The 45,814-nt window shown below is 65.2% G+C and carries 45 protein-coding genes; 25 read left to right on the forward strand and 20 right to left on the reverse strand.

Going from position 1 to position 45,814, the window contains the following annotated elements:
• Positions 1 to 118: 118 nt before the first annotated feature.
• The gene (locus A5906_RS40525; RefSeq protein WP_080140635.1) at positions 119 to 916 is read right to left on the reverse strand and encodes an ATP-grasp domain-containing protein; all 798 of its coding nucleotides are present in this window, start codon (positions 914 to 916) and stop codon (positions 119 to 121) included.
• Between the two features lie 384 nt (positions 917 to 1,300).
• Here A5906_RS40525 and A5906_RS40530 point away from each other — a divergent pair, with 384 nt between their 5' ends.
• The 3 genes from A5906_RS40530 (at position 1,301) to A5906_RS40540 (ending at position 4,426) form a co-directional block, all read left to right on the forward strand.
• Positions 1,301 to 2,074, forward strand: a complete 774-nt coding sequence (locus A5906_RS40530) for a ferredoxin--NADP reductase (RefSeq protein ID WP_080140636.1) — start codon at positions 1,301 to 1,303, stop codon at positions 2,072 to 2,074.
• A gap of 389 nt (positions 2,075 to 2,463) precedes the next feature.
• Positions 2,464 to 4,125: an FMN-binding glutamate synthase family protein gene (locus A5906_RS40535; RefSeq protein WP_080140704.1), complete on the forward strand. Its 1,662-nt coding sequence runs from the start codon at positions 2,464 to 2,466 to the stop codon at positions 4,123 to 4,125.
• A 61-nt stretch (positions 4,126 to 4,186) separates the two neighbouring features.
• A complete protein-coding gene (locus A5906_RS40540) occupies positions 4,187 to 4,426 on the forward strand; it encodes a PilZ domain-containing protein (RefSeq protein WP_080140637.1) in 240 nt (79 codons plus the stop codon).
• Positions 4,427 to 4,547: 121 nt separating this feature from the next.
• Here A5906_RS40540 and A5906_RS40545 read toward each other — a convergent pair whose 3' ends face one another.
• A complete protein-coding gene (locus A5906_RS40545; RefSeq protein ID WP_080140638.1) occupies positions 4,548 to 5,843 on the reverse strand; it encodes a hemolysin family protein in 1,296 nt (431 codons plus the stop codon).
• 240 nt (positions 5,844 to 6,083) lie between these two features.
• Here A5906_RS40545 and A5906_RS40550 point away from each other — a divergent pair, with 240 nt between their 5' ends.
• Positions 6,084 to 8,159: a methyl-accepting chemotaxis protein gene (locus A5906_RS40550; protein ID WP_080140639.1), complete on the forward strand. Its 2,076-nt coding sequence runs from the start codon at positions 6,084 to 6,086 to the stop codon at positions 8,157 to 8,159.
• A 180-nt stretch (positions 8,160 to 8,339) separates the two neighbouring features.
• Here the strand turns inward: A5906_RS40550 and A5906_RS40555 are convergent, their stop codons facing one another.
• The 3 genes from A5906_RS40555 to A5906_RS40565 all read right to left on the reverse strand — a co-directional run bounded on the left by A5906_RS40555 (position 8,340) and on the right by A5906_RS40565 (position 11,908).
• Complete coding sequence (locus tag A5906_RS40555; RefSeq protein WP_080140705.1) at positions 8,340 to 10,271, reverse strand: carbohydrate porin; 1,932 nt, start codon at positions 10,269 to 10,271, stop codon at positions 8,340 to 8,342.
• A 427-nt stretch (positions 10,272 to 10,698) separates the two neighbouring features.
• Complete coding sequence (locus A5906_RS40560; protein ID WP_080140706.1) at positions 10,699 to 10,962, reverse strand: hypothetical protein; 264 nt, start codon at positions 10,960 to 10,962, stop codon at positions 10,699 to 10,701.
• Between the two features lie 139 nt (positions 10,963 to 11,101).
• Positions 11,102 to 11,908: a creatininase family protein gene (locus tag A5906_RS40565; RefSeq protein ID WP_080140640.1), complete on the reverse strand. Its 807-nt coding sequence runs from the start codon at positions 11,906 to 11,908 to the stop codon at positions 11,102 to 11,104.
• 137 nt (positions 11,909 to 12,045) lie between these two features.
• Between A5906_RS40565 and A5906_RS40570 the strand changes: the two genes are divergently transcribed.
• From A5906_RS40570 to A5906_RS40600, 7 genes are all read left to right on the forward strand, one after another.
• A complete protein-coding gene (locus A5906_RS40570; RefSeq protein WP_080140641.1) occupies positions 12,046 to 13,068 on the forward strand; it encodes an ABC transporter substrate-binding protein in 1,023 nt (340 codons plus the stop codon).
• 10 nt (positions 13,069 to 13,078) lie between these two features.
• Positions 13,079 to 13,894, forward strand: a complete 816-nt coding sequence (locus A5906_RS40575; protein WP_080140642.1) for an ABC transporter ATP-binding protein — start codon at positions 13,079 to 13,081, stop codon at positions 13,892 to 13,894.
• Complete coding sequence (locus tag A5906_RS40580) at positions 13,891 to 14,709, forward strand: ABC transporter permease (RefSeq protein ID WP_080140643.1); 819 nt, start codon at positions 13,891 to 13,893, stop codon at positions 14,707 to 14,709. The genes A5906_RS40575 and A5906_RS40580 overlap by 4 nt, the downstream gene beginning before the upstream one ends.
• Entirely contained in the window at positions 14,709 to 15,698 is a 990-nt protein-coding gene (locus A5906_RS40585) for a 2-hydroxyacid dehydrogenase (protein ID WP_080140644.1), read from the forward strand. The genes A5906_RS40580 and A5906_RS40585 overlap by 1 nt, the downstream gene beginning before the upstream one ends.
• Positions 15,698 to 16,390, forward strand: coding sequence for an AprI/Inh family metalloprotease inhibitor (locus A5906_RS40590; protein ID WP_080140645.1), 693 nt, complete (start codon positions 15,698 to 15,700; stop codon positions 16,388 to 16,390). Before A5906_RS40585 ends, A5906_RS40590 begins: the two co-directional genes overlap by 1 nt.
• 102 nt (positions 16,391 to 16,492) lie before the next feature.
• The gene (locus tag A5906_RS40595) at positions 16,493 to 16,903 is read left to right on the forward strand and encodes a YciI family protein (protein ID WP_080140646.1); all 411 of its coding nucleotides are present in this window, start codon (positions 16,493 to 16,495) and stop codon (positions 16,901 to 16,903) included.
• A 130-nt stretch (positions 16,904 to 17,033) separates the two neighbouring features.
• Positions 17,034 to 18,320 (forward strand): RNA polymerase sigma factor, encoded by a 1,287-nt coding sequence (locus A5906_RS40600; protein ID WP_080140647.1) that lies wholly within the window; start codon positions 17,034 to 17,036, stop codon positions 18,318 to 18,320.
• A gap of 130 nt (positions 18,321 to 18,450) precedes the next feature.
• Here A5906_RS40600 and A5906_RS40605 read toward each other — a convergent pair whose 3' ends face one another.
• Positions 18,451 to 19,842: a peptidoglycan-binding protein gene (locus A5906_RS40605; protein ID WP_080140648.1), complete on the reverse strand. Its 1,392-nt coding sequence runs from the start codon at positions 19,840 to 19,842 to the stop codon at positions 18,451 to 18,453.
• A 240-nt stretch (positions 19,843 to 20,082) separates the two neighbouring features.
• Here A5906_RS40605 and A5906_RS40610 point away from each other — a divergent pair, with 240 nt between their 5' ends.
• Positions 20,083 to 20,457 (forward strand): hypothetical protein, encoded by a 375-nt coding sequence (locus tag A5906_RS40610; protein ID WP_080140649.1) that lies wholly within the window; start codon positions 20,083 to 20,085, stop codon positions 20,455 to 20,457.
• A 217-nt stretch (positions 20,458 to 20,674) separates the two neighbouring features.
• On the opposite strand, the gene radC is transcribed toward A5906_RS40610, so the two are convergent.
• Positions 20,675 to 21,388 (reverse strand): RadC family protein, encoded by a 714-nt coding sequence (radC, locus tag A5906_RS40615; RefSeq protein ID WP_080140650.1) that lies wholly within the window; start codon positions 21,386 to 21,388, stop codon positions 20,675 to 20,677.
• A 171-nt stretch (positions 21,389 to 21,559) separates the two neighbouring features.
• On the opposite strand from radC, the gene A5906_RS40620 reads away from it, so the two are divergent.
• A complete protein-coding gene (locus tag A5906_RS40620; protein WP_080140651.1) occupies positions 21,560 to 22,000 on the forward strand; it encodes an antibiotic biosynthesis monooxygenase family protein in 441 nt (146 codons plus the stop codon).
• 45 nt (positions 22,001 to 22,045) lie between these two features.
• On the opposite strand, the gene A5906_RS40625 is transcribed toward A5906_RS40620, so the two are convergent.
• Entirely contained in the window at positions 22,046 to 22,984 is a 939-nt protein-coding gene (locus A5906_RS40625; protein ID WP_080140652.1) for a DMT family transporter, read from the reverse strand.
• A 132-nt stretch (positions 22,985 to 23,116) separates the two neighbouring features.
• Between A5906_RS40625 and A5906_RS40630 the strand changes: the two genes are divergently transcribed.
• Positions 23,117 to 23,713 (forward strand): bifunctional transcriptional activator/DNA repair enzyme AdaA, encoded by a 597-nt coding sequence (locus A5906_RS40630; protein ID WP_080140707.1) that lies wholly within the window; start codon positions 23,117 to 23,119, stop codon positions 23,711 to 23,713.
• Between the two features lie 174 nt (positions 23,714 to 23,887).
• Positions 23,888 to 25,021: a helix-turn-helix transcriptional regulator gene (locus A5906_RS40635; RefSeq protein ID WP_080140653.1), complete on the forward strand. Its 1,134-nt coding sequence runs from the start codon at positions 23,888 to 23,890 to the stop codon at positions 25,019 to 25,021.
• Between the two features lie 103 nt (positions 25,022 to 25,124).
• Here the strand turns inward: A5906_RS40635 and map are convergent, their stop codons facing one another.
• Positions 25,125 to 25,943, reverse strand: a complete 819-nt coding sequence (gene map / locus A5906_RS40640; protein WP_080140654.1) for a type I methionyl aminopeptidase — start codon at positions 25,941 to 25,943, stop codon at positions 25,125 to 25,127.
• 183 nt (positions 25,944 to 26,126) lie between these two features.
• Positions 26,127 to 27,443: a mechanosensitive ion channel family protein gene (locus A5906_RS40645; protein ID WP_080140655.1), complete on the reverse strand. Its 1,317-nt coding sequence runs from the start codon at positions 27,441 to 27,443 to the stop codon at positions 26,127 to 26,129.
• A 433-nt stretch (positions 27,444 to 27,876) separates the two neighbouring features.
• Here A5906_RS40645 and A5906_RS40650 point away from each other — a divergent pair, with 433 nt between their 5' ends.
• The gene (locus A5906_RS40650) at positions 27,877 to 29,670 is read left to right on the forward strand and encodes a potassium/proton antiporter (protein WP_080140656.1); all 1,794 of its coding nucleotides are present in this window, start codon (positions 27,877 to 27,879) and stop codon (positions 29,668 to 29,670) included.
• A gap of 317 nt (positions 29,671 to 29,987) precedes the next feature.
• Positions 29,988 to 30,248, forward strand: coding sequence for a PepSY domain-containing protein (locus tag A5906_RS40655; protein WP_080140657.1), 261 nt, complete (start codon positions 29,988 to 29,990; stop codon positions 30,246 to 30,248).
• Between the two features lie 123 nt (positions 30,249 to 30,371).
• Here the strand turns inward: A5906_RS40655 and modC are convergent, their stop codons facing one another.
• The 5 genes from modC to mepA all read right to left on the reverse strand — a co-directional run bounded on the left by modC (position 30,372) and on the right by mepA (position 34,500).
• On the reverse strand, positions 30,372 to 31,034 hold the full coding sequence (modC, locus tag A5906_RS40660; RefSeq protein ID WP_080140658.1) for a molybdenum ABC transporter ATP-binding protein: 663 nt from the start codon (positions 31,032 to 31,034) through the stop codon (positions 30,372 to 30,374).
• Positions 31,035 to 31,036: 2 nt separating this feature from the next.
• Complete coding sequence (gene modB, locus A5906_RS40665) at positions 31,037 to 31,732, reverse strand: molybdate ABC transporter permease subunit (RefSeq protein ID WP_080140659.1); 696 nt, start codon at positions 31,730 to 31,732, stop codon at positions 31,037 to 31,039.
• Between the two features lie 27 nt (positions 31,733 to 31,759).
• The gene (gene modA / locus A5906_RS40670) at positions 31,760 to 32,545 is read right to left on the reverse strand and encodes a molybdate ABC transporter substrate-binding protein (protein ID WP_080140708.1); all 786 of its coding nucleotides are present in this window, start codon (positions 32,543 to 32,545) and stop codon (positions 31,760 to 31,762) included.
• Positions 32,546 to 32,733: 188 nt separating this feature from the next.
• Positions 32,734 to 33,237 carry a hypothetical protein gene (locus A5906_RS40675; protein ID WP_080140660.1) on the reverse strand — a complete coding sequence of 168 codons (504 nt, stop codon included), beginning with the start codon at positions 33,235 to 33,237 and terminating at the stop codon, positions 32,734 to 32,736.
• Between the two features lie 318 nt (positions 33,238 to 33,555).
• Positions 33,556 to 34,500 (reverse strand): penicillin-insensitive murein endopeptidase, encoded by a 945-nt coding sequence (gene mepA, locus A5906_RS40680; protein WP_080140709.1) that lies wholly within the window; start codon positions 34,498 to 34,500, stop codon positions 33,556 to 33,558.
• 457 nt (positions 34,501 to 34,957) lie between these two features.
• Here mepA and A5906_RS40685 point away from each other — a divergent pair, with 457 nt between their 5' ends.
• Entirely contained in the window at positions 34,958 to 37,126 is a 2,169-nt protein-coding gene (locus A5906_RS40685) for a putative bifunctional diguanylate cyclase/phosphodiesterase (protein ID WP_080140661.1), read from the forward strand.
• 177 nt (positions 37,127 to 37,303) lie between these two features.
• Here A5906_RS40685 and A5906_RS40690 read toward each other — a convergent pair whose 3' ends face one another.
• Together A5906_RS40690 and A5906_RS40695 are read right to left on the reverse strand one after the other, a co-directional pair.
• Positions 37,304 to 38,455 (reverse strand): acyl-CoA dehydrogenase family protein, encoded by a 1,152-nt coding sequence (locus A5906_RS40690; RefSeq protein WP_080140662.1) that lies wholly within the window; start codon positions 38,453 to 38,455, stop codon positions 37,304 to 37,306.
• A gap of 126 nt (positions 38,456 to 38,581) precedes the next feature.
• Positions 38,582 to 39,403 (reverse strand): cupin domain-containing protein, encoded by an 822-nt coding sequence (locus A5906_RS40695; RefSeq protein ID WP_245327152.1) that lies wholly within the window; start codon positions 39,401 to 39,403, stop codon positions 38,582 to 38,584.
• A 127-nt stretch (positions 39,404 to 39,530) separates the two neighbouring features.
• On the opposite strand from A5906_RS40695, the gene A5906_RS40700 reads away from it, so the two are divergent.
• The 3 genes from A5906_RS40700 (at position 39,531) to A5906_RS40710 (ending at position 41,704) form a co-directional block, all read left to right on the forward strand.
• On the forward strand, positions 39,531 to 40,493 hold the full coding sequence (locus A5906_RS40700) for a tetratricopeptide repeat-containing protein (RefSeq protein ID WP_080140663.1): 963 nt from the start codon (positions 39,531 to 39,533) through the stop codon (positions 40,491 to 40,493).
• Between the two features lie 34 nt (positions 40,494 to 40,527).
• Positions 40,528 to 41,094: a hypothetical protein gene (locus tag A5906_RS40705; RefSeq protein ID WP_245327153.1), complete on the forward strand. Its 567-nt coding sequence runs from the start codon at positions 40,528 to 40,530 to the stop codon at positions 41,092 to 41,094.
• 193 nt (positions 41,095 to 41,287) lie between these two features.
• Entirely contained in the window at positions 41,288 to 41,704 is a 417-nt protein-coding gene (locus A5906_RS40710; protein ID WP_080140665.1) for an SRPBCC family protein, read from the forward strand.
• A 168-nt stretch (positions 41,705 to 41,872) separates the two neighbouring features.
• On the opposite strand, the gene A5906_RS40715 is transcribed toward A5906_RS40710, so the two are convergent.
• From A5906_RS40715 to A5906_RS46080, 3 genes are all read right to left on the reverse strand, one after another.
• Positions 41,873 to 42,100 (reverse strand): hypothetical protein, encoded by a 228-nt coding sequence (locus A5906_RS40715; RefSeq protein WP_080140711.1) that lies wholly within the window; start codon positions 42,098 to 42,100, stop codon positions 41,873 to 41,875.
• Positions 42,101 to 42,175: 75 nt separating this feature from the next.
• A complete protein-coding gene (locus tag A5906_RS40720; protein WP_080140666.1) occupies positions 42,176 to 42,355 on the reverse strand; it encodes a hypothetical protein in 180 nt (59 codons plus the stop codon).
• A 403-nt stretch (positions 42,356 to 42,758) separates the two neighbouring features.
• Positions 42,759 to 42,893: a hypothetical protein gene (locus A5906_RS46080; RefSeq protein ID WP_283807761.1), complete on the reverse strand. Its 135-nt coding sequence runs from the start codon at positions 42,891 to 42,893 to the stop codon at positions 42,759 to 42,761.
• Between the two features lie 53 nt (positions 42,894 to 42,946).
• Between A5906_RS46080 and A5906_RS40725 the strand changes: the two genes are divergently transcribed.
• The 4 genes from A5906_RS40725 to A5906_RS45900 all read left to right on the forward strand — a co-directional run.
• Complete coding sequence (locus tag A5906_RS40725) at positions 42,947 to 43,201, forward strand: DUF2933 domain-containing protein (RefSeq protein WP_080140667.1); 255 nt, start codon at positions 42,947 to 42,949, stop codon at positions 43,199 to 43,201.
• Entirely contained in the window at positions 43,201 to 43,875 is a 675-nt protein-coding gene (locus tag A5906_RS40730; RefSeq protein WP_080140668.1) for a methyltransferase family protein, read from the forward strand. Before A5906_RS40725 ends, A5906_RS40730 begins: the two co-directional genes overlap by 1 nt.
• A gap of 50 nt (positions 43,876 to 43,925) precedes the next feature.
• The gene (locus tag A5906_RS40735) at positions 43,926 to 44,633 is read left to right on the forward strand and encodes an ABC transporter ATP-binding protein (RefSeq protein ID WP_080140669.1); all 708 of its coding nucleotides are present in this window, start codon (positions 43,926 to 43,928) and stop codon (positions 44,631 to 44,633) included.
• Between the two features lie 4 nt (positions 44,634 to 44,637).
• On the forward strand, positions 44,638 to 45,814 hold a 1,177-nt coding region (locus A5906_RS45900; RefSeq protein ID WP_245327154.1), incomplete at its 3' end, for an ABC transporter permease.

A 45,814-nucleotide genomic window follows, 5' to 3' on the forward strand; every position in this document is an offset into this window, starting at 1 on the left:
CGATAGCGAAGCCGGGTGAGGGGTGTCTATCCCCACGAGCGGCGTTGCGAGTGGCGAGAACCCGTCATCCGGCGCTTCGCGCCACCTTCTCCCACAAGGGGAGAAGGGACGCAGGCGCTCAGCTTGAAAACACCCGGTCCAGGGCCGCGTCATATGTCGCCTGCACCAGCTCCGGATGCAGCTTGGCCAACGCTTCCATCATCACGCCGGAATTGATCTCGAGCACGCGCCAGGAGCCATCGACACGGACGAGGTCGATCGAAGCAAAGACAATGCCGATGGCGCGCGCGGCATCGATCGCGAGCTTCGCGCAAGCCGTTCGGACCTCGCCGTCGTCCAGCAGCATCGGCGTTGCGCCGGCATCGAGATTGTGCCGCCAGTCCGAGCCACGCTGCTTGCTGTAGACGACGAGGGGCACGTCATCGAGCAGCACCACGCGGACCTCCTCCTCGATCGCGACATAGGGTGAGATCACGAGCCCCGTGCTCATCGAAAAGACCTCGCTGGCCGCGTGGTCGAGCTCCGCCTCCGTCGTCACCTTGAACACCGAGCGCCCCGATGTCCCCTCGTTCGGCTTCACCACGATGCCTTGCGGATTCTGCGCGAGCAGCGCCATCATGGTCTCGCGCCAATGCGGGCCGGTGACGTGCACGCCCAGCCTTGGATTGAGGAAGAGCTGATGAGGAATGCAGGCCACGCCTTGAAGCGTCAGCGCCTCGGCGGTCGCAGATTTGTCGTTGGCGAGGCGGTGCGCGATGGCGCTGTTGAGGCCGATGTCGTAGCCGAAGGCGAAGCGGCGCGTCTCACCCCGGTGCATCGCGATCAGCCAGCCGCCGGCGCGGCCGTCGACCGCAATATCGTGGCGGGCGCAATAGCGCCTGATTGCCTGGACGAAGATCCGCTCGCTGTCAGCCATGTGTTCAGCTGCTTGTTTCAGTCCTTCCTGTCGCCAAAAGCCGCAAAAATGCGGGAATCAGCGCCATGCCGGGGTGAAGTCAGAGCTATTCTTAATGAAATTCTCGCGAGCGCGACGGAAATTAAGTGCTGCATTCAGGGCCAGGAGGGAAAAGAAATTGCCCTTCATGCGCGCCCGGCAGCAGATTCATTAATGATGTGGCCATTTCCGCTGCAAATGCCGGTTTGATCGGCATCAATTGCATCCGAAACGAGGTTGATTATTGGTCTCAATGGCGTAGATCACACACGCGAATCCTCCGCCATGGCAAATGGTGACCGCCCCGCTTTCAGGGCCGGGCAACGCTTTTGCCCGAAAACCGCAATATTCGGAATATCGAAAATCATGAGCGCGTTTTACCGAGAGAAGGTTCTTTCCGTCCACCACTGGACCGACACGCTGTTCAGCTTCCGCGCCACGCGCGATACCGGCTTCCGGTTCCAGAATGGCCAGTTCGCCATGATCGGCCTCGAAATCGACGGCCGTCCGCTGCTGCGCGCCTACAGCATGGCGAGCGCCAACCACGAGGAAGAGCTCGAGTTCTTCTCGATCAAGGTGCAGGACGGTCCGCTCACCTCGCGCCTGCAGAAGATCAAGGAAGGCGACACCATCCTGGTCGGCCGCAAGGCGACCGGCACGCTGATCACCGACAATCTGCTTCCCGGCAAGCGGCTGATGCTGCTCTCGACCGGCACCGGCCTTGCGCCCTTCGCCAGCCTGATCAAGGATCCCGACGTCTACGAGCAGTTCGAGTCCATCGTGCTGGTGCATGGCTGCCGCCAGGTCTCCGAGCTCGCCTATGGCGAGAAGCTGGTTGCGACCCTGCGCGAGGACGAGCTGTTCGGCGAGTTGCTCGCGGACAAGCTCATCTACTATCCGACCGTGACCCGCGAGCCGTTCAAGAACCGCGGACGCATCACCGACCTCATCAACTCCGAGCAGATCTTCAACGACATCGGCCAAGGCCCGCTCGACATCGCGACCGACCGCATCATGATGTGCGGCAGTCCGGCGATGCTCGAGGAGCTCAAGGTGATGTTCGAGAGCCGCGACTTCATCGAAGGCAGCGGCAACAAGCCCGGTCATTTCGTGATCGAGAAGGCCTTCGTCGAGCGCTAAGCGCTGCGGCTTGTTGTTTCGGTGTCGTCCTGGCGAAGGCCGGGACCCATGCCCACGGAGTCAAGTTTGGCGAAGATTGGTCGTTGTCAGTCTTCGCCAACCCCTGTTAAGGGGTGCTGGCTCTCGCCAGGACGACGACGGTGGCTGAGGCGTCTGGCCCGCTAGCTGCTCCTCCTTCCAACCTCTCTGCTGCACTGCAAAAAGCCCTAATCTCTCGGCGGATTGATCTGCCGCGGCGGATTTCGCTAGCCTGAAACAAGGACCGCGTCATATCCGTATGACAGGCGCGGGCGTATCGTACCGCCTCATGCCGGCGAGAGGATGGGATCGTGGCCGACAATCAAAAGCAGGAATCGCCGAAACGTCTGGCGCTGGCGGAGGAGGGGGTCATGGAAACCCTGCTGCTTCCATTCTCCCCACGCTTCATCGTGCTGACGATCTGCGCGGTCGTCACCGCGCTCCTGATCGGCATCGGCATCGCCGACCACAAGATCTTCGACATCCTGTTGATCCCGACCCTGATCTTCGGCGCCCTGACGCTGCTCGGCGTCCGCGATCTGCTTCAGAAGGGCCACGCGGTCCTGCGCAACTACCCGATCTCGGCCCATATGCGCTTCCTGCTCGAAGAGATACGCCCGGAGATGCGGCAGTATTTCTTCGAGAGCGAGAAGGACGGCATGCCGTTCTCACGCGACACCCGTTCGCTGGTCTATCAGCGCGCCAAGATGCAGCTCGACAAGCGTCCGTTCGGTACCCAGGAGGACGTCTATCACGAGGGCTATGAGTGGATGCATCACTCGGTCTCGCCGAAGGCGCATGCCGAGGAGAAATTCCGCATCACCGTCGGCGGCCCCGACTGCAAGAAGCCCTATTCGGCCTCGGTGTTCAACATCTCCGCGATGAGCTTTGGCGCGCTCAGCCCGAACGCGGTGCGGGCGCTGAATGCCGGCGCGAAGAAGGGCGGCTTCGCTCACGACACCGGCGAGGGCGGCTTCAGCCCCTATCACGCAGAGATGGGCGGCGACATCATCTGGGAGATCGGCTCCGGCTATTTCGGCTGCCGCCATCTCGACGGCTCCTTCGACCCCGAAGCGTTCGCGCGCGTCGCCGGCCAGGACCAGATCAAGATGGTCGAGCTCAAGATCAGCCAGGGTGCCAAGCCCGGCCATGGCGGCGTGCTGCCGGCGGCGAAGGTTTCGGAGGAGATTTCAAAGATCCGTGGCGTCGCCATGGGCGAGGACTGCATCTCGCCGGCCTCGCACAGGGCGTTCTCGACGCCGGTTGGCATGATGCAATTCATCGCGGAGATGCGCCGCCTCTCCGGCGGCAAGCCGGCCGGCTTCAAGCTGTGCATCGGCCATCCCTGGGAATTCCTGGCGATCTGCAAGGCGATGCTGGAGACCGGCATCTATCCGGACTTCATCGTCGTCGACGGCAATGAAGGCGGCACTGGTGCTGCGCCGCTGGAGTTCATGGACCATCTGGGCATGCCGATGCGCGAGGGCGTCAACTTCGTCCACAACGCGCTGGTCGGCATCAATGCGCGCGACCGCATCAAGATCGGTGCCTCCGGCAAGATCGCCACCGCCTTCGACATGGCGCGGGCGATGGCGATCGGCGCCGACTGGTGCAATTCGGCGCGCGGCTTCATGTTCTCGCTCGGCTGCATCCAGTCGCTGAGCTGCCACACCGATCGCTGTCCGACCGGCGTGGCGACGCAGGACCCGACGCGGGCGCGCGCGCTCTACGTGCCGCTCAAGATCGACCGCGTGCACAATTATCATCATGCTACGCTGCACTCGCTGACCGAGCTGATCGCCGCAGCCGGCCTCGAGCATCCGCAGCAGCTGCGTCCGATCCATTTCAACCAGCGGACGTCGACGACCCAGGTGAAGTCGTTCGCACAGCTCTATCCGGCGCTGCGTCCTGGCGAGCTGCTCGACGGCACCGAGGACCCGCGGTTCGCCGACCCCTGGCGGATGGCGCGAGCCGAAACGTTCCAGCCGGCGCTGATCGCGCCGCCCGCGGCCACGTTGGGCCCGTTCGTGTAAATTCGCCGCCAACGGTGCTGGCAATTAGTACTTTGTTCAACTTTGGGTGTAAATTCGTCCTATGGACGAACGACGCAACAAAGCCAGACATCGCGTGCTGAAGGCCGGGACGATCGAGTTCGGCGGCGGCGCGATCGATTGCACCGTTCGCAATTTCTCGGACAGCGGCGCGGCGCTCGACGTCACCAGCCCGGTCGGCATCCCCGAACACTTCACCCTGTTCATCCAGGCCGACGGAACGCATTTGAGCTGCACCGTGGTGTGGCGCAAGGAAAAGCGGATCGGGGTGAAGTTCGGGTAGGGGGTGTGTGCGGTTTGGCGCAATACAGCTACTCCCTGTGGTTATGGGTCCCGGCCGTCGCCGGGACGACGAGTGGAGGTTGGTGCGCCGTTCTGCGTTCTCACACGCAGGTACCTGCCACTCACGCCGCCGCCTGCTCACCTCTCCGGCTCGCCAGGATCTTGTCGATCCGCCTGCCGTCGAGATCGACCACCTCGATGTGCCAATCGCCGAGGTCGAAGGCGTCGCCGACATTGGGCAGCACGTTGAACTGCTGCAGCACGAGGCCCGCCACCGTGTTGAAGCGATGCGGCGGCAGCTCGATGCCGAGCAGCTCGCCGAATTCGTCGACCGGCATCCAGCCGGCGACGAGCAGCGATTCGTCCGCGCGCTTGACGTAGGCCGGCTCCGGCGGCCCCTCCTCGGAATGGAACGCGCCGACGATCGATTCCAGGATGTCGGCCGCGGTGACCACGCCCTCGAAGGCGCCGTACTCGTCATAGACGAAGCCGACGTGAACCGGAGCAGCCTTCAGGATCGTGAGCACATCGCGCGCATCCGCTGATGCCGGAATGCTCGGCGCTTCGCGGACCAGCGCCCGCAGGTCGGGCGTGCGTTCGTTCATATACGCGACCAGCAGGTCCTTGGCCTGGAGCACGCCGATCGGTTTGTCGCGATCGCCGTCGGACGCCGGAAAGCGCGAATGCGGGCTCTTGGCGATGATCTGCTGAATGGCTTCCGGCGCGTCGTTCAGATCGATCTCGTCGACCTCCGTGCGCGGCGTCATGACGGCGCCGACCGGCCGGTCGCCGAGCCGCATCACGCCGGCGATCATCTCCTTCTCGCCGGGCTCGAGCACGCCGGCGCTCTCGGCCTCGCTGACGAGGTGATGGATCTCGTCTTCCGAAACCTTCTCCTCGGCCTTGCCGCCGCGGCCGAGCAGCGTGAGGATCAGCTTGCCGGAGACGTCGAGCAGGAAGACGAGCGGCAGCGATATCTTCGCAAGCAGGTGCATTGCGGGCGCGACCTTGACGGCGATGCTCTCGGGGTCGCGCAGCGCCACCTGCTTCGGCACCAGCTCGCCGACGATCAGGGTGGCGTAGGTAATAAGGGTGACGACGATGCCGACGCCGACGATGTCGGCAATGCCGGAGGACAGGCCGAGCTCGACCAGCCATTGCGTCAGCCGCTGCCCGAGCGTCGCGCCGGAGAAGGCCCCCGAAAGCACGCCGACCAGCGTGATGCCGATCTGCACCGTCGAGAGGAATTTGCCGGGATCGGCGGCCAGCGTCAGCGCCCGCTCGGCGCCGCGCACGCCCTTGGCGGCCAGCAGCGAGAGGCGGGCCGGGCGCGACGAGACCACGGCCAGCTCGGACATGGACAGGAGGCCGTTGATGACGATCAGGACGACGACGATGACGAGTTCGACGGAGAGCATTGACCTTCCGAGGTAAGTAAGTATGGCGGCGGTTGCCGACGCACGCATTGATATAGGTATTCAGCCCGGAATTGCCGGTAATTCTGTCGCATTCACCGCCGCGAAGGAACCGCGCGGCGGGTTGAGTTCCGACCTCCGCAACAACATGACCTCCGCGGAACTACGGGGACGTGCTTAACGGGCTCTTAGTGGCCCACCGCTAGGTTTTCCGCATTTGTAAATGCATTTGGGGGACCGGGGATGCGGATCGGGAAGCTTTTCGCGCTGTCGATGCTGACAGTGACGGTTTTTGCAGTCATCCTCGGCGCCGAGGTGCTGATACCCCAGACGCGCATCTTCACGAACCGTTCCGACGCGATCAAGACGGTCGACGCCTTTGGCGCGACCCTGATGGTCAGCCAGCAGATCGCCAGCCTTCGCGCGCCCTACATCTCCCCGATCTTTCAGGAAGGCGCCGCGACGCAGGCCCAGGTCGAGGCTGCCGCGAAGGCCGCCAAAGTCGCCGAGGCTTCGTTCGAGGGTGCAAGGCGAGCCATCATGGTGCTGGATGACGGCGCATCGATGGCCGACGGACTCGATCGCACCCTACGCCGGCTGAAGGAGATCATCACTTCCTCGGATCGCGCGATGAGCGTTCCTCTGGCTGCGCGCGACAGCACCGTGATCAAGGGCTTCCTGCCCGGCGTCGCCGAGGTCATCGCCAATATCGAGCCGATCATGAACCGGCTGGAGGGGAAGGTCATCAATGCCGACTCCTCGCTTGCGGCGTTGTTGAGCCTGGCGCGAACGGCGCAGGACCTGCGCGTCTCCGCCGGCAGCCGCGCCGCCACCTTGTCGCCGGCGCTGAACGCGCGAAGGCCGCTCACGACGGCGGAATTCTCGCTGATGGATCGCATGCAGGGACGTGTGGAGACCGATCGCGAACACATCGAGGCCGGCATCGACCAGCTCGGAAGCCCGCCCCGGATTGCCGCCGCGTTGAAGGCGGCGACGGACTCCTATTTCGGCAAGGCCGCGCTTGCGGTCGAGAAGGAGATGCCTGCGGCGCGAGCCGACGGCAAGTACGGCATCAGCGCCGACGAGCTTGCGAGCGTCATCGTGCCGGCGATCCAGATGTTCTATGGCGTGCGCGACGCTGCGCTGGCGGAAGCCGCGGAGCGCGCCTCGGCCTCGCGTGATAGCGCGCTGGCGATGCTGGCGCTTGCGGGCGTTGCAGTGCTGGCCCTGCTGGGCACGCTCGCCGGCGTGACCATGATGCTGCGCAGCCGCGTGGTGACGCCGCTCGGCCGGCTCGCTGACGTGATCGGGATGCTCGCCGCCGGACGGCATGACGTCGAGATTCCGGCAACGGGTCGCAATGACGAGATCGGCCAGGTGGCGGGCTCGCTCCAGCATTTCAAGGATTCGCTTGTCGCCAAGAAGGCCGCCGAGGAGGCGGCAGCCATCGAGGCCGATGCCAGGCTGAAGCGCAGCCAGCGCATGGATCAGATCGCGCGCGATTTCGAAGCCATGATCGGCGACGTCGTCAACACCGTCGCCGCGGCATCGTCGGAGCTGGAGATCTCGGCGGGAACGCTGACCAGCACCGCCGCGCAATCGGAAAAGGTCACCGCAACCGTCGCGGCCGCCTCCGAGCAGGCCTCCACCAACGTGCAGACGGTTGCGGCCGCAGCGGAGGAGATGGCCTCGTCGGTGGACGAGATCAGCCGGCAGGTCCAGGATTCCGCGCGCGTCGCCGGCGAAGCCGTGCAGCAGGCCGGGCGGACCAACGATCATGTCGGCGAGCTTGCCAAGGCCGCGGGGCGGATCGGCGACGTCGTCGAGCTGATCAGCCAGATCGCGGGCCAGACCAATCTCCTGGCGCTGAACGCCACCATCGAGGCGGCGCGGGCCGGCGAGGCCGGCCGCGGCTTCGCGGTCGTCGCCTCCGAGGTCAAGGCATTGGCCGAGCAGACCGCCAAGGCCACCGGCGAGATCAGCCAGCAGATCGCCGGAATCCAGGCCGCAACCGAGGATTCCGTCGGCGCCATCAAAGCGATCGGCGACACCATCACACGGATGTCGGAGATCGCGTCCGCGATCGCCTCGGCGGTCGAGGAGCAGGGCGCGGCGACGCGGGAAATTTCCCGCAACGTGCAGCAGGCCGCGCGCGGCACCCAGCAGGTCTCCGCCAGCATCGTCGATGTGCAGCACGGCGCGAGCCAGACCGGCTCGGCGTCCTCCAACGTCCTCGCGGCGGCCAAATCGCTGTCCGGAGAGAGCACCCGTCTCAAGACCGAGGTCGGAAAATTCCTGGACGCGATCCGCGCCGCGTAGGCCCACCTCTCCCGCTTGCGGGAGAGGTCGCGCCGAAGGCGCGGGTTAGGGCTTTCTCCGCTTGGGGATTGTCCCATTGCGGAAGCACCCTCTCCCCAACCCTCTCCCGCAAGCGGGAGAGGGAGCAAAGCTCCGTCGTTGCAGCGATCAAGGCTCACTTCATCGCGCCTGAGCCGCCGCTCAGAACTCGCCGTGCAGCCGCCCCGAAAACACCGACACCGGGCCACGATCCGCATTGTAGGCGGGGTTGACGATGAGCTGGTAGTCGGCGGTGAAGGTCAGCGCCTTGTTCAGCGCGTAGGCGTAGTAGGTTTCCAGCACGCGCTCGCGGCGGTAGTTGAGCCGGCCGTCGCCGATGAGGGGCCCGAGGCCGCCGGCGGCGATGAAGTCGCGATGGTCCTGCGAGAGGCCGTTGACGGCGCCGGCGATGGCGACGACGTCGTCGGGCCGGCCCCATTTCGTGCCCTTCACCGAGACGCCGCCGGACAGGCTGCGGTCGATGTCGGTGAAGGCCATGATCTCATTGCGGCCGTCGTTCCAGCTCCAGCGGCCGAACACGCCCACATCGTCGGTGATGGCCTGCTCGACGTTGAATGCGTAGCCGTATTTGAGACGGCCGCGGCGAGTCTGGCTGATGTCCACGCCGAACGCGGGATTGTCCAGCGTCTCGCGATAGCTGCCGGAGAAGGTGCTGTTGACGAAGCCGAGCGTGCGCAGCTTGCCGGGCTGGCCGAACAGCGAATAGCGCAGTTCGAGCTCGCCGACATATTCGCCGCGGCGGCCGATATTCATGTCGAAATTGTTCGAGTTGGAGACGGCGTCGACCAGGAAGTAGCCGCCGCGCACCGCCCACTGCTTCTGGTTCAACTCGGCGGTGGCGCCGTAGCCGAGGCCGAGCTTGTCGGCGGCGTAGTCGAAGGCGCCGGACGCCCAGATCGACCAGTTCATGAAGTCCTTGCGCGGATCATGCGCATAGGAATTGCCGTCGAACACGTCGACCACGGAGAATTTGCCGACCTGCAAGGTCAGGCGCGAGACGTCGGCTTTGCCGGCGAGTTGGAACTGGCCGCTGGCGAGCTCTTCCTGCTCGCCGCCGAAGCCGAAGGTGTGGCGCACGAACAGGCGCGAAGCGTTGAAATGCGGATAAGGAAAGCCGGACTTCTGCGCTTCGCCATTGGGGAAGCCCGCAGCGCCCGTCGTGTTGTTGAAGCCAAAGCCCTGCAGCAGTTCGGGATTGAAATAGACCTCGCCGCCGTCCCACAGCCGCGCATTCAGATAGAGCGAGTTGCTCCAGGTCTGCTGGAAATCCGGCGACGGGAGCAGGCTGTTTGGTCCGGTATAGGGCGCGTGGAACGCCGGGTAGCCTTGCCCCAGCACGGTCGACTGGCCGTGAATCTCCCAGCGGCTGGACTCGGTGTCGGTGACATCCGACTTCGGGTTGTAGGTCGGCACGCCCGGCCAGTCGATCTTGCGATTGAGGCCGATGCGCAGGCTCTGGAAATCCATCGACGACGCATATTGCGCGCCGGAGGGGAAGGTGACGTTGGCGTTATCGAACTTGCTGTAGAGATATTCCAGCCGCGCGCTCCAGTGCGGCGCGAAGGCGTATTCGACGCCGCCGCCGGCCGTCCAGCCGAACCGCGTGTGCAGCACCTTCTCCTCGGTGCCGCCGGCCGGCGTCGACAGAAAACGCTCGCCGGCGAACGCCGCGCCGCCAGTCGCGTAGAACAGCCAATTGCCGCTGGCGTAGCCGAGCCGTGCGCGCAGGCTCGCGACATAGTCCCAGCGTTCCTCCGCGCTCGACAGCGCGGTCGCTGCCGATGACACGACGTGATTGGACGGCAGATAGTTCGGAAACGAGATGTCCCCTTCGACGCCGAGCAGGAGCCCCGAATTGAGGCGCCAGTTGTAGCCCGCCTGCACGCCGCCGGTCGCGCCGGTGAACACGTGGTCGTCGGTTGCGAGCGTGGGGTCGGTCAGTGTCGCCGAGGACGTGCCGCGGGTAACGCCGACATGCGCGCCGATATAGAGGCCGGTCCAGTCATAGACGGCTTTCAGCGCCGGTGCCTTCAGCGGCAGATCGGCCGCGCGGCTGGCGGCAGGAAAAACCATCACGCCCGAGGCGATTGCCGCGGCCGTCCGCAAATAGCTGTAACGGTGACCTCTCAACGTCAAAACGAAACGCCCCCAAACGCGAATGTGTCCCGCCGCGATATCCCTGCCGATTCGCGGCGCCCCTGTCATCAGGACTTGGTTGCTCACGCCATCGGACAGACGATCTCGATTCGACGCGATTTCTTCCCAAGCTCCTGAGCTTGTTGCAAACCTTATTGCGATTAATTCGCAATAGCAACTAGTGCGCATTGCCGCAGGGGATGGTTCGCACCCTTGTGTGACGGGGCTGCAACAATTCGCAGTCCCCAAAACAGTTGACCCGCCCGGGGGGACAGCCGGGCGGGTCGGGGGCACGACACGGGGTGGATGAGGCGCCCGTGTCGGACGCAGGGTCCACGTGGAAGATCGGCCTCAGGTACTCAAATCAGTAGCAGCTACGAACGCGGCCAACGTACTGGCCGAAGGCGTTGTACTGGGCGACCCAGCCGCAGCGGTGATAGCCGTAGTAATAGGGATCGTTGCTGGCGGCGATCGCGGAGCCGACGACGGCGGCGGTGGCGATGCCGGCACCCACGCCCCAGACCCAGCCGGGCTGCTTGGCTTCGGCCGCGGTGGTGGTGGACGCGATGCTGCCGGTGACGGCGAGGGCAGCGAGAGCTGCGGCGGCAATCTTGGTCTTGATCGACATGTGAAACTCCATCCGGGTTGAGGCGGTCCGTTGTGGCCCGCGTGCCCAGTTGGACGGAGGCATGGCAAAACCGGTTCGAAAGTGCCTTGGGCACTCCCGAAACGCGGCTATTTCCAGAATAGATTCAGTTGGATACGGCCTAACCGAGAGGGCCTTTCGCGAGCCTGTTCACGTCGAAGTTATCGACTTCACCCAGCAGCTCGCAGAAGGCCCGCGCGCCCTGGTCGATGAGCTGCTCGCCCTTCTCCGCCACGGCCAGCGTCGCATTGCCGATTGCGCCGCTGAGGTTGAGATCCTGCGCCTGCCAGGCGAACGGCGCGGGGCGCTGCGTCGACAGCCAGCGATACTGCTTTTCCAACGCCACGCTGCTCGCGGGAAAATCCGCGATCGCATCTTTGCGCACCTGACCCGGATAGCGCGCCAGCATGATCGAGGTCTCGACCGCGCCGCCGTGGATGCCGTGGCGCACTTCCTCGGCCGGGAACAATTTGTCCGCGCCTGACAGCCGCGACCATGACGTCGTCACCACGAACAACCCTTGGTGCGCGCGCAGATCCTGCGCCACCAGCATCATCGCCGCGCTGTTGCCGCCATGGCTGGTGATGATGACGAGCTTTCGGAGGCCGCGCCGCGCGATGTCCTCGCCGATTCCCGTCCACCGCTTCAGCGCCGCGTCAGTCGGCAGCGTCTGCGTGCCCGGATAGTCGATATGTTCGGTGGAAATGCCGATCGGCTCAACAGGGAGAAAACTGGCCGGAACGGATGCGGGCAGGAGCTCGCGCACGCGCGCGAGATAGGCGTCCGCGATCAGCACGTCCGTCGTGAGCGGCAAATGCGGGCCGTGCTGCTCGGTCGCCGCCAGCGGCAGCACCGCGATCCAGCGCGACACCTCCGCCGGGGCAGCATCGGCCCAGTGGATATCGATCCAGTCGCGGGACGGCGTCATCAAGGTTTCTTTGCCCGAATTTGTCACGTAATTTGGGTTAAGAGGGGACGCGGGCCCGACCGGCTCGCGTCCCCAATGTCATGCGGTTTTATCGCGTTGGCTTGGTATCGGCTAGAAGCGATCGACGGAGTGCACTCATGAGCCCCTCTCATCTGCGGCGAGCGTTAACGATAGGCCTGATGGCCGCTTTCGCCTCGATCCTGCCGGCGCGCGCCGAGACGCTCGACAAGGTCGCCTTCGGCACCAACTGGGTCGCCGAGGCCGAGCATGGCGGCTTCTTCCAGGCGGTCGCCGACGGCACCTACACGAAGTACGGGCTGGACGTCACCATCGTCCCCGGCGGTCCCAACGAGAACAACCGGATGCTGCTGATCGCCGGCAAGATCGATTTCTTCATGGCCGCGAACACGCTGATGTCGTTCGATGCGGTTGCCAACGACGTCCCCGTCGTCACCATCGCCGCGGTGTTCCAGAAGGATCCGCAGGTGATGCTGACGCAGCCCGACGCCAAGGTCGCCAGGATCGAGGACCTCAAGCCGCTGACGCTGTTCGTCTCCAAGGAGGGCATGAGCAGCTATTTCCAGTGGCTGAAATCCGAATACGGCTTCAACGACAAGAACGTGCGTCCCTACAATTTCAATCCGCAGCCCTTCATCGCCAACCCCAAGAGCGCGATGCAGGGGTATGTCACGTCCGAGCCGTTCGCGGTCGAGAAGGCCGCCGGCTTCAAGCCGAACGTCATCCTTCTCGCCGATTACGGCTTCAACACCTATTCGACCCTGATCGAGACCCGCCGCGAGATCGCCGAGAAGAAGCCTGACCTGGTGCAGCGCTTCGTCGACGCCTCCATGATCGGCTGGTACAATTACATCTACCGCGACAATTCCGCCGGCAATGCCCTGATCAAGAAGCTCAATCCGGAGATGACCGACGATCTGCTCGCCTATTCCGTTGCCAAGATGAAGGAATACGGCATCGTCGATTCCGGCGACAGCCTGAAGAACGGCATCGGCGCGATGAGCGACGAGCGCTACACCTCCTTCTTCAACAAGATGGTGAAGGCGGGCGTCGTGAAGGCGGATCTCGATTTCCGCAAATCCTACACGCTGCGCTTCGTCAACAAGGGTGTCGGCGTCGAGCTGCGTCCGAACAAGCCGTAACGCGCGGTCGATGTCTGCGGCCCAAATCTCGTCCACCGTCGAGGCCAGCCTGACGGCTCTCGCCGTCAGCCTGCGCGGCGTGACGAAGACGTATGACAATGGCGTCATGGCACTGGGGCCGCTCGACCTCGCGGTGTGCAAGGGCGAGTTCATCTCGCTGCTTGGCCCGTCCGGCTGCGGCAAATCCACCGCGCTGCGGATCATCGCCGGGCTCAGCGCGCCGTCGTCAGGCACGGTGCGGGTGGCGCGACACGAGGGTGAGGTGCAGCCGGGGCACGGTATCGGCTTCGTGTTCCAGGAGCCCACCCTGATGCCCTGGACCAGCGTGCGCGAGAACGTGCGGCTGCCGCTGAAGCTCGGCGGCGTCGCGAAGGCTCAGGGGCGCGCGCGTGCCGATGAGGCGCTGGCCAGCGTCGGGCTCACCGATTTCGCCGATGCCTATCCGCGCGAGCTCTCCGGCGGCATGAAGATGCGGGTGTCGCTGGCGCGCGCGCTCGTCACCGACCCTGATATCCTCCTGATGGACGAGCCGTTCGCAGCTCTCGACGAGATCACGCGCTTCCGCCTCAACAACGATCTGCTCGCGCTGTGGCGAGCCCTGGGCAAGACCGTCATCTTCGTCACCCATTCGGTGTTCGAATCGGTCTATCTGTCACAGCGCGTCGTCGTCATGACGGCGCGGCCGGGCCGCATCCAGGCCGATCTCCGCATCGAGACGGTCGAGCCGCGCGGCGAGGAGTTTCGCACCTCCACGGCCTATTCCGATTATTGCCGCCGCGTGTCCGCCGCGCTGGCGCCGTCCTATTCGGGGCAATCGACGTTATGAGCGCGCAAAGCTCCGTCACCGCAAAGCCATCAGGCGGGCAGCATGCGATGCGCTTCGTGCTCCCCGTCGTCGTGTTCGCAGCGGGCCTCTTCGCCTGGGAGCTCGTGGTCCGCATCAAGGACATCCCGCCTTATGTGCTGCCGGCACCCTCCGTCATCGTCGTGACGCTGATCAAGGACTGGGCGGTGCTGTCACAATCGCTCGCCACCACGCTTTTGACGACCCTCGAAGGGTTCGTCGCCGCCAGCATCGGCGGCATCGCGCTGGCACTGCTGTTCAACCAGTCGAAATGGGTCGAATATTCGCTGTTCCCCTATGCCGTCGTGCTCCAGGTGACGCCGGTCATTGCGATCGCGCCGCTGCTCCTGATCTATCTGGAGCAGCAGACCGCGGTCGTGGTCTGCGCCTTCATCGTCGCCTTTTTCCCGGTGCTGTCGAACACCACGCTCGGCCTGAACTCGGTCGACCGCAATCTCGCCGGGCTGTTCCAGCTTTATGGCGCATCAAAGCCGCAAACCCTGCGTTTCCTGAAGCTGCCGGCGGCGCTGCCCCATATCCTCGGGGGATTGCGGATCGCCGGCGGCCTGTCGCTGATCGGCGCGGTCGTGGCCGAGATCGCGGCCGGAACAGCCGGCGCCGGCTCCGGGCTCGCCTACAGGATCGCCGAGTCAGGCTACCGGTTGAACATACCCCGCATGTTCGCCGCGCTGCTTTTGTTGTCGCTGGCCGGGATTGTCATCTATGGGGTGCTGGCGCTAGTTTCCCACCTCGTTTTACGGCGCTGGCATGAGAGCGCGCTTGGAAAGGAAAGCTGATGTCTACCGGTTCGATTTCGTCCGACAAGATCGACCTTCTGATCTATGGGCCGGTGCGGCCGATTCTCGAAAGCGGGTTTTCCGACCATTTCGTCGTGCACAAGGCCGAGACGCGCGGTGACCTCGAACGCCTGACGCCTGCGATCCGCGAAAAAATCCGCGGCGTGGCGGTGACCTACCACACGGTGCGCGCCGACAGGGATTCGCTGTCGCAGCTACCCAAGATCGAGATGGTGGCGAGCTTCGGCGTCGGCTACGACCACATCGACGCCAAATACGCGGCCGAGCACAACATCATCGTCACCAACACGCCGGACGTGCTGACCGAGGAAGTCGCCGACGTCGCGATGGGCCTGCTGATCTCCACCCTGCGCGAGTTCATCAAGGCCGACCGTTATGTGCGCTCCGGTCTCTGGCAGACGCAGAACTATCCGCTCAGCGTCGGCTCGCTGCGCGACCGCAAGGTCGGCATCGTCGGCATGGGCCGGATCGGCCAGGCCATCGCGCGCCGTCTCGACGCCTCGCTGGTGCCGGTGGTCTACCATTCGCGCAATCCGTCCAAGGACGTCTCCTACAAGCACTATCCCGATCTGATCGAGATGGCGAAGGCGGTGGACACCTTGATGGTGATCGTGCCCGGCGGCGCCTCGACCAACAAGATGATCAATGCCGAGGTGCTCAAGGCGCTCGGCCCACGCGGCGTGCTGATCAACGTCGCGCGCGGCTCCGTGGTGGACGAGGAGGCTTTGGTCCAGGCGCTGAAATCAGGCACCATCCTCGCCGCCGGCCTCGACGTGTTCGCGGCCGAGCCGAACGTGCCCGACGAGCTCAAGACCATGCAGAATGTCGTGCTGCTGCCGCATATCGGCTCGGCCTCGGTGGTGACGCGCAACGCCATGGACCAGCTCGTCGTCGACAATCTCAAGGCCTGGTTTGCCGGCAAGGCGCCGCTGACGCCGGTTGCGGAAACGCCGTTTAGGGGACGCTGATGAGAATTCTTCGGGTTCTCGCATTCGCCATCGCGGCATGTCTTGCCGCGATGAGCCCTGCGTTGGCGCAGGATGCGACGAGCCTGAAGAAATCGATGCCCGGGCAATGGGAGCTCTCGACCACCGAGCGCAGCAAGACCTGCGTCGTCACGCTCAAGGCCGACGCTGCGGGTCAAGGCTACAAGCTGGAGCTGGAGCCGGCCTGCAAGGCCGCGCTGCCCTTCACCAAGGACATCGTCGCCTGGAGCGTGAAGGGCCTCGACATCGTTCGCTTGCAGGACGCGACCGGTGAAGCCGTGATCGACTTCACCGAGGTCGAGGCCGGCATCTTCGAGGGCCTGCGCCAGGGCGAGGGCGTCTACATCCTGCAGGATCTCGCCGCCGCCCGCTCGATGGCCAAGTCGATGGACCAGATGATCGGCGACTGGTCGATGGTGCGCGGCAACGGCCAGCCGATCTGCGGGCTGACGCTGACCAACACGGAAGCGGGCCAGGACAATTTCCAGGTCTTCCTCAAGCCGAAATGCGATCCGGCGATCGCGCAGTTCAACCCGACGCAATGGCGGCTCGAGCGCGGCCAGATCATCCTGATGTCGAAATCAGGCGACGTCTGGCAGTTCGAGGCCGACGACAACGCGCAGTGGCGGCGCGTCCCCGATACCGCTGATCCCCTGATCATGCTGCGGCAATAATTTCTCTCGGGGATGTCGATTGAGCCGAGGCTCGATCGTCACATCCATAGCGAGCCGGTGTGCGGCCGGAGCGGTCGCTGCTCGCGCCAAGGGAGTTTTTCCATGCGCTTCATGTACATCGTGACCTCCAGCCAGCCGATGGCAGGCCCGTCCCCGGCACTGGCCGAGGCGATGCAGAAGATATCAGAGCGGGAGCTCAAGGCCGGGCGAATGCTCGACACGGGCGGTTTGATGCCGCTTGCGACCGGCGCACGGGTGAAGATCGTCGACGGCGAGCTCAGCGTCATCGACGGCCCCTTCGTCGAGGCCAAGGAAGTGATCGGCGGCTACGCCATTTTCGAGCTGCGCGACAAGGCGGAAGCCCTGGCCATGGCGAAGGAATTCATGCAGTTGCATCTCGATCACATGCCGGGATGGGACGGTACCTGCGAATTGCGGGCATTCGCGACGCCGGGTGTCGACGTGGCGTGCGAGATCAACGCGCATTCCAGCGTCGCCGCCCACGCCGGATGAACACCACCGCTTGTCCTACAGCGTTTTCGAGCGAAGTGAATACCGGGTCGCGTAAAGAAAACGCATCCAAGCAAGAATCCAGAGCCCCGCTCCGATTCCATCGGAACGGAAAGGGCTCTGGTCGGCGGCGATGACCGCCGCCGACGTCGATTACGCGATCCGCGCCGCAATTCACGCAGCTTGGCGCGTCGTGCAGCCGCGGCTGATCGCGACGCTGTCGCGCATGCTGCGGGACGTGACGCTCGCGGAGGAATTGACTCAGGACGCACTGGTCGCCGCGCTGGAAGCCTGGCCGCTCAGCGGGGTGCCGGACAATCCCGGCGCCTGGCTGGTTGCGACAGCCAAGCGCCGTGCGCTCGATCATCTGCGCCGGGCGAAAATGCTCTCCCGCAAGCAGGACCTGCTGACGCACGATCTGATGCAGAAACAGGACGCGATGCCCGATTTCGATACCGCCCTCGACGACGACATCGGTGACGAATGGCTGCGGCTGATCTTCACGGCTTGCCACCCGCTGCTGCCGCGGCAGGCTCGCGCGGCGCTGGCGTTGCGCATGATCTGCGGCCTGACCACCGGCGAGATCGCGCGCGCCTTCCTGGTCACGGAGGCGACCATCGCCCAGCGCATCGTCCGTGCCAAGCGCACGCTCTCGCGGTCGGGCCTCACCTACGAAACTCCGGGCGGCGAGGCGCTTTCCGAGCGTCTCGCCTCGGTGCTCGAGGTCGTCTACCTCATCTTCAACGAGGGCTATTCGGCCTCACACGGCGAGCAGTGGCTGCGGCCGCAGCTCTGCGACGAGGCTCTGCGCATGGGGCGGGTGTTGGTCGGGCTCGCGCCGCTCGAGCCCGAGGTGCACGGTCTCATGGCGCTGATGGACCTGAATGCTGCGCGGATGCATGCCCGCACCGACCGTGATGGCGAGCCCATCCTGCTCATGGGCCAGGATCGCGGGCTGTGGGACCGGCTGCAGATCACCCGGGGCCTTCGGGCGCTGGATCGCGCGCGCGCGCTCGGCGGTGCCGGCCGGTTCTACACGCTGCAGGCAGCCATCGTCGCGTGTCATGCCACCGCGGGGACGGCCGCGAGCACCGATTGGCGGCGCATCGCGGAACTCTATGGCCAGCTTGCGACGCTGGTGCGTTCGCCAGTGATCGAACTCAACCGCGCGGTCGCGCTCGGCATGGCCGAAGGGCCGCAGGCCGGGCTCGATCTTGTGGATCTGATCGCCGGCGAGCCGGCGCTCAGGACGTATCACCATCTTCAGGCCGTGCGCGGCGACCTCCTGCAAAAGCTCGGCCGCTTCGCCGAGGCACGAGTATCGTTCGAGACCGCCGCCCGTCTTGCCACCAATGCGCGCGAGCGCGTGTTGATGGAACGACGTGCGGCAGACATTGCCGATGCCGGCGACATGGCTTGAGGCGAGCTGAAACGGTTTGAGACGCCCGCTTTGGCGGGCTCCTCACCACGATGGGCTGATGGCTCGCCAGGAAACGTGACCTCATCCTGAGGGTCCGCCATTGGCGGACGTCTCGAAGGATGGCCGCGGATTACGTCGTCACCTTCGGCGGCGGCGCGGTGCCTTGCGCCCATTTCTCCAGCTTGCCGAGCACGCCCCAGGCGGCGAGTGCGAGCGAGATCGGCATTGCGAACTGGCCGAGGCCCGGCACCGCCGAGACGATGGTGCCAAGCAGTCCGGCGAGGCCGCCCGCATTGGGGCTCGCCGTCACCGAGGAGAGCAGCGCAGTGATGAGCGTGCCGCCGATCCCAAGCGCGGTCTTCTTGCCGTCGAGCAGCTTGCCGATGGTCTCGCCCAGCGCACCGTTGACCTGGCCGAGCACGGGCTTGCCATCCTTGTTGAGCAGCGTGCTGAGCAGGTCGACGACCTGCTTCAGCTGATCGACAGGGGCGGGGGTGGTCGGGGTGACAGGTCCTGGCATGGGCGTCGTCTTGTTGTTGATGAGGGAAAAGAGTCGCTCGAACAGGCTGATCGGATCGCTCGTGGCGGGCAGCGTGTTGCCTGGCGTCGCCGGCCCCGGAAGCGCCGCGCCGGTCGGCGGTCGCAGCACCTGCGAGAGGTCTTCCAGCCGTTTCAGGACCTGGGACAGGTCGCCGCTCTGCATGACCCCTCCCGGCTGCGTCGCGCGCGTGATGGCGGCCATCGTGGCGCCGTCGAGCAGGCCGGTATCCCTGAGGCCGTTCTGTTGCTGGAACTGCGAGACGGCGGTCCGGGTCTTCGGACCGTTGATGCCGTCCTCGGCGAGCGGCGGATTGGCGCCGAGCCTGTTGAGCGCCTGCTGCATCAGGACGATGGTCGAGGCTGCATCGTCCTCCGGCTCGATGCGGCCTGCGAATTGCGGGCTGCCGTCGAGCGTGATCGAGGAATCCAGTGACATCATCGCATGCAGGATCACGGCCGTGCCGAGCTGGGAATCGACGTGGTTCGGGTCGAACACGTGATCGCGGACGAATTTGCCGGCCCTTGCCTCGGGCGGGCCGTACAGGTTCGAGCCGCCGTAGAGATAGGGCGAATTGACGCCCTTGGCGTGGTAGCCGAAGCCGTTGAACGCCTCCAGGCGGAACAGCATTCGCGCGATGCTCCAGTCCTGCGCGCCGATGAAATTCTCGATCCTGAACGCATCCACGGCGCCGTCCACGAAGGTGGCGAACGGGCCGCGTCCCTTAGGCACGAGGGTCGTCGTGCGATGTAGCGACTCGCCGTTGCCGAGATAGGTGTCGAAATCGAAATTGGATTCGCGATAGTGGCAGAGCGCCGTGAAATACCAGGGGACGCCGGTCAGGCGCTCGATCTGTTGATAGGTCGCCTTGCCGTTGATGGCCTTGCGTGCGACCCCGTTCGCGTCGGCGAGACGTCCGGGCCGGACCTCGAGACTGGCCCAATTCCGCTCGTATTCATTCTTAAAATTCTCGAAAGACACCATTTTCCGCTCCCGCAAATTGATGAAATATCGAATATCCGTGCAACTCAAAATGAACTGGTCGCCGTGACCGGCGCGCGACCTCCTCAGGCTGATCTCTGCAATCTGGCAGGTCGCCGGCTCTGTGCATGTGAAATGGGTTACAGCTTTTGCGGGAAATTGGCGGCACAGAGCGGATCGCCCTCGGGAACCCGCGTGAACGTTCGTCCGTTAGCCGCAGACACGGTCCGGCAAGGAGGCCTCATGGCCAAACGTGTCCTCGCGATCGGCATCGAACCCGGCGTTGCGGACTACAGTGCATTCCCGCAGCTCACGCCGGAGCTCGTGCGCGGCTACATCGAGGCGCAGCTGTTGCGCCTGCGCGATCGCGGCTTCGAGGTCACGAGCTGCCTGATCGATCTCGACGCGGCGGCCGAGGCCGCCGTCACGGCGGCGCTGCGCGAGGAGAGCTTCGATTGCGTCGTGATCGGCGCCGGCCTGCGCGAGCCGAAGGAGCGCCTGCTGCTGTTCGAGAAGGTGCTCAACCTCGTCCATCGCATCGCCCCCGATGCCGCGATCTGCTTCAACACCACGCCGGCCGACACCGTCGAAGCCGTGCAGCGCTGGATCGAGCCCTGAGCCGGAATCGACCCGATGCGCCCGATCGCGGCGTCGGCAATTTGTCTGGCCCAAATCCCCGCCGGGTCGTTAAAACCTGCCCCGCCACGGGGAGAACGAGCATGCTTCGAAATCTTCGCATTGGAAGCTTTGGAGTCGCGGCCTGTCTGACCGTCGCGATGGCGACCCCGGTCGCGAACAGGCCCGTCGCGATCGCCGATCCCAGCCGGTTGGCGCCCTAGATCAGCCGCATCCCGCGCAAACTCGCATGCCCGTTCTTGCCGACGATGATGTGATCATGCACGGCGATTCCCAGCGGCTTTGCGATGTCGATGATCGCTTTGGTCATCTGGATGTCGGCCTGCGAGGGCGAGGGATCGCCGCTGGGATGGTTGTGCACCAGGATCAGCGCGGTCGCCGACAATTCCAGCGCGCGCTTGATCACCTCGCGCGGATAGACCGGCGTGTGGTCGACGGTGCCGGTCTGCTGCACCTCGTCGGCGATGAGCTGGTTGCGCTTGTCAAGAAAGAGCAGGCGGAATTGCTCCTTGTCTGAAAACGCCATGCTGGTGCGGCAATAGGCGATCACCTCGTTCCATGACGACAGCGCGTTGCGGCTGTTGACCTCGCCCTTGGCGACGCGATGCGCGGCGGCGGCGATCAGCTTGAGCTGGTTGATCGCGGCTTCGCCGACGCCCTCGACCTCGCGCAGGCGCGCCACGGGCGCGTGTACGACCTCGGCGAACGAGCCGAAGGTCTTGATCAGCATCTTCGCCAGCGGCTTGGTGTCGCGCCGCGGCAGCGCTGGAAACAATGCCATCTCCAGGAGTTCGTAGTCGCTGAGCGCATCCGCCCCGGCGCTGTAGAAGCGTTCGCGCAGCCGCTCGCGATGGCCGTGATAGTGCGGCGCGTCCTCCGGCCTGCTCTTGTCGTGGTCTGGCTTGGCGGGCATCGGGCACAACCATGCCGAACGTTGCGCGTTTTGCAACCATGAAGTGTCGCGGCCTGGCGGCGCAGCCCTCAAAAAAATCCGCGCCGGCTGTCTCCTGGCCGCGGCCTCGTTCGTCTCAGCGCTGTTGGTCCAATAAGGGGGCCAGCCGAACGTCCGCAAAGGAGATCATCGATGTCCAAGACCAAAGCTGCACTTTCGCGTCGTGTCCTCGTTGCCACCGGCGCCGGAGCCGGGGCACTGCTCGCCGCCCAGGCGGTCCCGTCCCATGGCCAGAATGGCACGGCGAAGCCGGAAGCGACCATCCGCATCGGCGGCGATATCGCGACCCTCGTCAACGTCTTCACGGTCGACCCGGAGAACCAGCAGAAGCTGGTTCAGCTGCTGAAAGAGGGTACCGAGACCTTCTTCAGCAAGCAGCCGGGGTTCATTTCGTCCAGCGTCCACGCCAGCAAGGAGGGTCGGCGCGCGATCAACTACTCGCAATGGCGGAGCGCCGGGGACATCGAGAATTTTCGCGTGGATCCGCAATTTGCACCGTACATCCAGAAGCTCGCTGCACTCTCGAAGGCCGAGACGATCTTGTGCGAGGTCGTCGAGGTCAATCACGCCTGATCTGGTAAGCGCGGGACGGTCCAAGAGACCGCCCCGCGGGCGCTCTCACTGTTCGGGATCACGTTGCCGCGCCGGCACGGGCATCGTGATTGCGACGACTCCGGCCAGGATGAGCGCCATGCCCGTAAGGGCCGACGGGGTGAAGCGCTCGCCGAGCCATGCCGTGCCGAGTGCCACCGCAAAGCCCGCGCGCAGATAGCTGCCGCTGGTCGTGCCGAGCGGGCCGAGCGTGCGGATCAGGCGGAAATAGATCACCATGGCGAGCGCGGTACAGACGATCGCAAGGCCGAGCACCGCCGCGATCGCCTGCGTCGTCGGCGTCAGCGTCCAGGGCTGCTCGAGGATGACGGCTGCGGGCAGCATCAGAACCGCGGCGCAGCTCATCGCTCCGGCGGCCGTGACGATCGCCGGAAGTTTGGAAAACCGCTGTCCCCAGATCGGCGCGAGCGCGTAGCAGAGGCTGGCGCCGAGCACCGCGGCCTGCGCCAGCGGCGCCGTCGTGCCGATCCCGGACAGGGCATCGAAGCCGATGGTCGCGGCGACGCCCGCAAGGCCGAGCCCGACGCCGATGATCTTGCGGCCGGTGACGGCTTGGCGCCCGCGTCCGGCCGTCATCGCGATTGCAAGGACGAACATCGGCGGCGTTGCGTTGAGCACGCCGGCAAGCCCGCTTGCGATATGCATCTCGCCCCAGCTGATCAGGGTGAAGGGAGCTGCGCTTTGCAGCAGGCCCTGCACCAGCAAGGCGGCCCAGATCGATCGCTCGCGGGGGAGGAGGTGTCCCTGCGCGCTCGCGATCACGAGCAGGACGATTGCGGCGATGGTCACGCGTGCGGCGACCATCGTGCAGGGCGGAATCGAAGGGATCGTGACCTTGATCAGCGTGAACGAGCCGCCCCAGATCAGCGATAGCAGCAGCAGGAGCCCGATCTCGGCGGAGAGAGTGGTTTGTCCCGACGTCGCTTGTTGGGCCTGCGTGCTCATGCAAATTTGCTCCTGGATCGATCGTCACCATGATCCGGAGCGGCATTGCGGGCTGGCTGAATTCGGACCTCATCGCCCGATTGAGTCCGATTTCAGCTACTCGGTGGGCTGCATCATAACTATGATTTGGCGATGGCGAAGAATTTGGCCGAGCGGCAGGCGCTGCCGCCGCATCTCGATTGGGACACCTGCGACCGGGCGCGCCTTGCGCGTGCCCGCGCCTTCGACGGCCTGTTCTTTTCCGGCGTGCGCTCGACGCGGATCTATTGCCGGCCGGTCTGCCCCGTTCGTCCCGCCCGCTCCGAGAATGTCACCTTCTATCCGACGGCGGCTGCCGCGGAGCGCGCCGGCTTCCGCCCATGCCTGCGGTGTCGTCCGGAAACCGCACCGGGCTCGCCCGCCTGGATGGGGACCGCCACCACCGTGGCGCGCGGCATGCGCCTGATCAATGACGGTTTCCTGGATCGCGCATCCATGGCGGAGCTTGCCGAAGCCCTTGGCGTCGGGCCGCGCCATCTGCTCCGCCTGTTCATGCGACACGCCGGCGCGAGCCCGAGCGAGATTGCCGCGACGCGGCGCGTGCAGGAAGCCAAGCGCCTGATCGATCAAACCGATCTCACGCTGGCGGAGATCGCCTTCGCGGCCGGGTTCGGCAGCATTCGCCGCTTCAACGACGCCTTTGTGGCAACCTACAAGCGGCCGCCTTCGTCATTCCGCCGGCGGCGATAGAAGGTGCTACTTCGCTGTCATTCCGGGACGGCGCGAAGCACCGAACCCGGAATCTCGAGATAGCGTGAGGGCCTCGTCGCCCATGTCATCCTCCATCATGTCATCCTCCATTCGGAGGACGTCGCGCTTCCAGGATACCGCTATCACCCGATCGGATGATGGAGCTTCCGAACGATGGTTGACGTGGATCTGGTATCGCACCTGATCGGGGACATCTACGATGCCGCCCTCGATCCAGCATTATGGACCGACGTCCTCGAGCAGACATGTCGGTTCGCCGGCGGAACGGCCGCATCGCTCTACTCCAAGGAGGTCGTCGCGCGGCAAGGGGCGGCCCGATACAACTGGAACATGCCCGCGGATGCCCTCGCCGCGTATTTCAATGATCATGTGCGCTTCGATCCCGTCACCGTGAGCCAGTTCTTTTTCGAGGTCGGGGACATCTACAGCATCGCTGATCTCATGCCCTACGCGGAATTCGTCGCCACGCCGGTCTACCAGAAGTGGGCGAAACCCAACGGCTGGGTCGATCATCTTGCCGCGACCCTCGACAAATCGGCGAACGGCTTCGCCCTCTTCGGGGTGTTTCGCAATGAGAGGCAGGGGCTGGTCGACGATGCCATGCGCCATCGGATGCGGCTGTTGGTCCCCCATATGCGTCGCGCCGTGCTGATCGGGAACGTGATTGACGTTCACAGGGCGGGGGCGTCAGCCCTGTCGGACGCCTTCGATGCGATCGGCTCCTGCGTCTATCTCGTCGATCGCTCCGGCCGGATCGTGTTCGCCAACGAGGCCGGCCAGGCGCTGTGCGAGAGCGGAACGGTCTTGAGCCGCCCGCGAAACGTGCTGACCGCCGTCGATCCGCACGCAGCCCGCATCCTGCGGGACCTCCTGGTTGCCGCGAACGACGGCGACGGCGCGATCGGCGTCAGGGGCATCGCGGTGCCGTTGTTGGAGCAGTCGGACCATGGCTGGTTTGCCCACGTGCTGCCGCTCACCTCCGGCGCCCGCCGTCGGGAAGGCAGGGCTCATTCGGCCGTGGCCGCTATCTTCGTTCGCAAGGTCTCGGCCTACGCACCGCCGCCGCTCGAAACGGTCGCCAGGCGCTACAAGCTCTCACCCGGCGAGGTTCGCGTTCTTCAGGCCATGATGAGTGTCACGGGCGTGTCGAAGACCGCCGCGGCGCTCGGGATCGCCGAAACCACGGTCAAAACCCATCTGCAACGTCTGTTCGCCAAGACGGGCGTGCACCGCCAGGCCGACCTGGTGAAGCTGGTTGCGGCGCATGCGGATCCGTTTCGCTCCTGAATCGTTCCGCCTCGGCACCTGATGTGTCATCACGCGTCGGCGCCGCCGGATGGCGGCGCATGGGCGGCAAGCTCGAACGTCTTGATCGAGCCGGAGTCTAAGATCACCCGATCTGCTTCTCGCCGTGCCGCTCCGACAGCGTGAAGATCTCGACGCCGGTCGCGGTGACACCGACGGAGTGCTCGAACTGCGCCGACAGCGAGCGGTCGCGGGTCACCGCGGTCCAGCCGTCGGAGAGGATCTTCACATGCGGCTTGCCGAGATTGATCATCGGCTCGATGGTGAAGAACATGCCGGGCTTGAGCTGCACGCCCTCGCCGGGCCGGCCGATATGGATGATGTTCGGCTCGTCGTGGAACATGCGCCCCAGGCCATGGCCACAGAAATCGCGCACCACGCTCATGCCTTGCGGCTCGACGAAGCTCTGGATGGCGTGGCCAATGTCGCCGGTGGTGGCGCCGGGCTTCACCGCGGCGATGCCGCGCATCATCGCCTCATACGTCACCTCGATCAGCCGTTCGGCCTTGCGCGCGATCGGGCCAACCGCATACATCCGGCTGGAATCGCCATACCAGCCGTCGACGATGAAGGTGACGTCGATGTTGACGATATCGCCCTCCTTCAGCGGACGGTCGCCGGGCATGCCGTGGCAGACCACGTGGTTGAGCGAGGTGCAGGTCGAGTAGCGGTAGCCGCGATACATCAGCGTCGCCGGATAGGCGCCATGGCTGAAGGCGAAGTCGCGGACGAATTCGTCGATCTTGGAGGTCGGTACGCCGGGCCCGACGATGTCGGTGAGCTCGTCGAGGCACTTCGCCACCAGCGCGCCGGCCTTGCGCATGCCGGCAAAGGCGGCGGGCCCATGCAGCTTGATCTGTCCGGTCTTGCGCAGGGAGGTATCGGTGGCTTCGACGTAGCTCATGCTTGTGCGGTCTTCCGGGCTGATCTCGATGTCGGCGGAAAGGCTTGATTTCAGGCCCCAATTTAATGATTGCCCGCCTTCGCGCAAGCCAAGGCAGCGCGTTTTCGAGCGAAGTGGCCGCCGGTTCGCGCGAAGAAAACGCGTCAAAACGAATCTTACCGGCGCTTGCGCCCGAAAGCGGGCCTAATTCGGGACTTCTACGGTGGTTTCGACCGGCAGAGCGCCGCCGCGGACGCGGATTTCGCGGACCGGGTAGGGAACCCGGATGCCCTCGCGCTTGAAGGCGTCCCACAGCGCCAGCATGACGTCGCTCTTGACGTTGTCCATGCCGTCGGGGTCCGCGATCCAGAAGGTCAGCGAGAACTTCATGCCGGCTTCTGCGAACTCGGTCAAAATGCTGTTCGGCGCCTTGCCCTTGGTGGCGCGCGGATGGGCGGCGGCGGTCTCGGCGGCGAGCTTGGTGACGAGGCGCGGGTCGGCGTCGTAATTGGTGCCGAAGGCGATCTTCACCAGCGTGTTCTTGTCGGTATAGGTCCAGTTGACGACCTTCTGCGTCACCAGATCCTCGTTCGGCACCAGGAATTCGCGGCCGTCGCCGGCGGCCACGGAAATATAGCGAGTCTTCATCGCGCTGATCCGCCCGGTATTGTCGCCGATGGTGACGAGGTCGCCGGGCTTCACCGATTTGTCGGCGAGCAGGATGATGCCCGAGATGAAATTGGCCACGATCTTCTGCAGGCCGATGCCGATGCCGACGCCGACCGCGCCGGAGAACACGGCAAGCGCGGAGAGATCGATGCCGACCGCGCCGAGCGCAATGACGATTGCGACCGCAAGCAGTCCGATGCGGATGATCTTGACCAGCAGCACCTGCACCGACGGCGTCAGATCGGTGGTCGAATTGATCCGGCTCTCGGCGAAATTGCTGGCGATGTTGGTGGCCCACAGCGCGATCAGAAGCAGCGCGCCGGCCTTGATCACCAGGAGCGGCGTCAGCCTGAGGCCGCCGAGCACGATGGCAAAGGAGTCGAGCAGATCGACGGTCGCGTCGAGCTGGCCGATGATGGAGAGGGCCGCGACGAACCAGGCCGTGATCGACACCAGCTTGACGATGAAGGCATTGCGCAGCACCGAGGTCACCAGCCGGATCACCAGCCATGCCAGCCCCATCTTGGCGGCGACCATCAGGAGATAGCTCCGGCTCGGCCAGGTCGCGTGGTACATCACAAGGCGGGAGATGATCACGAGCAGGGTGAACACCGCCGTCGAGGCGCTCGACATCATCACCCGCGAGAAGTGCCGGAGCGGCAGCGGCCAGCCCATGGCCAGCGATGTCATGTCGACGCGATTGCGAATGCCGGCTTCCGCGGCATAGGCGATGCCGGCTGCCGCGAGGATGAGACCAAATTGCAGGTAGAACCAGGGTGAGGAAATTTCCGCCCCTACGCTGCGTGCGGTCGTCTGCACGAACTCCATGAAGTCTTTGAGGTCCATGTCCATCGGTCTCGTCGGGAAGCGGGGGAGGAATTGATTCGAGGGCGCCGCAGAATCTCACAAAGGCTGCGGCCCGGCCATCGATACACCGTGAAGTGAAGCGCGTTAAGGCCGCAAAATACGGGCAGATTGCCGCGAGACGCGAAAATGGGTTGGCGCGCCGGGGCCACGACGATATGGATGCATAAGCACATGTTTTTGAGATGGGAAATTCCGTCAAGGGCGGCGCGCTTCGCCTCTCCCCGCTTGCGGGGAGAGGCCGAAATTCGAGCGAAGCTTGAATTTCGGGTGAGGGGGACTCTCCACGAGTCCAGTGCTCACCGCCCTCGCGGTGACTCCCCCTCACCCCACCCTCTCCCCGCAAGCGGGGCGAGGGAGTGCCCGGCCGGTGGCCCCCTGACTGAATTCGTCGATCACCCGGAGTAACCCGCAACACCGCATGGCCTCCCTCGACTCCTTCAGCCTCACGATATTGCTCGGCGCCGTCCTGGTCATGGCCGGTATCCTGTCGAGCCTGCTTGCGCTGCGGTTCGGCGCGCCGTTGCTGCTCGTGTTCCTTGCCATCGGCATGCTCGCGGGAGATTCCGGTCCCGGACAGATCCAGTTCAACGACGTCGGCACGACCTATCTGGTCGGTTCGGTGGCCCTGGCCCTGATCCTGTTCGACGGCGGCTTGCGGACGCGCTTTGCCAGCATCCGCACCGTACTTGCGCCGTCCGTGGTGCTGGCCACCATCGGCGTGCTCCTGACCGCGCTGGTCACGGCGCCATTCGCCAGATATGCGCTTGATCTCAACTGGACGGAGTCACTTCTGGTCGGCGCCGTGGTGGCCTCGACCGATGCGGCGGCCGTGTTCCTGCTGGTCCACACCCAGGGCCTGCGCCTGCGTCCGCGCGTCGGCGCGACGCTGGAGGCGGAGTCCGGCACCAACGATCCCTTCGCGATCTTCCTCACCCTGATGCTGGTCGAGTACATCTCGCTCGGCTCGAGCTCGCCCGGCCATGTGCTGATGGAGTTCGTGCTGGAGGCGGCGCTGGGCGCAATCGTCGGCGTGTTCGGCGGCCGCCTCGTCGTCATCGCGCTCAACAAGGTCGCGCTGCCGCAGGGCCTGCACGCGCCGTTCGTCACGACCGCGGCGCTCGTGATCTTCGGCGGCTCGCAGATCATGCACGCCTCGGGCTTCCTCGCGGTCTATCTCGCCGGCATCATCATCGGCAACCGGCCGACGCGTGCGCATAATTCGGTGGTGACCTTCCTGGATGCGGCGACCTGGCTGGCCCAGATCGTGATGTTCGTCCTGCTCGGCCTCCTGGTCTCGCCGAGCCGGTTAGGCGCGAGCGTGCTGCCGGCGGTCGCGGTCGCGCTGGTCCTGATGCTGGTGGCGCGGCCGCTCGCGGTCTTCTTGTGCCTGGCGCCGTTCCGCTTCAACTGGCGCGAAAAGATCTTCATCGCCTGGACCGGCCTGCGCGGTGCGGTCGCGATCTTCCTGGCCTCGATCCCGATGCTGGTCGGGCTGTCCAAGGCCTATCTCTATTTCGACGTCGCCTTCGTCGTCGTCATCATCTCGCTGCTGCTGCAAGGCTGGACGCTGGCGCCCGCCGCGCGCAAGCTGCATGTCGCGCTGCCGCGCGCCGAGCGCGGCCCGCGCCGCGTCGAGCTCGATCTGCCCGGCCAGCTCGAGCAGCAGCTTGTCGGCTATTCGGTGCGGTCCAAGAGCCTGTATTTCCGCCGTGGCCTGATCCCGTCCTGGTCCAAGCCGACGCTGGTGATCCGCAACCAGAACATCCTGACGCCCGCGGAGGCCGATCCGATCGCGCCCGGCGACTACATCTACCTATTGGCGCCGCCGGAGAAGGCCGAGTCGCTCGACCGCTTCTTCGTCGACATGCAGCCGAGCTCGGCGCCGGATCCGCATCTGCTCGGCGACTTCATGGTCTCCGGCGAGCACACGCTGGCAGAGCTTGCCGAGATCTACGGGGTGAAGGTGAGCGAGGACGAGGGCAAGCTCACGCTCGCCGACTATTTCGACGTCCATCTCGACCGCGCCCCGAAGGAGGGTGCGGAGCTCGCGCTGGACGAGATCGTCCTCGTCGCACGCAGCATCTCCGGCGGCCGCGTCAATGTCGTCGGCCTGCGCCTACCGGAAGAGGACGAGACACCGCCGCCGCTGACGCGCAGGCAGGCGCTGCGGAAGAAGCTGTCGGACATCTGGACGTCGGTGGCGGGGGTTTAGACGTCTCGTGTCCGCAGTCAGTTTCGTGTGACGAAGCCAGCCACGGGATCGTCATTGCGAGCGTAGCGAAGCAATCCAGAATCTTTCCGGGGAGACGGTCTGGATTGCTTCTCTGCGCTCGCAATGACGGTGTTTGCCGCGCCGTCCTGGCCCCATCTCGTCGGCCAATGATGTTGGCACCTCTCGCCCGTCATCCGCCACCAAATCGCCGCAACCGCTGAAGATTTGCGCGGCTTCGTGAACTCCGCATCCGGAACGCTCCGCGGCGCAGCTCGTTCTTCGCGTTGACAGCCAACGTCTTTGACAGGAGCAGTTCCATGCGAAGTTTCATCCTGCCTGCCATCGTCGCGATCGGTCTCGGATCGGCCACGCCGGCGATGGCCTATGACACCGGCGACCAGATATCGATGCAGGTCGCGCTCGATGTCGCGACCGACATCGGCGTCATGACGGTCTCTCACACCCAGTTCCTCGGCGATGAATGGCAGATCGAAGGCCGCGATCGCGCCGGGCGCTGGATGGAAGTCGATGTCGATGCCCGCACCGGCGAGGTCCGCAATGTCGATCGCGGCTGGTAAAGCCGAAACGACGAAGCGCTGAAACGCTGACAGCGCGAGATCCCTCCCAACGTCGCCCCGGCCCAGCGCGCAATTGCGCGCGGGAGGCCGGGACGACGGCGGTGGATGGATTGGCAGCGTGCCTCACGTCAGCACCTTTACCCCGCCCAACGACGTCACGCGCCCCTGCTTCAGCATCACGATCTGGGTCGCGAGCTGGCGCAGTTCGGCGGCGTCATGGCTGACATAGACCATCGGGACATTGGCCTCGTCGCGCAGCCGCACCAGGTAGGGCAGGATCTCCAGCTTGCGGCCCTCGTCGAGCGCGCCGAGCGGTTCGTCGAGCAGCAACAGGCGCGGCTTCGACAGCAGCGCGCGGCCGAGCGCGACGCGCTGGCGTTCGCCGCCGGAGAGCTTTCCGGGACGGCGGTCCAGAAGAGCGCCGATGTCGAGCAGGTCGATGATGCGCTTGTGTTGCGCAGGATCCGGCGCAAGTCCGTTCATCCGCCGTCCGTAATCGAGGTTCTGCGCGACGCTCAGATGCGGAAACAGCCGCGCGTCCTGGAACACATAGCCGATGCGGCGACGCCAGGTCGGCACGTGAATGCCGGCTGCGGTGTCGTCCACGGTCTCGCCGTCGATCACGATGGTGCCGCGGTCGGGGCGCAACAGGCCGGCGATCATGTTGACCAGCGAGCTCTTGCCGGCACCGGAGGCGCCGAACAGGCCGATGACGCGCCCCTCGCTGGTGAAGGCCGCGGACAGCGAGAACTCGCCTAGCTGTTTTTCGACGTCGACGCGCAGCATGGTCAGTTTCCGTGCAAGCGCTGGGTGGCGCGGCGGGCGAACCATTCGGCGGCGATCAGTGCGCCGATCGCGAGCACGATCGAGACGATCACGAGCCGGCCCGCGGCGGCATCGCCGTCGGGCGTCTGGATCAGCGAATAGATCGCCGACGAGATCGTCTGGGTCTCGCCGGGAATGTTGGAGACGAAGGTGATGGTGGCGCCGAACTCGCCGATCGCCTTGGCAAAGCCCAGCACCATGCCGGCGAGCACGCCCGGCAGCGCCAGCGGCAGCGTTACCGTGAAGAACACTTTCCACGGCGCCGCGCCGAGCGTTTCCGCGGCCTGCTCGAGCCGGCGGTCGATCGCCTCGATCGACAGCCGCATCGGGCGCACCAAGAGCGGAAACGACATCACGCCGCAGGCAAGCGCCGCGCCTGTCCAGCGGAACGCGAAGACGATGCCGAGATGGTCGGCGAGAAAGCCGCCGACGAGTCCCTTGCGGCCGAAGGTGAGGAGCAGCAGATAGCCGGTGACGACGGGCGGCAGCACCAGCGGCAGATGCACCACGGCGTCGAGCACCGACTTGCCCCAGAAGTCACGGCGCGCAAGCAGCCACGCCAGCGCGATGCCGAACGGCGTTGCGACCAGCGTTGCAATGACGCCGACCCTGAGCGAGAGCAGGATCGCCGTCCATTCGGCGGGCGAGATGTCGAGCATCAAGTCGCAGGCGTCAGTGGCAAAAAATCAGGTGGTCGGACTGATCAGGAATTTGAAGCCGTATTTTTCCAGAATGGTCTTGGCGGCCGTCGAGCGCAGGAAGGCGAGATAGTCGTTCGTTGCGGGCTTCGCGGTCGTGGTCGCCGCGACCGGATAGATGATCGCGGGGTGCGAATCCGCCGGGAAGGTGCCGACGATCTTGACGCCGGGCTCGACCTTGGCGTCGGTGGAATAGACGATGCCGAGCCCAGCCTCGCCGCGGGCGACCAGCGTCAGCGCGGCGCGTACGCTCTCGGCCATCGCGAATTTCGGCTCCGCCGCCTGCCAGGCGCCGAGCTTCTCCAGCGCGGCCTTGGCATATTTGCCTGCTGGCACGGACTTGACGTCGCCGGTCGCGATCCTGCCGTCGCCGGCGAGCTTGGCGAGGTCGAAGCCTTGCGCGATGGTGACGTTGTCGATCTTGGAATCCTTCGGCGCGATCAGCACGATGCTGTTGCCGAGCAGGTTGACTCGGGAAGGTTCGTTGATGGTCTTCTTGGAGACCGCGTAGTCCATCCAGTCGGTGTCGGCGGAAACGAATACGTCAGCCGGCGCGCCCTGCTCGATCTGCTTGGCCAGCACCGAGCTTGCGGCATAGCTGACGCTGAACTTGACGCCGGTCTTGGCGGTATAGGCGGCGTCGATCTCGTCCAGCGCGTTCTTCATGGACGCTGCGGCGAACACGGTGATGGTCTTGTCCTCCGCCGCGGCGGGCGAGAGGCTAGCGCCCGCGAGGAGGACGAAAGCTGTGAAAAGTCCAGCGATACGAATCATGGATGCGCTCCGTGCGAGCTCGCGCGCCAATACACGCGCAAATCTGGCGTTGGTGGGTCTGGCTTGCGACGGGCGGAAGCGCTGTTCCACGGGGCCTTGCGACGGCTTACGGCCGGCAGGGATATCGCAGTGCAAACATAGCAGGCCGCGGCCTCAGGTCAAAGGCGACCGTTTGTCGGGCGGCAGGGCTATTGGACCGGCAGGATCGCGATCGAGAGCGCATTGTCCCTGGCGCCGCTGACCTGAAGCACAAAGGGCTGCGCCGACAGCTCGTATTTCATGGTCTTGCGGATGCCCTCGCAATCGGTCGCGCCGCTGAAGGTCATGGGCTTGAGGAAATGGCCGTCCTGGACGACGTCGACCCAGGCTCCGGCCGACAGGCTGATCGTGTAGAGGCCGGCCTTCGGTGCCTTGACGCTGGTGAAGCCGGCAAAGGTGCCGTCCTTCGGCGCCCGCTCCGGCGGCGAGGGCAGTTTCGCTTCGCTCGGGGCGACCAGTCCCAGCGTGATGGCGGATGACGGCAGCGCCGCCTGCTCGCTCCCCGAGGCGAGTTTTGCACGATCCGGCGCAGTCAGCGCGGCACGCTCGCGCTCGACCGGCCACTTGAACTTGTCGCAGCCGCTCGGCTCCTCGGCGGCGAGAGAAGAGGTCGCGCCGATCATGAGCGCAGCAAGGACGGTGAGGACGCGCATATGAAATCCCATCGTTGGCCACGCGAACGGCGCGAGGCGTGCGGTCAGGCTTGTTGAAAAACGGGATGCGCATCCCGGGATGCCGCGGGCTTACGGCACGGCGGCGGGGATGATCCTAGCGCATTAGAGGAGGCGCACCAACTCTCTAGTTCGTCATCCCGGGGCGCGCGCAGCGCGAGCCCGGGATCCATAACCACAGGATTGTGTTTGGCGAAGATTCGGAGTGACCATCTCGCGCCACGATCACTCCCTGTGATTATGGGTCCCGGGCTCGCTGCGCGCCCCGGGACGACACCGGTTGGTAGGCGGCAGCTTACCCTACGGCTTCGCATCGCCCGCATGCAGTACCGCCTTGCACGCCGCCGGCATCTGCGCCAGCGTCATCGGCGGTTTGGGTTTCGGCGGCTCCGGCGGGGGCTTCGGATGCAGCACGGCGTCCGAGAACCAGTAGGAGAGATCGGCCTCCTTGCAGCCCTCGTCCTCGGACTGCGATGGCTGGCCCTCGCATTGGCCGGCGCCGGCCGGGCAGCGCATGCGGATGTGGAAGTGATAGTCGTGGCCCCACCAGGGGCGGATTTTTGAAAGCCAGGAGCGGTCGCCTTTGGCCTCGCGGCACAGTGCCTTCTTGATCGCGGCATTGACGAAGATGCGTTGCACCGCCGGCTCCTGCGCGGCGTCGCGCAGCACCAGGACATGGCCGGGGGTGAACACCTTCGGATCGATGTCGAGCCGGTCCTGGCGCACCATCATCACCGCCGACATCTCCTCGCGCTCCTCGCGCGAGAGCCGGCGGTCCGGCATCGGCGTCAGCCAGATGTCGGCGTCGAGGCCGATCTGGTGGCTGGCATGGCCCGACAGTGCCGGCCCGCCGCGCGGCTGGGCGATGTCGCCGACCAGGATGCCCGGCCATCCCGCGTCCTTGTGCGCCTTGGCCGCAAGGCGCTTGATCAGCGCGATCATATCGGGATGGCCGAAGTTGCGGTTGCGCGACAGCCGCATCACCTGCCAGTTGTCGCCGTTGAGCGGCATCTGCGCGGCGCCGCCGATGCAGCCCTTGGTGTAGGAGCCGATGACATGCGCCGGCCCTTTCGAGGGCAGCAGCTTGCGCGCGAACAGCTCCTTGGCACCGAGATGCGGATCGTTGGGGTTGGCCAGCGGCGGCAGCGGCTTCGGGTTGACGCTGCCCTTGTCCTGGGCCAGCGCGCCACTGGCGACCAGGAGCGTCGTCACAAGCAGGAGAGGGGTGAAGCGGCGGGGACTCATGCTGGCAGACTTATAGCCCAAGGCTGCGTCAGGGTTAAGAAATGGGGTGGTTGCAGGAATAACGTCCAAAAGCCGTGACTTGCCGATGCGCCGCGGCCGATTTTTAACGGCGCGATAACTCTGTCCTGTTTTGACCAAAATTCATGCGCGGCGCGAGGAATCGCCGCAGTCCGCATGCAATCGTGGATGATTTCGGAAATGATTCAAGCGCGCGCGCAATTTTGCGCCAGCGCAGCCTCCGATCGGGACGGCGAAACAGATTTGACGCGTCCGCCGGCCCATTTTGCGCCTCGCAAACAGGCAGGCGTCCCGGTGAAGGGCCTGCGGTCCGGTGGCCAGGTCGGCGAAGATTACTTTTTTTTCAGACACTTGCCCCAAGACTTGCGGCCACAGGGCGCGACTGGGACATGTGACGTTGAGTTTGGGGTCTCGAAAAGCAAAAAGACGAAAGCGCAACGTGCTTGGTACGGCCGGCAGGCGGCCGCGCAAGCCGCGATTCGCGCGCGCCCCGCATCCGGCCGTAGAACACGCCGAGCTCGTGCAGAGCCGCGCGGAGACCGAAGCTGCCGTCGCCGAGGCGCGCAAATCGCATGAGCGGCTGCGCCAGGCCGTCGACCTCCTGCCGCAGGGCATCGTGATTCTCGACCCCGAAGGCCGCTACGTCCTCTGGAACAAGCAATACGCATCGATCTACAGCAAGACCGCCGATCTGTTCGCCGAAGGCGCGCGTCTGGAGGATACGCTGCGCGTCGGCGTCGCCCGCGGCGACTATCCGGAAGCCGCCGGCCACGAGGAAGAATGGATCGCCCAGCGGCTGAAGAAGCTCTACGAGCCCGGCAAGCGTCACGAGCAGACGCTGTCGGACGGCCGCGTCATCCTGATCGAGGAGCGCCGCACCGATGATGGCGGCGTGGTCGGCCTGCGCGTCGACATCACGGAATTGAAGCAGCGCGAGGCCTCGTTCCGCCTGCTGTTCGACGGCAATCCCGTTCCCATGATCGTCTGCGCGCTCGACGACGAGCGCATCCTCGGCGTCAATGACGCCGCAATCGCCCATTACGGCTACAGCCGCGCCGAATTCGAGAAGCTGACGATCAGAGCCTTGCAGGCCTTCGACAGCGAGCCGCCCTGGACCATCGACGTGACCGGCGAGGAACAGGCCGGCCGCACCTGGAAGCACGTCAAGGCCGACGGTGCCTTGATCGACCTTGCGATCTATTCGCGCGAACTGACATATGCCGAGCGGCCGGCGGTGCTGCTCGCGTTGATGGATATCACCGAGCGCAAGCGCGCCGAGGCGCGGCTCGCCTTCATGGCTCAGCATGACGGGCTCACCGGCCTGCCCAATCGCAGCCTGTTGCGCCAGCAGGTCGACGAGATGCTGCTGCACACGCGCCGCAGCGCCGAGAAGGTCGCGGTGCTGATGCTGGGCCTGGACAATTTCAAGGCGGTCAACGACACGCTGGGACATGCGATCGGCGACAAGCTGCTGCGCGGCGTCGCCAAGCGGCTACGCTCCACCTTGCGCGAGGAGGACGCGCTGGCGCGCCTCAATTCCGACGAGTTCGCGATCGTGCAGAGCGGCCTCGCCCGGCCGGAAGATGCGGCAGGACTCGCAAAGCGTTTGCTCGAGGCCATCTCCGATCCCTATCTGCTCGACGGCCATTCCGTGGTGATCGGCGCCTCCATCGGCATCGCGATGGCGCCGGGCGACGGTGATGATTCCGAAAAGCTGCTCAAGAGCGCCGACATGGCGCTGTCGCGGGCCAAGGCGGATGCGCGCGGCACCTTCGCTTTCTTCGAGGCCGCGCTCGACGCCAAGGCGCAGAGCCGCCGCAAGATCGAGGTCGAGCTGCGCGACGCGATCCAGAACGACGTGCTGCGCCCGTATTACCAGCCGCTGATCGACCTCCAGAGCGGCCGCATCACCGGCTTCGAGGCGCTGGTGCGCTGGCCGCATGCCGAGCGCGGCATGGTCTCGCCGGCCGAGTTCATTCCGGTCGCGGAAGACACCGGCCTGATCAATCCCCTCGGCGGGCTGATGCTGCGCCGGGCGTGCCTGGATGCCGCAACCTGGCCGGACGATGTCCGCGTCGCCGTCAACCTGTCGCCACTGCAGTTCCGCAGCGGCAATCTGCTCTCGATGGTGACGGACGCGCTGAAGCATTCCGGCCTGCCGCCGCGGCGGCTCGAGCTCGAGATCACCGAGACGCTGCTCTTGGAGAAGAGCGCGCAAGTTCTGGCGACGCTGCATGCCCTGCGCGCGCTCGGGGTGCGCATCTCGATGGACGATTTCGGCACCGGCTATTCCAGCCTCAGCTATTTGCGCAGCTTCCCGTTCGACAAGATCAAGATCGACCAGTCCTTCGTGCGCGATCTGGGAGCCAACCGCGAGGCGCAGGCGATCATCCGCTCCATCGTCAGCCTCGGCAAAGGCCTTGGCGTCACCATCACCGCCGAAGGCGTCGAGACCGAAGCCGAGCTCAGCTGCCTGCGCACTGAGGGCTGCGACGAGGGCCAGGGTTTTCTGTTCAGCAAGGCCCGGCCCAATATCGAGATCATCAGCCTGCTGCAGGCCCAGCGCGGCATCGACGCCGCCGACGAGGACGCAGCGCTCGTGGCGTGAGCTGATCCGCTTCACCTCTCCCCGCTTGCGAGGAAAGGTCGGAATGCGCGCGTGGCGCGGATTCCGGGTGAGGGGGTACAGGTCTCCCGACGATCTCACGTGTGGAGAGAGGTCCCTCACCCCAACCCTCTCCCCGTATGAACGGGGCGAGGGAGCGCACCGGTGTTGCCGCCGCCATCACCCTCCCGCCAAAATCGCCTTCCCCACATCCTCAAAATGCGTATCGCGCGCCTGGATCTGCTGCGCGATCGCATGCATGTCGCGGAAGCGCCGCTCGAACGGCTGGCTGCGGAACACCGCGGTGGCGCCGGCCATGTGATAGGCCGTGTCGACCACCTTCGATGACTGATGGATGGTCCAGGTCGCCGCCAGCCGGACTGCGCTGCGATGTGCCGCGCTGAACTCGCCGGTCGCGAGGAGATCGCGCCACATCGCGTGCGCCGTCGCATAGAGATAAGCGCGCGCGGCGCGCAAATCGCCCTCGGTGCGGCCGATCAGGCCCTGAACCGCCCCGTTGTCGCGCATGGCGCTGGCCGCGAGCGACGGATGCTTTGCGCGCGCCAGCGCGATGGCTGCATCCAGCGTGGCACGCGCGACGCCGAGCGAGACTGCGGCAAAGCCGAGACTGAACGCGGAGCCGGTGCCGATCCTGTAGAGCGGCCCCGTCTCGCGCAGCGCGGACGGCACGTCGCGAAACGCGGTGAAGCGCTCGGGAATGAAGAGATCGGTCACCTCATACGAATCCGTGCCGGTGCCGGCAAGCCCGATCGCCTGCCACACGTCGTGCATCGTCGCGCGCGCGACCGGAAACAGGATGGTGCGCACCTCCGGCGCGCCGTCGGCATGTCTGCGCGGCACACCATCCGAACCGACGATGCGGACATGCGCCCCCAGCCAGCTCGCCTGCCGCGAGCCCGAAGCGAAATCCCAGCGCGCCGTGACGCGATAGCCGCCCTCGACCGCGCGCGCCTCATGCGCAATCGCGCCCCAGGCGAGGATGCCGGGCGCGGTGTTGAAGATCTCCTGCGCGGTGTCGTGGTCGAGCCAGGCCGCGATCATCGCGCAGACACTGCATTGGCCGAGGCACCAGGCGGTGGAGGCATCGGCCTTCGCGATCTCCTCCAGCATCTGCATGAAGATGTCAGGCGGCGCTTCGGCGCCGCCGAGGTTTTGCGGCAGCAGCGCGCGATAAAGCCCGTTCTCGATCAGCGCGTTCACGACCGCCGGCATCAGCCGCCGTGTCCGCTCGATCTCGTCGGCTTCACGCGCAATCAGCGGCGCGAGTGCGCGGGCGCGTTCGACCAGGCCGACGCCGGGAGTTGCGTTCATGGCTGCGTTTCCTCGCCCATTCTGCCGTGAGCGGTGAGAGGCAATGGTGGTCTATTTGGCGAAGAGGATCAAGCCAGCAGGTGCGCAGCCGTTCGGCAGCCACCAGCCGTGGATCAATCCGCGACGTCAGGCGCGCTTCCCGCCGACCGAGATGAACGCCATGAGGCAAGGCTCCGGCAACGGGTTGCGCCAGCGATGGCGCGTTCCGTTCTGCACGACGCAGTCGCCTTGGCGTAGATGCACCTTTTGCCCGTCGTCCAGCTCCAATGTCATCTCGCCACGAACCACGACTCCGTAGTCAATGGTATCCGATGTGTGCATGCCCGGCGTGCCGCGCTCGAAATGATCTCCCATGCCGGGGATCTTCTCCGACATTTCTCTGAGCCCGCTCTCGAACGTGACGCCGGGCGGCGGCTTCCAGCCTTCGGGGCGCTTCGGCGGATACGAGATCAATCGAAACATGGTGCCCCCGGGGCCCGGAAAGGCTCTCGTTCCGCTCGCCATCGGATCGGGCTCGAGGCCGGTGAGAGCCGGCACTCCTTCGGTCATGTACAATTCATAGAAGGTCAGTCCGGGATTGGCGTCGATCTCCACCACCTCGGGGGTTACGTCGAATGACTTGAACACCGACTTGCCGGTTTCATCGCGGCCGGTCAGCACGCGCTTCGGCGGCGGCAAATCGCTCGAATCCTTTGCGTTGGCGGGATGTGATGCCCCGACCAGCGCACTGCCGGTGGCGAGGACGGACAGCGCCTGCAGCAGCTGTCGCCGATCCCCGCCTTCGAACCGTTCGGAACGATGCACCACCACGTTCCGGGATTTGTTCCTGTGCCGTTGCCACAAGCGCCGAAGCAAGCTGCTCATCCGCGTTCTCCGTGGTGACGTGTCGTCGGGCCCGCACACAGCTACCAGATGCGCCGTCCGCCTGCCAAGTTCGCCAGGGCTCAAGCCATCCTACGGACTGTGTCCGCCTGGCCGAGACCTGGCGACCAGCCGGCGGCTGCATTGAACCTGTCCGGCTTCCGGCGGCACCAACGGCGCGTAAGTCCCTGTAACCGCGACGAGAGAAGGCGCGATGAGGACCCTGAAAGCATCGATCTGTGTTGCAGTCACCGCGCTTGCCTTGAGCTTGTCGCTCAGTGCGCCGTCCTGGGGCCAGGAGGACGAGGCGGGCACGCTCACGCGGCAGATGAAGGAGCTTTATCGGGCCGGCAAGTACGCGGAAGCGCTGCCGCTGGCCCAGAAGTCCCTGGCGCTTCGCGAGAAGGAGTTTGGCCCCGATGACGCGCATGTCGCGATGCCGCTGAACGACCTCGGCACGATCCATTACAATCTCGGCCAATACGCCGTTGCCGAGCCGCTGTACAAGCGCGCTTTGGCCATCCGGGAGAAGACGCTGGGCCCGGATCATGCGGAAGTCGCCATGGTGCTGAACAATCTGGGCGATCTCTATCGCGCGGAAGAGCGCTACGCGGAAGCGGAGCCGCTGCTGAAACGATCGATCGCCATCGACGAGAAAGTGCTCGGCCCCGGCGATCCGTCGATCGTCCTGCCGTTGAGCAACCTCGGCGCCGTCTACAGCAGCCAGGGCCGGTACGATCAGGCCGAGCCGCTGTTCAAGCGGGGCCTGGCCGTGCTGCAGAAAGCGCTCGGCCCCGACGATCCCGAAGCCACGGTGCTGATGAACAATCTGGCCGATACCTACATCAATCGGCATCGCTATGCCGATGCCGAGCGGCTGCTGAAGCGGTCGATGGTGGTGACCGAGAAGGCCTTCGGCCCCGATCATCCCGATATCGCGCAGGCACAGAACAACCTGGCTGCGCTTTATGCGCGTCAGGGCCGCAACGCCGAGGCCGAGCAGCTGTTCAAACGGTCGGTGGCCACGTTCGAGAAAACCCTCGGTCCCAACCATCCGGATCTCGCCGGTGTCCTGGATAACCTCGCCGGTCTCTACAAGGATCAGGGCCGCTATGCCGATGCCCAGCAGGTCCTGAAACGGTCGATGGCCATTCGCGGCAAGACGAGACCGATCTGAGCAGGCCGGGAAGGCCGGTCGAGAGGTCCTTGGTGTGCGGATCATCGCGGACCGCGTTGAGGGGGGTATCATGACGAAGCATGCAAGACTGCTCGGAATTGTCGTCGCCCTGACGTGGCTCGGTTTGTCTGCCACAACGGCGGCCGGCGGCCCATCGAAGGACGTGTGGAGCGGCGCCTGGACCTTCGAAATGGACCGCCAGGACCGGCCTTGGCTCTTCTTTTCCGACCCGAATGGCAAAACGGTATTCCGCATCGGCTGCGGTTCGCATTTCGAGCTCGATGCGGTCTATCCGGGGGACGCGCCGAAACAGGACCACACCGAGGCCTCGATCACGATCGGCAACGGCAAGACGCAAATGGATTTCGCCGGCTTCACATACGCCGGTCCCGAGTCCTTCCCGCCGAACACCTCGATGTTCAACCAGCCGGACCTCGGGCATCCCGAGCTTGCCGAGGACAAATGGCGCGGGCTGGAAAACCGCGTCCTGGACCTTTTGGGGGCCGGACAGCCCCTGAGGGTCGCGGCCGAAGGCAAAAGCTACGTGCTGCCGCCGGTCAAGGCCCCGCGGTGGCGAGCGCGTTTTCAGAAGGTTTGCTGACGCCTGACGGCGAGCAGGCGGGTACGCGTCTTCCCATAGCGCATTTTTTCTCGCAATTGATGGTTCGACCATGTCGGCATCGACGTGTCTCGATCGTCCTTGGATGGACATGTCCCGAACGAGCGGTGCATGAATCCCGCCCAGGTGAATTGATGTCACCTCGAGCCGTTAAAACCGAACCGGAGCAATACCCATGAGGATCACCGTCGAAACCAGCGTTGCAGCCCCGATCGATCAGGTCTGGCGCGCCTATACGACGCCAGCCGACATCGTGAACTGGAATGCCGCGTCCGACGACTGGCATACGACCAGGGCGACGGTCGACCTGCGGGACGGCGGCGCCTTCTCCTCGCGCATGGAGGCCAAGGACGGCAGCATGGGCTTTGACTTCGCCGGCACCTACACGAAAATCGTCGAACACAAGCGGATCGAATATGCGTTCGGCGAACGAAAGGCCGAAGTCGAGTTCGTGCCCGGTCCGGACGGAATTGTCGTCCGCGTCGTCTTCGACAGCGAACCGACGCACTCGGTCGAGCAGCAGCAAGGCGGCTGGCAGGCGATCCTCGACAATTTCGCACGATACGTCGAGGCGAAGCGGAAGACGTTGTGAGAGGCGCGGAGCCTTCGTGAGGCGCGCGGAGCCCTGGCGGGCTCCGCGTCTTCGTCTCCGATCCGGTTGCGCAATGAAAGGATGGGTTGAGCTCTTGCGAACCCATCAACCTTGATCGTCGCAATCGGGTCGCCAACGGGGAAACCCACCCCGCCATCCGACGAGCTCTCAGATGACGGCTGCGGCCAGCAGGGAAGCGCCGCCAGCCGCGACCAGCACGAGTCCTGGCCAGTTCGATTTGATTCCGAAGCCGCTACCCGGCGCCTGAGGTTCCAGCGTGTCAAGTCCAGAGCGAAGCCGCTTGGTCCCGCTCAGCCGGCCTCGCCAGATCGGCTGAAATGCCATCTGGAGCACCCCGACGAAAACAAGGAGCGCACCAAGCCATATGAGGGTCATGCTCGTCTCCTGCATCAGTGAACGCCGGGAGGCCGCTCTCCGCGGAAGCCACCGCGCCGTCGAGAGGAATCCTGCTTACTCTTCGTCCGGCTCGCGCACGACCGGCGGTTCATCATCCGCGGGCTCGTCGTCGCCGTCTTCGTCTTCTTCATCCTCGTCTTCATCGGGATCTCGGGGCGGCATCGTGTTGCCCGCGATCACGAAGCGACGCCGGTCGATCAGCCCAGTAAATTCCTCAAGGAGATGTGGGGTCATGTTATTGCTCCTATCCGGAGGTTCTCACCGACCGGCAGGATATGGGCCGCTCATCTGCCTAACAAAGGCCGGCCTGGTGCGCGGTCCAATGGCGGAGCGGTCTAGCGAGGCCCGTCGAACGGGCGGGGTCCCGGTGCCGGCCTTCCATATCGAGCCGCTCGAGCGGAGTGCCGCGATTACCACCGCAATCCAAATAGTTGTACGGTGGCTGTTCCCGCTCGCTAATCATCAGGGACCTCCACTCTGACGTGGAAACGTCATCCAGCCCGGATGGTTCCTCAGGCGCAAACAGATTTCGAAAAATCGAAAGAGCGCAGTGCCGCCATCGGGGCGGTTGCTCTGCATGGGTTTCTTCGCGCTATGCCGGCCTCGGAGTCCGGGCCGGGCGGTCCCGAGCCTCGCCTCAGCTATCGACCTTCAGCGCGGCAATGGGCTTCCTGCGGGAAGTGAAGATACGCTTCTGCGCAACATCGGTTTTGAGGGTCTCAAAGTGGAGGGCCTCGTCCTCAATTTGGCCCTGCGCGCCGTTGATCTGCATCAACTCTGACCACAGCGGTGCTCTTATGCTCCAGTAACCACAGGAGTGTGCCGATGCCGGTGCAGGACCAATCCACGTATCGGGAGCGCCGCGCCGAGGGCATGTCCATGAAGGCCAAGGCCGGTCTGGTCCTGATCGGATTTCTTGCCATCGCCGCAGCGCTGCTGTTCACCGAGCACAGGGCGCACGTCCTCGGGCTTCTGGTCTGGCTGCCGCTCCTTGCCTGTCCGCTGATGCACGTCTTCATGCATGGCGGACATGGTCACCATCACGGCCGTGGCCAGCCGAATGATTCGAGGAGCGCGTGATGCACGATGCCGCGCCCGCCTACGGCCTGTGGAGTCTCGTCATCGTCAACTCGGCGGTCTTCATCCTGTTTGCCTACAGCTTCTTCAAGCCGCAGACCTCCCGCGACTGGCGCTCCTTCGGTGCCTTCAGCGCTTTCCTGGTCGCGTTGTTCGTGGAGATGTACGGCTTTCCGCTCACCATCTATTTCCTTTCCGGCTGGCTGCAGTCGCGTTACCCGAACGTCGACTGGTTCTCCCACGACGCCGGCCACCTGCTCGAGATGCTATTCGGCTGGACGACCAATCCGCACGCCGGACCATTCCACGTTCTCAGCTACATCTTCATCGCCGCCGGCTTCATCCTGATCTCTGTCGCCTGGGGGGTGCTGTACGAGGCGCAGCGGACGCGCTGCCTGGCCACCACGGGCCCCTACAGCTACGTCCGTCATCCGCAATATGTCGGCTTCGTGCTGGTGATGTTCGGCTTTCTGTTGCAGTGGCCGACGATCTTGACGCTGGCGATGTTTCCGGTGCTGACCGTCATGTACGTGAAGCTTGCCAGGGACGAGGAGCACGAGGCCCGGACCGAGTTCGGCGAGGCGTATGCGCGGTATGCTGCGCAGGTGCCGGCGTTCTTTCCCCATCTCGGTCGGCGATCCGCTCGGGGCTCTTCCGGCGGCTATCGTCTCGGCTGACCTTCGCGCAGGGAGATGCCGGCGAAGGGCACCGGCTTGAAAGGACGTCGATGAGTGTGCCCGTCTTCACCGCAAAGGCGCTGACCAAGACCTACGTCTCCGGCGAGGTGATGGTGCACGCTCTCAACGACATCGACCTCGACATCGCCGAGAAGGAAGTGGTCGTGCTGCTCGGCCCCTCCGGCAGCGGCAAGACGACGTTGCTCAACATCATAGGCGGCCTCGATCGGCCGACCAGCGGTCGGCTGCTGTTCCGCGATCTGGACCTGACCGATCTCGAGGACCGCGAACTGACGAAGTATCGCCGCGACCATGTCGGCTTTGTCTTCCAGTTCTACAATCTGGTGCCGAGCCTCACGGCCTACGAAAACGTCGCGCTGGTCACCGAGGTCGCCAGCAACCCGATGCGGCCCGCTGACGCGCTCGCCCTGGTGGGGCTCGAGGAGCGGATGCATCACTTTCCCGCCCAGCTCTCCGGCGGCGAGCAGCAGCGCGTTGCCATCGCCCGCGCGATCGCGAAGCGGCCGGCGGTGCTGCTCTGCGACGAGCCGACCGGAGCGCTGGATTCGAAGACCGGCATCCGCGTCATCGAGGCGCTGCTTGGCGTCAACCGGCAGCTCGGGACCACCACGGTCATCATCACCCACAACGCCAGCATCCAGGAGGTCGCCGACCGGGTGCTGTTCTTTGCCGACGGTCGCATCTCCCGCATCCAGACCAACGAGACCCGGCGGCAAGCCGCCGAGCTCACCTGGTGACGACATGAAGGTGCTCGACATCAAGCTGTTTCGCGACGTCAGGCGGCTCTGGGCGCAGGTGCTGGCCGTCGCGCTGGTCGTCGGTGGCGGGGTTGCGACGCTGGTGCTCGCGGTGGGCTCGCATCGATCGCTGGAGGAGACCCGGATCGCTTATTACGAGCGCTACGGCTTTGCCGACGTGTTCGCGCAGGTGAAACGCGCACCGAAAGTGCTCGCCGACAGGATCGGCGAGATTCCCGGCGTCGCCGCCGTCGACCCCCGCATCGCCAAGCTGGCGCTGCTGGACGTTCCCGGCTTCTCCTCGCCTGCCAGCGCACAGTTCGTTTCGCTGCCCGACAATGGCGAACAGCATCTCAATCGGCTCTACATGCGCTCCGGGCGGCTGCCGGAGCCGGGACGGACGGACGAGGTCGTCGTCAACGAGCCGTTCGCCCGGGCGCACGGCTTCTCGGAGGGTGCGCGGTTCTCCGCCATCCTCAACGGCAGGAAGCGCGAACTCGTCATCGTCGGCACCGCGCTGTCCCCCGAGTTCGTCTACACGGTCGGACCGGGCGACCTGATGCCTGATGATCGCCGCTACGCCATCGTCTGGATGTCGGAGAAGGCGCTTGCCGGCGTGTATGATCTCGACGGTGCCTTCTCGGCGGTCGCGGTCAAGCTGCAGCCGGGCGCCTCGGAGCGCGAGGTGGTCCTGCGGCTCGATGCCTTGCTCGATCCCTATGGCGGGCAGGCGGCCCACGGCCGCAAGGACCAGACCTCGCACGCCTGGCTCGACCATGAGCTCGACATGCTCAACAACATGAGCCGCACGCTGCCGCCGATCTTTCTTCTCGTCGCCGCCTTCCTCGTCAATCTCACCTTGACCCGGCTGGTCGCGCTCGAGCGCGAGCAGATCGGCCTGCTGAAGGCGCTGGGCTATTCCGACAGCAGCATCGTGCTGCACTATTTCAAGTTCGTCGCCTTCATCGTCGTGATCGGCGTCGTGCTGGGCGGCGTCGCCGGCACCTGGCTCGGGCTGCGCGTCACCGCCCTGTTCGGCGACTTCTTCCACTTTCCGTTCCTGGTGTTCGCGAAGGCGCCGGACCTGTATCTCACCGCAGGCGCGCTCAGCGCGGCGGCTGCGGCGATCGGCGCGTTCCGGGCGCTGCGCGAGGTGGTGAAGCTGCCGCCCGCCGTGGCCA

This window comes from Bradyrhizobium sacchari (genome assembly GCF_002068095.1).
Taxonomy (GTDB): domain Bacteria; phylum Pseudomonadota; class Alphaproteobacteria; order Rhizobiales; family Xanthobacteraceae; genus Bradyrhizobium; species Bradyrhizobium sacchari.

Coding starts and splice junctions, on each gene's coding strand:
- A5906_RS40710 (WP_080140665.1), top strand. CDS start 41,288: ATGAGGATCACCGTCGAAACCAGCGTTGCAGCCCCGATCGATCAGGTC.
- mepA (WP_080140709.1), bottom strand. CDS start 34,500: ATGAGTCCCCGCCGCTTCACCCCTCTCCTGCTTGTGACGACGCTCCTG.
- map (WP_080140654.1), bottom strand. CDS start 25,943: ATGAGCTACGTCGAAGCCACCGATACCTCCCTGCGCAAGACCGGACAG.
- A5906_RS40610 (WP_080140649.1), top strand. CDS start 20,083: ATGGCCAAACGTGTCCTCGCGATCGGCATCGAACCCGGCGTTGCGGAC.
- A5906_RS40535 (WP_080140704.1), top strand. CDS start 2,464: ATGGAAACCCTGCTGCTTCCATTCTCCCCACGCTTCATCGTGCTGACG.
- A5906_RS40720 (WP_080140666.1), bottom strand. CDS start 42,355: ATGACCCCACATCTCCTTGAGGAATTTACTGGGCTGATCGACCGGCGT.
- A5906_RS40655 (WP_080140657.1), top strand. CDS start 29,988: ATGCGAAGTTTCATCCTGCCTGCCATCGTCGCGATCGGTCTCGGATCG.
- modC (WP_080140658.1), bottom strand. CDS start 31,034: ATGCTGCGCGTCGACGTCGAAAAACAGCTAGGCGAGTTCTCGCTGTCC.
- A5906_RS40545 (WP_080140638.1), bottom strand. CDS start 5,843: ATGCTCTCCGTCGAACTCGTCATCGTCGTCGTCCTGATCGTCATCAAC.
- A5906_RS40700 (WP_080140663.1), top strand. CDS start 39,531: ATGAGGACCCTGAAAGCATCGATCTGTGTTGCAGTCACCGCGCTTGCC.
- A5906_RS40595 (WP_080140646.1), top strand. CDS start 16,493: ATGCGCTTCATGTACATCGTGACCTCCAGCCAGCCGATGGCAGGCCCG.
- A5906_RS40580 (WP_080140643.1), top strand. CDS start 13,891: ATGAGCGCGCAAAGCTCCGTCACCGCAAAGCCATCAGGCGGGCAGCAT.
- A5906_RS40645 (WP_080140655.1), bottom strand. CDS start 27,443: ATGGACATGGACCTCAAAGACTTCATGGAGTTCGTGCAGACGACCGCA.
- A5906_RS40625 (WP_080140652.1), bottom strand. CDS start 22,984: ATGAGCACGCAGGCCCAACAAGCGACGTCGGGACAAACCACTCTCTCC.
- A5906_RS40675 (WP_080140660.1), bottom strand. CDS start 33,237: ATGCGCGTCCTCACCGTCCTTGCTGCGCTCATGATCGGCGCGACCTCT.
- modB (WP_080140659.1), bottom strand. CDS start 31,732: ATGCTCGACATCTCGCCCGCCGAATGGACGGCGATCCTGCTCTCGCTC.
- A5906_RS40635 (WP_080140653.1), top strand. CDS start 23,888: ATGGTTGACGTGGATCTGGTATCGCACCTGATCGGGGACATCTACGAT.
- A5906_RS40725 (WP_080140667.1), top strand. CDS start 42,947: ATGCCGGTGCAGGACCAATCCACGTATCGGGAGCGCCGCGCCGAGGGC.
- A5906_RS40550 (WP_080140639.1), top strand. CDS start 6,084: ATGCGGATCGGGAAGCTTTTCGCGCTGTCGATGCTGACAGTGACGGTT.
- A5906_RS40735 (WP_080140669.1), top strand. CDS start 43,926: ATGAGTGTGCCCGTCTTCACCGCAAAGGCGCTGACCAAGACCTACGTC.
- A5906_RS40575 (WP_080140642.1), top strand. CDS start 13,079: ATGTCTGCGGCCCAAATCTCGTCCACCGTCGAGGCCAGCCTGACGGCT.
- A5906_RS40560 (WP_080140706.1), bottom strand. CDS start 10,962: ATGTCGATCAAGACCAAGATTGCCGCCGCAGCTCTCGCTGCCCTCGCC.
- A5906_RS40585 (WP_080140644.1), top strand. CDS start 14,709: ATGTCTACCGGTTCGATTTCGTCCGACAAGATCGACCTTCTGATCTAT.
- A5906_RS40630 (WP_080140707.1), top strand. CDS start 23,117: ATGGCGAAGAATTTGGCCGAGCGGCAGGCGCTGCCGCCGCATCTCGAT.
- A5906_RS40600 (WP_080140647.1), top strand. CDS start 17,034: ATGACCGCCGCCGACGTCGATTACGCGATCCGCGCCGCAATTCACGCA.
- modA (WP_080140708.1), bottom strand. CDS start 32,545: ATGATTCGTATCGCTGGACTTTTCACAGCTTTCGTCCTCCTCGCGGGC.
- radC (WP_080140650.1), bottom strand. CDS start 21,388: ATGCCCGCCAAGCCAGACCACGACAAGAGCAGGCCGGAGGACGCGCCG.
- A5906_RS40650 (WP_080140656.1), top strand. CDS start 27,877: ATGGCCTCCCTCGACTCCTTCAGCCTCACGATATTGCTCGGCGCCGTC.
- A5906_RS40525 (WP_080140635.1), bottom strand. CDS start 916: ATGGCTGACAGCGAGCGGATCTTCGTCCAGGCAATCAGGCGCTATTGC.
- A5906_RS40565 (WP_080140640.1), bottom strand. CDS start 11,908: ATGACGCCGTCCCGCGACTGGATCGATATCCACTGGGCCGATGCTGCC.
- A5906_RS40590 (WP_080140645.1), top strand. CDS start 15,698: ATGAGAATTCTTCGGGTTCTCGCATTCGCCATCGCGGCATGTCTTGCC.
- A5906_RS40690 (WP_080140662.1), bottom strand. CDS start 38,455: ATGAACGCAACTCCCGGCGTCGGCCTGGTCGAACGCGCCCGCGCACTC.
- A5906_RS40605 (WP_080140648.1), bottom strand. CDS start 19,842: ATGGTGTCTTTCGAGAATTTTAAGAATGAATACGAGCGGAATTGGGCC.
- A5906_RS40730 (WP_080140668.1), top strand. CDS start 43,201: ATGCACGATGCCGCGCCCGCCTACGGCCTGTGGAGTCTCGTCATCGTC.
- A5906_RS40620 (WP_080140651.1), top strand. CDS start 21,560: ATGTCCAAGACCAAAGCTGCACTTTCGCGTCGTGTCCTCGTTGCCACC.
- A5906_RS40570 (WP_080140641.1), top strand. CDS start 12,046: ATGAGCCCCTCTCATCTGCGGCGAGCGTTAACGATAGGCCTGATGGCC.
- A5906_RS40540 (WP_080140637.1), top strand. CDS start 4,187: ATGGACGAACGACGCAACAAAGCCAGACATCGCGTGCTGAAGGCCGGG.
- A5906_RS40555 (WP_080140705.1), bottom strand. CDS start 10,271: ATGGTTTTTCCTGCCGCCAGCCGCGCGGCCGATCTGCCGCTGAAGGCA.
- A5906_RS40530 (WP_080140636.1), top strand. CDS start 1,301: ATGAGCGCGTTTTACCGAGAGAAGGTTCTTTCCGTCCACCACTGGACC.
- A5906_RS40715 (WP_080140711.1), bottom strand. CDS start 42,100: ATGACCCTCATATGGCTTGGTGCGCTCCTTGTTTTCGTCGGGGTGCTC.
- A5906_RS46080 (WP_283807761.1), bottom strand. CDS start 42,893: ATGCAGATCAACGGCGCGCAGGGCCAAATTGAGGACGAGGCCCTCCAC.